General features: G+C 59.8%; 59 protein-coding genes (2 of these 59 only partly in view). 50 read left to right on the top strand and 9 right to left on the bottom strand.

Going from position 1 to position 55977, the window contains the following annotated elements; all coding sequences use genetic code 11:
* The 8 genes from P2W41_RS13220 to P2W41_RS13185 form a co-directional block, all read left to right on the top strand.
* Nucleotides 1-141, top strand: partial view of a putative monovalent cation/H+ antiporter subunit A gene (locus P2W41_RS13220; protein ID WP_404933372.1) — the final stretch only. Its footprint begins 2205 nt before the window's first position; the window shows 141 of its 2346 coding nt (coding positions 2206-2346); its start codon lies beyond the left edge, outside the window; its stop codon occupies nucleotides 139-141.
* Between the two features lies 1 nt (nucleotide 142).
* Entirely contained in the window at nucleotides 143-562 is a 420-nt protein-coding gene (locus P2W41_RS13215) for a Na+/H+ antiporter subunit B (RefSeq protein ID WP_292893180.1), read from the top strand.
* A complete protein-coding gene (locus tag P2W41_RS13210; protein ID WP_404933371.1) occupies nucleotides 562-939 on the top strand; it encodes a Na+/H+ antiporter subunit C in 378 nt (125 codons plus the stop codon). The genes P2W41_RS13215 and P2W41_RS13210 overlap by 1 nt, the downstream gene beginning before the upstream one ends.
* A 7-nt stretch (nucleotides 940-946) precedes the next feature.
* A complete protein-coding gene (locus P2W41_RS13205; RefSeq protein ID WP_404933370.1) occupies nucleotides 947-2503 on the top strand; it encodes a Na+/H+ antiporter subunit D in 1557 nt (518 codons plus the stop codon).
* Nucleotides 2500-2973, top strand: a complete 474-nt coding sequence (locus P2W41_RS13200) for a Na+/H+ antiporter subunit E (RefSeq protein WP_292893187.1) — start codon at nucleotides 2500-2502, stop codon at nucleotides 2971-2973. The genes P2W41_RS13205 and P2W41_RS13200 overlap by 4 nt, the downstream gene beginning before the upstream one ends.
* Complete coding sequence (locus tag P2W41_RS13195; RefSeq protein ID WP_292893190.1) at nucleotides 2970-3305, top strand: cation:proton antiporter; 336 nt, start codon at nucleotides 2970-2972, stop codon at nucleotides 3303-3305. Before P2W41_RS13200 ends, P2W41_RS13195 begins: the two co-directional genes overlap by 4 nt.
* Entirely contained in the window at nucleotides 3305-3682 is a 378-nt protein-coding gene (mnhG, locus tag P2W41_RS13190) for a monovalent cation/H(+) antiporter subunit G (RefSeq protein ID WP_404933369.1), read from the top strand. Before P2W41_RS13195 ends, mnhG begins: the two co-directional genes overlap by 1 nt.
* A gap of 436 nt (nucleotides 3683-4118) precedes the next feature.
* On the top strand, nucleotides 4119-4538 hold the full coding sequence (locus P2W41_RS13185) for a MucR family transcriptional regulator (protein ID WP_292893196.1): 420 nt from the start codon (nucleotides 4119-4121) through the stop codon (nucleotides 4536-4538).
* A 128-nt stretch (nucleotides 4539-4666) separates the two neighbouring features.
* On the opposite strand, the gene P2W41_RS13180 is transcribed toward P2W41_RS13185, so the two are convergent.
* Nucleotides 4667-4966, bottom strand: coding sequence for a cytoplasmic protein (locus tag P2W41_RS13180; protein WP_292893198.1), 300 nt, complete (start codon nucleotides 4964-4966; stop codon nucleotides 4667-4669).
* Nucleotides 4967-5341: 375 nt separating this feature from the next.
* Here P2W41_RS13180 and P2W41_RS13175 point away from each other — a divergent pair, with 375 nt between their 5' ends.
* Together P2W41_RS13175 and P2W41_RS13170 are read left to right on the top strand one after the other, a co-directional pair.
* Nucleotides 5342-5602 (top strand): helix-turn-helix domain-containing protein, encoded by a 261-nt coding sequence (locus P2W41_RS13175; RefSeq protein ID WP_404933368.1) that lies wholly within the window; start codon nucleotides 5342-5344, stop codon nucleotides 5600-5602.
* A gap of 1 nt (nucleotide 5603) precedes the next feature.
* Complete coding sequence (locus P2W41_RS13170) at nucleotides 5604-6428, top strand: DUF6456 domain-containing protein (protein WP_404933367.1); 825 nt, start codon at nucleotides 5604-5606, stop codon at nucleotides 6426-6428.
* Between the two features lie 30 nt (nucleotides 6429-6458).
* On the opposite strand, the gene P2W41_RS13165 is transcribed toward P2W41_RS13170, so the two are convergent.
* Both P2W41_RS13165 and P2W41_RS13160 read right to left on the bottom strand, forming a co-directional pair.
* Nucleotides 6459-6887 (bottom strand): SufE family protein, encoded by a 429-nt coding sequence (locus P2W41_RS13165; RefSeq protein WP_292893204.1) that lies wholly within the window; start codon nucleotides 6885-6887, stop codon nucleotides 6459-6461.
* A 71-nt stretch (nucleotides 6888-6958) separates the two neighbouring features.
* On the bottom strand, nucleotides 6959-7312 hold the full coding sequence (locus tag P2W41_RS13160; protein ID WP_292893206.1) for a DUF5330 domain-containing protein: 354 nt from the start codon (nucleotides 7310-7312) through the stop codon (nucleotides 6959-6961).
* Nucleotides 7313-7430: 118 nt separating this feature from the next.
* Between P2W41_RS13160 and P2W41_RS13155 the strand changes: the two genes are divergently transcribed.
* The 4 genes from P2W41_RS13155 (at nucleotide 7431) to P2W41_RS13140 (ending at nucleotide 10863) form a co-directional block, all read left to right on the top strand.
* Complete coding sequence (locus P2W41_RS13155; RefSeq protein WP_404933366.1) at nucleotides 7431-7619, top strand: hypothetical protein; 189 nt, start codon at nucleotides 7431-7433, stop codon at nucleotides 7617-7619.
* Between the two features lie 223 nt (nucleotides 7620-7842).
* The gene (locus P2W41_RS13150; RefSeq protein WP_404933365.1) at nucleotides 7843-9540 is read left to right on the top strand and encodes an ATP-binding protein; all 1698 of its coding nucleotides are present in this window, start codon (nucleotides 7843-7845) and stop codon (nucleotides 9538-9540) included.
* Nucleotides 9515-10456: a peptidoglycan-binding protein gene (locus tag P2W41_RS13145; protein WP_404933364.1), complete on the top strand. Its 942-nt coding sequence runs from the start codon at nucleotides 9515-9517 to the stop codon at nucleotides 10454-10456. The genes P2W41_RS13150 and P2W41_RS13145 overlap by 26 nt, the downstream gene beginning before the upstream one ends.
* Nucleotides 10457-10515: 59 nt before the next feature.
* Entirely contained in the window at nucleotides 10516-10863 is a 348-nt protein-coding gene (locus P2W41_RS13140; protein ID WP_404933363.1) for a DUF1491 family protein, read from the top strand.
* Here P2W41_RS13140 and P2W41_RS13135 read toward each other — a convergent pair.
* From P2W41_RS13135 to P2W41_RS13120, 4 genes are all read right to left on the bottom strand, one after another.
* Nucleotides 10839-11477, bottom strand: a complete 639-nt coding sequence (locus P2W41_RS13135) for a hypothetical protein (protein WP_404933362.1) — start codon at nucleotides 11475-11477, stop codon at nucleotides 10839-10841. The two genes, P2W41_RS13140 and P2W41_RS13135, sit on opposite strands and share 25 nt — an antisense overlap.
* Nucleotides 11478-12288: 811 nt before the next feature.
* Nucleotides 12289-12831, bottom strand: a complete 543-nt coding sequence (locus P2W41_RS13130; protein ID WP_404933361.1) for a DUF1254 domain-containing protein — start codon at nucleotides 12829-12831, stop codon at nucleotides 12289-12291.
* Nucleotides 12824-13408 (bottom strand): DUF1214 domain-containing protein, encoded by a 585-nt coding sequence (locus tag P2W41_RS13125; RefSeq protein WP_292893218.1) that lies wholly within the window; start codon nucleotides 13406-13408, stop codon nucleotides 12824-12826. Before P2W41_RS13125 ends, P2W41_RS13130 begins: the two co-directional genes overlap by 8 nt.
* 85 nt (nucleotides 13409-13493) lie before the next feature.
* Nucleotides 13494-15635 (bottom strand): transglycosylase domain-containing protein, encoded by a 2142-nt coding sequence (locus P2W41_RS13120; protein WP_404933360.1) that lies wholly within the window; start codon nucleotides 15633-15635, stop codon nucleotides 13494-13496.
* 336 nt (nucleotides 15636-15971) lie between these two features.
* Here P2W41_RS13120 and P2W41_RS13115 point away from each other — a divergent pair, with 336 nt between their 5' ends.
* The 35 genes from P2W41_RS13115 to P2W41_RS12945 all read left to right on the top strand — a co-directional run bounded on the left by P2W41_RS13115 (nucleotide 15972) and on the right by P2W41_RS12945 (nucleotide 49083).
* Entirely contained in the window at nucleotides 15972-16451 is a 480-nt protein-coding gene (locus P2W41_RS13115) for a hypothetical protein (RefSeq protein ID WP_292893230.1), read from the top strand.
* Entirely contained in the window at nucleotides 16384-17682 is a 1299-nt protein-coding gene (locus P2W41_RS13110; RefSeq protein ID WP_404933359.1) for a DNA-packaging protein, read from the top strand. Before P2W41_RS13115 ends, P2W41_RS13110 begins: the two co-directional genes overlap by 68 nt.
* A 32-nt stretch (nucleotides 17683-17714) precedes the next feature.
* Nucleotides 17715-18884 (top strand): phage portal protein, encoded by a 1170-nt coding sequence (locus tag P2W41_RS13105; RefSeq protein ID WP_404933358.1) that lies wholly within the window; start codon nucleotides 17715-17717, stop codon nucleotides 18882-18884.
* Nucleotides 18885-19078: 194 nt separating this feature from the next.
* A complete protein-coding gene (locus tag P2W41_RS13100) occupies nucleotides 19079-19603 on the top strand; it encodes a hypothetical protein (RefSeq protein ID WP_404933357.1) in 525 nt (174 codons plus the stop codon).
* Nucleotides 19604-19968: 365 nt separating this feature from the next.
* A complete protein-coding gene (locus P2W41_RS13095) occupies nucleotides 19969-20250 on the top strand; it encodes a hypothetical protein (protein ID WP_404933356.1) in 282 nt (93 codons plus the stop codon).
* A gap of 72 nt (nucleotides 20251-20322) precedes the next feature.
* Nucleotides 20323-20466: a hypothetical protein gene (locus P2W41_RS13090; RefSeq protein ID WP_292893240.1), complete on the top strand. Its 144-nt coding sequence runs from the start codon at nucleotides 20323-20325 to the stop codon at nucleotides 20464-20466.
* A 292-nt stretch (nucleotides 20467-20758) separates the two neighbouring features.
* Nucleotides 20759-21424: a hypothetical protein gene (locus P2W41_RS13085; RefSeq protein ID WP_292893242.1), complete on the top strand. Its 666-nt coding sequence runs from the start codon at nucleotides 20759-20761 to the stop codon at nucleotides 21422-21424.
* Between the two features lie 496 nt (nucleotides 21425-21920).
* Nucleotides 21921-22280, top strand: coding sequence for a DUF6107 family protein (locus P2W41_RS13080; RefSeq protein WP_292893245.1), 360 nt, complete (start codon nucleotides 21921-21923; stop codon nucleotides 22278-22280).
* 3 nt (nucleotides 22281-22283) lie between these two features.
* The gene (locus P2W41_RS13075; RefSeq protein ID WP_292893248.1) at nucleotides 22284-22967 is read left to right on the top strand and encodes an HK97 family phage prohead protease; all 684 of its coding nucleotides are present in this window, start codon (nucleotides 22284-22286) and stop codon (nucleotides 22965-22967) included.
* A gap of 10 nt (nucleotides 22968-22977) precedes the next feature.
* Nucleotides 22978-24234 (top strand): phage major capsid protein, encoded by a 1257-nt coding sequence (locus P2W41_RS13070; RefSeq protein WP_404933355.1) that lies wholly within the window; start codon nucleotides 22978-22980, stop codon nucleotides 24232-24234.
* 76 nt (nucleotides 24235-24310) lie between these two features.
* Nucleotides 24311-24880 carry a head-tail connector protein gene (locus P2W41_RS13065; RefSeq protein WP_292893254.1) on the top strand — a complete coding sequence of 190 codons (570 nt, stop codon included), beginning with the start codon at nucleotides 24311-24313 and terminating at the stop codon, nucleotides 24878-24880.
* The gene (locus tag P2W41_RS13060) at nucleotides 24880-25215 is read left to right on the top strand and encodes a phage head closure protein (RefSeq protein WP_292893257.1); all 336 of its coding nucleotides are present in this window, start codon (nucleotides 24880-24882) and stop codon (nucleotides 25213-25215) included. The genes P2W41_RS13065 and P2W41_RS13060 overlap by 1 nt, the downstream gene beginning before the upstream one ends.
* Nucleotides 25212-25376, top strand: a complete 165-nt coding sequence (locus P2W41_RS13055; RefSeq protein ID WP_292893260.1) for a hypothetical protein — start codon at nucleotides 25212-25214, stop codon at nucleotides 25374-25376. Before P2W41_RS13060 ends, P2W41_RS13055 begins: the two co-directional genes overlap by 4 nt.
* Complete coding sequence (locus P2W41_RS13050; RefSeq protein WP_292893263.1) at nucleotides 25357-25764, top strand: DUF3168 domain-containing protein; 408 nt, start codon at nucleotides 25357-25359, stop codon at nucleotides 25762-25764. The genes P2W41_RS13055 and P2W41_RS13050 overlap by 20 nt, the downstream gene beginning before the upstream one ends.
* A 28-nt stretch (nucleotides 25765-25792) precedes the next feature.
* Nucleotides 25793-26209 carry a phage major tail protein, TP901-1 family gene (locus tag P2W41_RS13045; RefSeq protein WP_292893266.1) on the top strand — a complete coding sequence of 139 codons (417 nt, stop codon included), beginning with the start codon at nucleotides 25793-25795 and terminating at the stop codon, nucleotides 26207-26209.
* A complete protein-coding gene (locus P2W41_RS13040; protein WP_404933354.1) occupies nucleotides 26206-26544 on the top strand; it encodes a gene transfer agent family protein in 339 nt (112 codons plus the stop codon). The genes P2W41_RS13045 and P2W41_RS13040 overlap by 4 nt, the downstream gene beginning before the upstream one ends.
* A gap of 44 nt (nucleotides 26545-26588) precedes the next feature.
* Nucleotides 26589-26762: a phage tail assembly chaperone gene (locus P2W41_RS13035; protein ID WP_404933353.1), complete on the top strand. Its 174-nt coding sequence runs from the start codon at nucleotides 26589-26591 to the stop codon at nucleotides 26760-26762.
* Nucleotides 26763-26786: 24 nt separating this feature from the next.
* Nucleotides 26787-27329: a phage tail tape measure protein gene (locus P2W41_RS13030; protein ID WP_404933352.1), complete on the top strand. Its 543-nt coding sequence runs from the start codon at nucleotides 26787-26789 to the stop codon at nucleotides 27327-27329.
* Between the two features lie 18 nt (nucleotides 27330-27347).
* Nucleotides 27348-27989 carry a TIGR02217 family protein gene (locus tag P2W41_RS13025; protein ID WP_404933351.1) on the top strand — a complete coding sequence of 214 codons (642 nt, stop codon included), beginning with the start codon at nucleotides 27348-27350 and terminating at the stop codon, nucleotides 27987-27989.
* Nucleotides 27986-28876 (top strand): DUF2163 domain-containing protein, encoded by an 891-nt coding sequence (locus P2W41_RS13020; RefSeq protein WP_292893278.1) that lies wholly within the window; start codon nucleotides 27986-27988, stop codon nucleotides 28874-28876. Before P2W41_RS13025 ends, P2W41_RS13020 begins: the two co-directional genes overlap by 4 nt.
* Nucleotides 28873-29340: an NlpC/P60 family protein gene (locus P2W41_RS13015; protein ID WP_292893280.1), complete on the top strand. Its 468-nt coding sequence runs from the start codon at nucleotides 28873-28875 to the stop codon at nucleotides 29338-29340. Before P2W41_RS13020 ends, P2W41_RS13015 begins: the two co-directional genes overlap by 4 nt.
* Nucleotides 29341-29346: 6 nt before the next feature.
* A complete protein-coding gene (locus P2W41_RS13010) occupies nucleotides 29347-33309 on the top strand; it encodes a glycoside hydrolase/phage tail family protein (protein ID WP_404933350.1) in 3963 nt (1320 codons plus the stop codon).
* 38 nt (nucleotides 33310-33347) lie between these two features.
* A complete protein-coding gene (locus tag P2W41_RS13005) occupies nucleotides 33348-33554 on the top strand; it encodes a hypothetical protein (RefSeq protein ID WP_292893286.1) in 207 nt (68 codons plus the stop codon).
* A gap of 462 nt (nucleotides 33555-34016) precedes the next feature.
* Entirely contained in the window at nucleotides 34017-34688 is a 672-nt protein-coding gene (locus P2W41_RS13000; protein ID WP_292893288.1) for a response regulator transcription factor, read from the top strand.
* A gap of 11 nt (nucleotides 34689-34699) precedes the next feature.
* Nucleotides 34700-36118, top strand: a complete 1419-nt coding sequence (locus tag P2W41_RS12995; RefSeq protein WP_404933349.1) for an ATP-binding protein — start codon at nucleotides 34700-34702, stop codon at nucleotides 36116-36118.
* An 80-nt stretch (nucleotides 36119-36198) separates the two neighbouring features.
* Entirely contained in the window at nucleotides 36199-36636 is a 438-nt protein-coding gene (locus tag P2W41_RS12990; protein ID WP_292893292.1) for an RT0821/Lpp0805 family surface protein, read from the top strand.
* 108 nt (nucleotides 36637-36744) lie between these two features.
* The gene (gene ccmI, locus P2W41_RS12985) at nucleotides 36745-37866 is read left to right on the top strand and encodes a c-type cytochrome biogenesis protein CcmI (RefSeq protein ID WP_404933348.1); all 1122 of its coding nucleotides are present in this window, start codon (nucleotides 36745-36747) and stop codon (nucleotides 37864-37866) included.
* Between the two features lie 7 nt (nucleotides 37867-37873).
* Complete coding sequence (gene ccmE, locus P2W41_RS12980; protein ID WP_404933347.1) at nucleotides 37874-38308, top strand: cytochrome c maturation protein CcmE; 435 nt, start codon at nucleotides 37874-37876, stop codon at nucleotides 38306-38308.
* A 56-nt stretch (nucleotides 38309-38364) separates the two neighbouring features.
* Nucleotides 38365-40350, top strand: a complete 1986-nt coding sequence (locus tag P2W41_RS12975) for a heme lyase CcmF/NrfE family subunit (protein ID WP_404933346.1) — start codon at nucleotides 38365-38367, stop codon at nucleotides 40348-40350.
* On the top strand, nucleotides 40347-40823 hold the full coding sequence (locus tag P2W41_RS12970; protein WP_404933345.1) for a cytochrome c-type biogenesis protein CcmH: 477 nt from the start codon (nucleotides 40347-40349) through the stop codon (nucleotides 40821-40823). Before P2W41_RS12975 ends, P2W41_RS12970 begins: the two co-directional genes overlap by 4 nt.
* A 97-nt stretch (nucleotides 40824-40920) precedes the next feature.
* Entirely contained in the window at nucleotides 40921-42153 is a 1233-nt protein-coding gene (locus P2W41_RS12965) for a bifunctional alpha/beta hydrolase/OsmC family protein (RefSeq protein ID WP_292893306.1), read from the top strand.
* Nucleotides 42154-42306: 153 nt separating this feature from the next.
* Nucleotides 42307-43845, top strand: coding sequence for a DegQ family serine endoprotease (locus tag P2W41_RS12960; RefSeq protein WP_404933344.1), 1539 nt, complete (start codon nucleotides 42307-42309; stop codon nucleotides 43843-43845).
* A gap of 104 nt (nucleotides 43846-43949) precedes the next feature.
* The gene (locus P2W41_RS12955) at nucleotides 43950-44621 is read left to right on the top strand and encodes a response regulator transcription factor (protein WP_292893311.1); all 672 of its coding nucleotides are present in this window, start codon (nucleotides 43950-43952) and stop codon (nucleotides 44619-44621) included.
* Nucleotides 44621-46081, top strand: coding sequence for a HAMP domain-containing sensor histidine kinase (locus P2W41_RS12950; protein ID WP_292893313.1), 1461 nt, complete (start codon nucleotides 44621-44623; stop codon nucleotides 46079-46081). Before P2W41_RS12955 ends, P2W41_RS12950 begins: the two co-directional genes overlap by 1 nt.
* A 44-nt stretch (nucleotides 46082-46125) precedes the next feature.
* On the top strand, nucleotides 46126-49083 hold the full coding sequence (locus P2W41_RS12945; protein WP_404933343.1) for a bifunctional [glutamine synthetase] adenylyltransferase/[glutamine synthetase]-adenylyl-L-tyrosine phosphorylase: 2958 nt from the start codon (nucleotides 46126-46128) through the stop codon (nucleotides 49081-49083).
* A gap of 2 nt (nucleotides 49084-49085) precedes the next feature.
* On the opposite strand, the gene P2W41_RS12940 is transcribed toward P2W41_RS12945, so the two are convergent.
* Nucleotides 49086-51422: an ATP-binding protein gene (locus P2W41_RS12940; protein WP_404933342.1), complete on the bottom strand. Its 2337-nt coding sequence runs from the start codon at nucleotides 51420-51422 to the stop codon at nucleotides 49086-49088.
* A gap of 128 nt (nucleotides 51423-51550) precedes the next feature.
* Nucleotides 51551-54196, bottom strand: coding sequence for an aminopeptidase N (gene pepN, locus P2W41_RS12935; RefSeq protein ID WP_404933341.1), 2646 nt, complete (start codon nucleotides 54194-54196; stop codon nucleotides 51551-51553).
* A gap of 187 nt (nucleotides 54197-54383) precedes the next feature.
* On the opposite strand from pepN, the gene P2W41_RS12930 reads away from it, so the two are divergent.
* Nucleotides 54384-55977, top strand: the 5' portion of a protein-coding gene (locus P2W41_RS12930) for a xanthine dehydrogenase family protein molybdopterin-binding subunit (protein WP_292893321.1). 716 nt of this gene lie beyond the right edge of the window; the window shows 1594 of its 2310 coding nt (coding positions 1-1594); its start codon is at nucleotides 54384-54386; its stop codon lies beyond the right edge, outside the window.

The following is a 55977-nucleotide window of genomic DNA, read 5'->3' as shown; positions in this document are numbered from 1 at the left end:
GTGAATGTGATCCTCGTCGATTTCCGCGGCACGGATACGTTGGGCGAGATTGCCGTGGTGATGATCGCCGGCCTGGCCATTCTGGCGCTGGTGCGGATCCGCAGCGTCAAGCCGATCACAGAAAACAGGGAGGAGGGGTGATATGCGTACATTGATCTTCCGCACGGTCGCGCCCTATCTCACAAGCCTGATGATCCTGTTTTCCATCTTTGTGCTTTTACGGGGCCACAATGAGCCGGGCGGTGGTTTCATCGGCGGACTGATCGCCGCATCGGCATTTGCGATCTACGGCATCGCCTGCGGAGTTTCGCCGGTGCGCCGCGCCCTCTATTTTCATCCAATGGCGATTTCGGGTTTCGGGCTTCTGGTGTCGGCAATTTCCGGCTGGCTGTCCCTTGCCTTCAAGGTGCCGTTCATGACGGGCCTGTGGACCAAGGTCAGCGTGCTCGGTGTTCCCGTGGACCTATCCACCGTGCTGTTCTTTGACATTGGCGTTTATCTTGTCGTTCTCGGGTCGATCACATCTGTCGCACTTGCCCTTGAAGAAAGGGAGCACGGGTAATGGAAGTCGCTCTCTCCTTTGTGGTCAGCGTGTTCTTCGCTGTCGCCATCTATCTGATGCTGTCGAAGCACATCATCCGCATTCTCCTCGGGGTCTCGATCTTCGGCAATGCGGTGAACCTGTCGATCTTCACGGCTGGTAGGCTGATGCGTGAGGTTCCGCCGATCATTCCCGAGGCGCTGCCGACCCCGGAGGCGGCGACGGCAAACCCGCTGCCGCAGGCACTCGTTCTGACGGCGATCGTAATTTCGTTCTCGCTCTTCGCTTTCCTCCTGGTGTTGGCGTTCCGTGCCTATCAGGAGTTGGGAACCGACGACACGGATGGAATGCGCGTTGCCGAACCCGAGGGCGAACCAATGCCCCCGCTTGGATACTGAGGCACCGATGGCTGCTGAATCGATTGACATTTCCAACGCAATGCTGACGGAGCCGACGGCGCTGGGTGACTGGATGCTTGTGGCACCGGTCGGGCTGCCGATTCTCTTTGGCGCGGTCCTGCTCATGGTGCGCCACGAAACCCGGCTGCATGCAGGCATTGCCATTGCGGGGCTGCTTCTGACTCTTGGCGCGAACGCTGCACTCCTTCTGCAGGTGCTGGCAGACGGTCCGAAAGTGATGACCATGGGGCGCTGGCTGCCGCCCTTCGGCATATCCTTTACCGCGGACGCGCTCGGAGCATCGCTTGCCTTTGTGGCGACGCTGGTTGCCAGTGTGTGTGCTCTCTACGCGATGAAGGACATCGGCGCGACGGGTCGCCGCTACGGCTTTTATCCGTTTCTGATGCTATTGATGGCGGGCGTGGGAGGCTCGTTTCTGACCGGTGACATTTTCAACCTGTATGTCTGGTTCGAGGTGTTTCTGATCTCCTCCTTCGGTCTCCTGATCCTGGGGTCGACCGACCGTCAGCTCGACGGCGCAACCAAGTATGCCATTCTGAACCTGGTGGGGACGACGCTGTTTCTGACCGCGACCGCGTATCTTTACGGCACGTTTGGAACGCTCAACATGGCCGATATCGCCCGAAAGGCGGATGCCATGCGCGAGACAGGTCCGTTGATGACCCTCGCAGTCCTCTATTTGCTTGCCTTCGGCATGAAAGCGGCTGCGTTCCCGGTGAACTTCTGGCTGCCAGCCTCTTATCACACACCGCGCATCGTCACGGCGGCGCTGTTTGGCGGTGTGTTGACCAAGGTCGGAGTTTACGCGCTGCTGCGCGTTCTGGTGATGCTGTTTCCCGTTGAGCGGGCGGAGCTATCAGGTGTGATTGCCTGGGTGGCGGCGGGCACGATGGTGCTCGGGATTATGGGCGCTATTGCCCAGTCCGATATTCGCCGGGTGCTGGGGTTTGTGGTTATCTCTGGCGTTGGAGTGATGCTTGCAGGGCTCGCGCTGGGCACCGAGATCGGGCTGACGGGCACGATTCTTTATGCATTCCACTCCGTTCTCGCAATGACCGCGCTTTACCTTCTGGCCGGCGTCATCAAGGAGCTTGGTGGAAGCTACTCACTGCATGAGCTGGGTGGGCTTTACCGAGCCTATCCGGCGATGGGGGCCTTTGCGCTGGTTCTGATGCTTGCGGTGGCAGGACTGCCGCCGGCATCCGGGTTGTGGCCCAAAGTGCTGCTCGTGCGGGCTTCGCTCGAAGCAGGATGGCCCTGGCTCTCTTTTGCCATTTTGTTGACCGGCCTTCTCACCACGATCGCGCTCGGGCGTGTGTATATCCTTGCGATCTGGCGCAACGGCCCTTCCGGAGTTCCTGCCGATGCAGCCACGGGTGCCCCCGGATATGGCTACGCCTCAATGGCCTTGCTGTGTGTTCCGATCATACTGCTCGGCATTTACCCTGAACCATTTATCCGGGTGGCTGAAGCGGCTGCGGTCGGGCTCCTGGATGCATCAGGCTATATCGGTGCGGTCTTTCCTGCGGAGGCGGTGCAATGAGACTGTCCCTGATCAATATCATCCTGGCGCTGATCTGGACCGCGGTCAGCGGCTCTTTCACCCTGCCGAACTTTATTTTCGGCTTTCTCCTTGGGGCGGCAGCACTTTACCTGATCCGGGAACAGGTCGGATCTCTGGGATATTTCGCCCGCAGTATGCGGGTCATATCACTTGCCCTGCTGTTTCTCTACGAACTGGTACTTTCTGCCTGGCGGGTTGCGCTTCTTGTTTTGTCGCCGAGGATGAACCTTCGGCCCGGCATTTTCGCGTATCCTCTCAAGGTGGATCGGGACTTCGAGATCACGCTTTTGGCAAATCTGATCACGCTGACGCCGGGGACCCTGTCCGTCGACGTTTCGGAAGATCGCCGCTTTCTTTACGTTCATGCGATCGATTGCTCGGATCCGGAACAACTGCGCCGCGACATTGCCGAAGGCTTCGAACGCAAGATCATGGAGGCGTTTCGATGAGCGCCAGCGAAGAATTTCTCGTTTTTGCCGAGTTCATAGCGCTCGCGCTGTTGAGCCTGTCTTTCCTGCTGACTGTCATACGCGTCCTTGTGGGGCCGAGCCTGCCCGACCGGGTTCTCGCCCTTGATATGCTGGTAACCATTGCAATCGGCTTCATTGCGGTCATTGGCATTCGCACGGGCTTCACGCTTTATCTCGACATCGCCATCGCCCTCGGCCTTGTCGGCTTTCTGGCGACAGTTGCTTTTGCCCGCTTCGTTCTCAGTCGACGTTATGAACAGGAGTTCGTGAAGCGCGACACGCTCGGCATCTACGGCGACAAGGAGCAGTGATGGACGACGTGTTCAACATACTCACAGGCCTTCTTGTCATCATCGGTGCAGCTTTCACCCTGATCGCTGCGATCGGCATTCTGAGGCTCCCTGACCTCTATACGCGCATGCATGCCGCCTCGAAGGCCGGGACGCTCGGATCGGGGCTTATGCTTGTCGCGCTGGCAATATTTGCGCAGGATCAGGCGATCGTCACCCGGGCATTGGCGGCGGTGGTGTTCTTTCTCCTGACGGCGCCGATTTCCGCCCACCTTCTGGCGAAGGCGGCCTATGCCGCAGGCTACAGGCTCTGGGGGCGTTCGGTGCATGACGATATGGCGTCTCCCGAGCGTGTGGCCCCAGACGTTATCGGCGGAAAAAGTAATAAAGAAGATTAGATAGACTATTTTCTTCTATACTTCATATTCCTCGCGCTGCTTCGTGTATTCCCTGCCAATCTGTCGCACCACAGACAATTCCTTGTCGTGGCTGCATTGACGGCGGCGCATACGCATTCGTTCTTTTTTGAACGATAGAGCCGGGCGCGTTAAAAACGCTAAGGTCGGCTTAGTTGAGTACCGAGATTAATTTTAAGCTGATCTGATTTTTGGAATGAAATACGATTTTTTGAGATGTGATAAACAATCAGCCGCAGGTATCTGGTAGTATTAATTTGAAATTGTGAGTTGACCGGTCGAACGAAAAAAACGATATGATTGCTGCCTTCTCGGGAATCGGCAAAAAAATGCCTGTAGAATAGGGATTCCTATAGACACCTCATCACTGGCGGCATGAGGTTGTGGATTTGAATAGACGTTGGGGCAAGGTAACGAAATGAACGAAGATTCTGTAAAAAACGACGATACTCTTATTGAACTGACCGCAGACGTTGTTGCTGCTTATGTCAGCAACAATCCTGTTCCTGCATCGGAACTTTCCAACTTGATTTCAGACGTTCATGCAGCGCTCGGCCGTGTATGTGGCACTCCAGAAACACCGCCTGCTGAAAAGCAGAAACCGGCCGTGAATCCGAAGCGCTCTGTACACGAAGACTATATCATCTGTCTCGAGGACGGAAAGAAGTTCAAATCGCTGAAGCGTCACCTGATGACGCATTACGGCATGACGCCTGAACAGTATCGGGAAAAGTGGGGGCTTGACGCCAATTACCCGATGGTGGCTCCGAGCTATGCCGTGGCGCGTTCGAAACTGGCCAAGCAAATGGGTTTAGGACGCAAGCGCAAGGAAAAGTAGCATTTGGCTGGCGCCAGGCGCCAGCGCGATGTTTCCGTGTTCAGGCGGCGCTTCCGGCGCCGCTTTTTTTGTGCGTTCGGCGATCGTCTCAGGGGAGCAGGTCAGAGGCTCCGCGTGATGGTGCCCATTCATGGACGAAAGGAGGGGCCGGACCGCGTTGTCGCAGTCAATCGCTTGAATGCCTGGCTCAGGGCTATGTGGCGATTGAGGTCGTAGCTCCAATGGTTACGGACCCCTTTCAGGCGCTCTCTCTCGATCAACCGTTTCAGGCGACGAAGCACGTTGTCGCGCTCGGGGCCGGAGCTGTTTTGCGCCTCCTCAAGATCCAGCCCACCGACTAGGAAAAGTGCGGCCGTCTGCCGCGCGTCTTCATACCGTTTCCGCTTGGCCTGGAGGAAGGCGATGCTCTCCATCTTTACCGTAGTCATGCTCAACCCTTCATGTCGTGAGCGATAACTATGAAGCGCGCAGTGGGAGCGGGGATAAACCAACAGGGGAAATTCGTGCGGAATTTTGTTTTAATAATAATTTCAGTAGTTTAAGGAGTTTCTGGCTTTTATCTGTTCGTAATTTGTTCCCGCATATGCGTGTGTGAGGTATAAGAATTTATTCCTCTTTCCTGTGAAGGGATAAAGTCTGTGCTTTCAAACGCTGCCAAATCGACGGAACAAGAAGACGGGCGAGTTAAAACGCCTGAAGATCAATCACCGGTAACGCTGCACCGCCGTCTCAGTCCGATTCCCGAGGAGCGCGTCGGGGACGTTTGTGAATGTGTTCTCGACATTGTTGGCGCACTGTTCAATGTGAGCGGGCGCGAACTGCGCGAAACGCGCCGTTCATCGACAAGCGTAACGCGGGTGCGCCAGATCGGAATGTATGCCGCACATGTGGTTCTCGGGCTCAACATGAGTGAAGTCGGACGCGGGTTCGGTCGTGACAGAACCACCGTCCAGTATGCGTGTCATATTATTGAGGACATGCGTGACGACGAGGAGTTTGACCGGATCGTTTTGATGACGGAGCGCATCACTGCGGCTGCGTTCCGCAACACGGAGCTGCGCTGACATGGCTGTTTACAAAGAAGAGTTGCGCCATGCGCGCGAGCGTAGCCGCTGTCTGCGATTTCTGCAGAAGGGAGAGGCGTGGTTGCAACCCGGCGCAAAGGAGGGGAGCATGCTTCTCGACGGAGGGGAGCGGGGAACGGTCTCCATATCGCTTGGCGTTTTGAAGGCGCTGGAGAAAGACGATCTCGTGTGCCTGCGCGAAGACAAGGCTGCCGTGACGGCTGCTGGCATCGCCAGTGCGCGTCGATTGGCTGCGAAGCGGGAACCTTTTGCAAGCCAGCATCGGGAGATAGAGCGCAGGGTCATAAAGCAGGGCGCCGAGAAGACGATCATTGCCGCGACGCTGAGCGAATCTCCTCTGGCGCAGCTTGCGAACCGGCGCACCCGTAATGGTGAACCGTTCCTGACGATCGCGGAGTTCGACGCCGGTGAGAAACTGCGTGCCGATTACACACGCGCACAGATCATGCCACGCCTGAGTGCCAACTGGATGGCGTCAGTAACGGGAAGGAAACGCGGCAACGGGGCCGGAGGTGGCGTTGAGCTTACGGAGGCCGCAGTGGGCGCGCGTCAGCGTGTCGACCGGGCGCTTGAGGCCGTCGGACCGGAGCTGGCGGGTGTGCTGGTGGATATATGTTGTTTCCTGAAGGGATTCGAGCAGGTGGAAATCGAGCGGGGCTGGCCCGTGCGCTCGGCCAAGGTGGTGCTCAAGACCGCACTGGGCGCGCTGGCCCGCCATTATGAGCCCCCTGCTCGCAAGAAGCGCGAAACGCACAGGCCGATTCTGCACTGGGGCGCGCAGAATTTTCGGCCGAAGCTCGCCTGAACAATTTGCTGATTGCCTGAAAACGGGCAATCAGCCTGCTGCGGGTGCCACCTCTGTGGCTTCTTTTTTTATGCGCTGAACCATCGAACGCAATCCATTGGCGCGTTGCGGTGTGAGATGTTCGTCAAGGCCGAGTTTGGCCATCACGTCTTCGGCATCAATTTTCAGGATCTCGCTGGCGCGCCTGCCTGAAAACAAAAGGAGCATGATGGCGACGAGACCCCGCACGATATGGGCGTCCGAATCGCCTTTGAAGGTGAGGACGGGGTCGTTGCCTTCTCCACGTTCCGTATATAGCCACACCTGGCTGACACAGCCACGCACCCGGTGTGCCTCGTCGCGCGCGGCTTCCGGATAGGAAGGCAGATTGTTGCCAAGGTCGATGATATATCGGTAGCGTTCTTCCCAATCGTCGAGGAAGGCGAAATCGTCATAAAGGGTGTCAATCGTAGTGCTCATTGGGCCGGATATAGTGATTGGCCGGCCATTCGTCACGGAAAACCTTTGATTGCCCCAAAATGTCGAGGGATCTATTGATCGGCAGGGCGCTCTGGAACACTTCCGGTTGTTAAAGGTGCCGATGCAGCGCTGGCGGCGGCCTCGGGCGGAGTGTCCGTCGGCTCTTCGAGCATTTCATATGCAAAACGGGCACTTTCACGGGCCCGGGCCCCGATCGTCTGAAGTGCGGCGCGCCCGGTTGCACAGACTTCGGGCTTTCGCTCGCAGATGCCAACCATGTCTGTAATGGCTTCGCGGGCCGCGCCCAGTGCCTGCAGGGCGCCGACCTGTGGCGTCTCCGCGCTGTCCTGGCTGCCTGTTCCCCCAATAGGCAACAGTAGCAGCACCAGCGAAAGCCAGAAGATCGAGCGGATTATAAAGCCCATGACGTCCAGTCCCGTTTTGCCCCGAAGGATGTCCCTGGCGGGCACAATGTCATGCCTCCGCCAAGAAGCTCTTGAGAATTCTCCTAAAATTGAAAGCAAACTTTTTAAAAGTTCGGAAATGTCCGCCTTTGAAGCAAAGCCGTTTCAAACCCGCGGAAACATCGTTACGCTTTGTTTGGCATCTAATGATCTGAGGCAATTGTCTTTTTTCCGGGGCACGGCCTGTTTAAAGGATTTTCGGGCTTGCTGTTTTGGCGGCTATTTTGTTCAGCGCGCGTTAACCATGACGGCATTCACCACGCTTTGATGGGTCGATTTCTCTCATTTTTGCGCTTGCCGCCGGCCCTTTGACGCCTGCGTTTATCCTTTCCTTAAACGCTCGATGCGAGTTTCGTCAGGAACAAGAACCCGCCGAACGGACAAAGCAAGAGCGCGTCGAGTTGAGTTCACGAGTAGCATCATATCAAGAATGGCTGGCAGCCCTTTCAGCCGCTTGCGAAAGGCTGATCCACCCCAGTGTTGAAGACGGGGTGGAGCGTTCGCGCCAATTGCGGCTTGCCGTCGTGCTTCTGACGGCCCCCTTCCTGTTTGCGGGCGCGGCCGCGCTGCTTCTCGCCGGCACTCTGGGTTTCGCTCCGACGCTGGCGCTCGCCAGCGCCGGCTTTGCGGTGAGCTGGCTGGCCGCAGCCGGCCTGTTTGCAAGCGGGCGCCGTGAAATGATCGAAGCGCTCGCGCTTGTTCTTGGAATTACCGCCATCAGCGCGGTGATTGTTCTTTCCGGTGGTTTTGCGTCTCCGATGACAGCCCTGATAGCGGGGCTTGCAGCAGAAAGTTTCTGGATTGCACGGACGCGTCGCGCTCTTTTGGCGGGTGGTCTCGCCGGTGTGGTTTCTCTCGGACTGGCCGCTCTTGGCGGGGTTTTGGGTATTCATTTTTCTGCATCGCTGCCGCTCGCCGTGCTCTGGCTGATCCCGCTGGCTTATGTGGCCACGCTCGCCCTGCGCTTCGGGACGTCGCAGGCGGAGCAAATGAGCAATTCCGCATCCTCGAAAAGCGTGGGCATAGAAACGATGATGAGCGCGCTGGTGCTGCGCCTTGAGGGCACCGGTGATGTGGTGGATGCGTCCCATCAGGCCGAGGGGGTCTTGAATGTCCGGTCCGACATCCTTCTGGGGACAGGGTTTTTCGAGCGTATTCATGTGGGTGACCGCGTGGCTTATCTGTGCGCGGTCTCTGAAGTGAGTGGTGGTGCCGACCGGCGAACGATCAGTATCCGACTGCGCATGCCTGCGGAAGAAGATGGGGTTCGCGCATCCGGTTATCGTCAGTTCGGCGTAGAGCTTCTGAAACTGGAAGATGCTGCGCAGGTCGTGGCGATCGTGCGCGACGAAAGCGAGCGGGCCGCACTGGAGCACGACCTGGCGCGCGCACGGGAAGAGGCACGTGTCGCAAAGGTCGAGAGCAAACGAATGCTGGCAGCTGTCAGCCATGAGCTTCGCACGCCGCTGAATGCAATTCTCGGCTTTTCCGACACGCTTCAGACGGAGATTTTCGGACGCTTCTCCAATGATCGGCAGCGCGAATATGTGCGGCTCATTCACGAGGCTGGCGAACATCTGCTCTCGGTGGTGAACTCCACGCTGGAAATCTCCAAGCTGGAGGCAGGCACCTACACGCTTCACCCGGAGGCGTTCAGTTTCTCGGATGCCGTGGACACCAGCGTGGCGTTCGCCCGGGCGGATGCGACGGCGCGTGCGGTGGATGTGGATGTGGCGATCGCGGACAACGTCGGCGTCGTCTATTGCGACCGACGTGCGGTGCAGCAGGTGTTGATAAACCTTCTCTCGAATGCGGTTAAGTTCTCGCACGCCAACGGCCGTGTGAGGGTGACGGCGGAGCGGACCGGCAATCGCCTTGACTTCAGCGTTGCCGATAATGGTATCGGGATTTCCGCCGATGACCTCGAGCGAATCGGCGAGCCTTTTGCTCAGGTCCGAAGCGAAGCGACGAGGCATGTTGAGGGAACCGGTCTCGGTCTGGCGCTGGTAAAAGGGCTTGTAAGTCTTCAGGGTGGTGGCATGACCATCGACAGCGCACCGGGTGAGGGCACACGTGTGAGCATTTCGCTGCCGGTGGGTGTAGGGGCGGAAAAGGACAAGACGGGCCGGGGTGGCAAACCGGGAATTGATAATGAGTGGGGTAATGAAGAATACCGCAAGACGGCCTGAACCGGAGGTCACGTTTGGAACTCTGCTACGCGCCGGAGCAGCCGGGGCGGGGATGGCGATCGTTCGCAACCCGGTGGCAGTCGGTGGTGCAACGGCCTTTGCTGTCGCATTCTCCTTCGTTTCGGCCAACGCGCTCTGGTATCAGCCGCATTTCCATTCCGGGGCTTTGATATCGACCCGTACACCGGTGTTCACCGAACCACGGAATGTGCCCGATCCCGAGCGGCCTGTCATTTCTGAGGAGACACCACGTCAGGCTCCGCGTCAGGTGGTCCCCGATCAGGACACGACCGGGGCGATCCCGGTCGAGCGCCCGGAAGAGGTGGCCGGTGGGGATTCGACCATACGCCAGGTGCAGTCGGTGCTTCAGGAACTGGGGCTGTACCGCGGTACGATTGACGGTCTTGAGGGCCCTGAGACCCGCACGGCAATCGAAAACTACCGCCGTATCGTGGATCTGGATCCAACACCGACCGTCGATGAAGCGCTGCTGCGTCAGCTTGGGCTCTCGGCAGCGCCGCAGGCGGCGGGAAACGCGCCAGATCTGTCGGCAGCGCCGGCAATAATACCCCCTGTCGCACCGACGCCGACACCACGCCCGGCCTATCAGCGTTCGGCTTCAGCTTCCGCGAACGCGGAGCCGGCGGAAGCACGGGTTCCCGTACCGACGGCGAACGTGTCGCAGGCGCGTGTTCACACGGCGGCCCTTGAAACCAGCGAGGCGGACCCCACAATCATGCGCGTGCAGGCCGGTCTGAAGGCCTTTGGCAATGACGGGATCGAGGTTGACGGCCTTCTAGGCCAAAATACCCAGGCTGCCATTCGCGAGTTTCAGAGCCTTTTCGGGCTCCCCGTCACCGGGCAGCCGGACCAGGCGCTTCTTGCAAAAATGCGTGAGGTTGGTCTGACCAACTGACGTGGGCTGGGGCCCTCCCGGCAGGTTGATCTTCCGCCGGCACCAAGGAGACGCTGCCCATGCGCCTGACCAGCGAATTCTGGGTTTCTGCACTGACAAAGCGTCTCTTCGCAGAGGGTGGTTTTGCCACGGTTCTGCAAAAAGGCGCGCGGGAGGCTGGAACCATTTTTATTCTGTTGCGCAATCGTCTTGGCCAGCAGGCGCTTTATGGCCCCGCAGCACAGGCCTTCTATGACGAGGCGCGGCCCAATGAGCGACGCTTTGCGCTGATCGCAAAAGATGACGACCAGGCGATCGACACGCGTCTTAAACGAGAGCGTCGGTTCGATCCGGACTTCTGGCTGGTCGAAATCGAGGTGACGGACCTTGATGAGGCAGAACGCTATTTCGAGATTGCTGCCGGCTGAGGCGTGTGCCCGGGACAGCCCAGCCCACTTTGCCAATCGCTCAGCCTTTGCCGCGCGGTAGCTGGCGAAAGGGCCTTGTAGCGTTCCAGAAAGAATGTGATCGCGCTGCGCTGCGTGAAGAGCCCCGGAAAGGCCGCAGCGGAAAGAAGAAACGCTTCCCCTTCCTCAATTTCCAGCGCTTTCAACGCCACGATAAGTTCACCATAGGTGGGAAAGCCGGTGATCTCGCGGGCAGCCCTTTGCGGAATGCCCAGAACCGACGAGAGCGCCTTTTCAAGTGCATCCTGTTCCCCGGAAAAGGCTGCAGCCCGCAACGTTCTGGCCGCATGATCTGCGGCAGGAAGTGCCGGGCGGGCTTCCTGCGGTGCGGGTGGGCTCTGGGAGTTGGCCGCACGCATGATAAGACGCAAGCGCTGACGCACCTCCGCTTCAACAGAACTGCCACCTGTCTCCGCCTCGTCGCTGGTTTCATCATTTTGAGCAGTGAGCGCACGTGTAAGCGCTGCAATTGCCGGATTGAGACCAGCTCGACGTCCGATAACACGGGCATGGGCCCGACCATGACGGGCAAGAAGACCGATCAGGTCCACATCCGAGAGAACCGGGGAACGCATTAATAGGGGAGCGGATATCTCCGCAGGCTCGTCGGCAAGCTTCCTGAGCAAACCCTTTGGCGGGTTCTGGCACTCTGACAGGATCGCAGCCGCGTAACGGCGCGTTTCCATGGAGATCAAGGGATACAGTGGAAGGGCAAGATCATCCAGTTGGGCGATTTCGCGCCGGGTAGGACGTGTAAGGGATGCAAATGCGGAGACTGCGGCGCGAAACAGCCGCTCGGGTCTGTGCGCTTCCCCGCCAGAAGCCAGTTGCCTGAATACAGCGGACGACACGCAGATCAAACCCTCCGAAACGCGAGTGATTACAAGATACGCCATCGGCAACAAGAACGACGAGCCGACGATTGACGAGATTTACAGCAATTCCCTTAGCAAGCTGTTAACCGGTTTCTTTAGACTTCCGTTCAGACTTTCAGGTTCGCCCGGATTGATGGGAGAGGCTGTTCGTAACCGGTAACGAAACGTTAACCATGTGCTGCCTTACTGGAAGGAGGAGGCGTTGCGTACCACTCCGTCACAGAAAGGGACGCGATGTCATGGCTACGATATTGAGCTTTGCAACGGCTGCGAAACGAACGACAGCGGTTGCGTCGAAAAGGCGACCTTCCAGCGCTTCGATCATCATCTTTCCTGGCGTGCGCTATGAGAGACGACCGGAAAGCGATCCCGATAACGGCGGAGACGACCGTCCGCAGGATGTCCGCCGACGCTCGACCAAGGGGTGAGACCTGCAAAGAGAAGGTTTCGGAAGACGACCGGCCTGAAGCTCAGCCTTCGCCATCCCTGTTGTGAAGCATGATCCCGACATTCAGAGTGCTTCGCAGCGCAGACCCTCGAAGAAGCGCTCAACAATAATCCGCCAGCTCTCGTCGGGAACGAAGGCGCGGATCACAACCATGCCTTCTCCTATCGTCGTCTGAGCAATCAGAGAGGACGCGAGTGTCTCGGGCACGCCCTTGCGCAGTTCCAGCAATTGGGCGGCGTTCACGACGAGTGCGTCCAGCTCACTGTTGGTCGCGCTGCGGTCATTCGCGTTGAACACGTTGAAGCCATCCCGGTCATAAACTGAAAATGACCAAAACGGCACGCGCTCTGCAGCCGTCAATCGTACCATTCCGTTTTCAAGATCAAATCGGCAGGCAGCGGTTTCGAAGAACGGATTCTGTTCTTCGGCAAGGAGAGGATTTGCATTGCCTTTGCCCAGTCTGACAAGCGCATAAGGGTCCGCTTCCTCCGCCATCGCAGCCCAAACATCGCGCTCCGAATAAGTGGGCAGCAGGAACAGGATGGCGATATGAACGGCGGCTGCCCCGAAGAGCCCCAGCATAAGTGCATGAAGGAGCTTAAGCATCGCAGCCCACCCGGGTGATCGCCGGCAATCTGGTTTCCCCAACGCGCGCGCCTGTCGAAATGGGTGTGTCCACGAGGGTCAGAACCAGTTCCATCGACCCACTCCCGGCGACCGCCATCCAGTTGTCAGGCTGAGGGTGCGGGGAGATCGTCATCTCCAAGGTCTGACCATGGCGCCAAAGGAGGTCCTGCGAATGGAGCGCCGAAGGAAAACGCGCCGGCGCAGACAGAATTTGCCGATTTTCACCCGTGGCATGAAGGGTGAAGAAGCGCGTCGGGGGAAGATCACCCTGAAGGCGATAACTGCATTGGCGCAGAAGCGGGCTTCCGTCACTGTCTGTCGCTGCGACAAGAACCACGCCTTCCGCCTGCCCGAGGCTGAGTTGACCGAGCCTTGTGCTTCTTGCTCTGGAATAGGGGTCGGCTTCGCGTGTCCCCTGATTGGGGAAGGTGACCCAGGGCCCGATTTCCACGGAACCGATGGTGCGTGTCGATTCAAGCGCCAGCCATGCGCTGCCCGTACCGCCGCCGAGCGCGATGAGAAGAACGAAGACAATGAAGACAATGGTTTTCAGCATGCGCGATCCGGCAGGCTACGGACGCATCCGGATACTTCAACTCGAACGGGTGGTTCAAGCCTTTTGCGGTGGGCTTTGCGCAGCATTACAGGGCGGATAGCGTTTCGTGAGAGGCGGGTTTGCGCAGGCGCGGCGCTGCCTCGAAGTTCTTTGCGAGCTCCTTGAGGAATTGTGATGTTCGAGCCGAGAGAGCCAGGGGAAGGCTGTCGTTCTCCTGAAGCTCTCCTGCGCCATCTTCACTGGCTGTTTCAACTGCCTCCGTTTCGATACGCATCGGGCCGTCGATACCGGGGAGGGGTTTGATCTCAACGTTCTGATGCGCGTAGGACATCAGACGCTGCCACACCATGGCGGGCAGGGAGCCGCCGGTCATGCGCCTCGTGGGATGAAAATCGTCATTGCCCAGCCAGACAGAGGCGACATAGTTTCCGGTGTAACCCACATACCACCCGTCTCTATAGGACTGGGTGGTGCCGGTTTTTCCTGCCGAGCGTGTCATCGGCAGAGCCGCGCGGCGACCCGTCCCCTGTTCAGGGACAAGGATAAGCATCTGATTCATTGAAGCAGCGGCTTTTTCCGACAGCACACGGCGCGGTGGCGGGGCATCGCGACCATGGTCATAGATGAGATTCCCCGAATGGGTCATCAGCTGCACGACCGCGAAACGGGTATCGGCATAGCCGCCATTGGCGAAAACGGAATATCCGGTCGCCTGATCGAGCGCGGTCATGCCGGACGTGCCCAAAACCATTGTTTTGTGGCCGTTGATGGGGGATTCGATGCCAAAGGACTTGATCAGGTCGATGATGGGATCGATGCCCAGATGATCGCGGGCGAGGCGAACAGGAACGGTGTTGTAGGACTTTATCAGCGCGTGAGTGAGCGTGACCCTGCCGGCATAGCTGCGGCCGTAGTTGCGCGGCGACCAGCTACCCCATGAAATCGGACCATCGGAAATGACGGAGCCGGGTTCGAACCCGCTCTCCATCGCCACCGCGTAGACATAGGGCTTGAAGGAGGAGCCGGTCTGGCGCTCGGCCTTGGTGGCGCGGTTGAACTGGCTTGTGCCGTAGTCGCGGCCACCGACGATGGCACGGACCGCGCCTTCAGTGTCCATCAGAACGATGGCGCCTTCGGATACGTCATAGTCTTTTCCGTGCTGACGCAGGTGGAACTCGAGCGATTCTTCCGCGGCCTTCTGGAGGTTCGGGTCGAGCGTGGTGCGTGCGACAAGCGAATGGGTGGCGCTGCGCGGGACGACACGCTTCACCTCCTCAAATGCCCAGTCGAGGAAATAGTCAGGTGTGTCGGCACCTTCGCGATCAACGGCGGTTGCCGGGTGGAGGCGGGCGGAGAGTATCTGTCCTTCGCTCATGAAACCGGCCTGCACCATATTGGTGAGGACCTCGTTTGCGCGGGCACGAGCGGCGGGAAGATTTACATGAGGAGCGTAGCGGGCGGGGGCCTTGAAGAGACCGGCGATCATCGCTGCCTCGGCAAGGTTTAAATCCTTGACCGGCTTGTCGAAATAGAAATCTGCCGCGGCAGAGATGCCAAATGTACCGCCACCCAGATAAGAACGGTCGAGATAGTACTGGAGGATCTCGGTTTTTGACAGGTTCATCTCAAGCCAGATCGACAGGAAGGCTTCCTTGATCTTGCGCTCGAGGGTTCGCTCGTTGGACAGAAACAGGTTCTTGGCGAGCTGCTGGGTAAGCGTGGAACCGCCCTGTACGACGGAATTGGCGCGTACATTTTCGGTAAGAGCGCGGGCGAGGCCAAGAAAGTCGATGCCGAAATGCTCGAAAAAGCGCCTGTCTTCCGTGGCAAGAACGGCCTTGATAACGTGGTCGGGAAGCTCATCCACGGGCACGGAATCGCGCTGGATGATGCCGCGTTGGCCGATCTCATTTCCATAGCGGTCCAGAAACGTAACGGCGTAGTCGTCCTGGGCGCGCCAGTCACCCGCGGTCTCTTCGAACGCGGGCATGGCAAGCGCCAGCATGACGACCGACCCGATCGCCCCCAGTGTGGCGCCTTCGCTGAAGAGTTCGACCACGGCGCGTTTGAAGCCATAGACACGGAAGCGGCGAAAGAAGATCGTTACGCCTTCCCAGAGTTCGGCGAGCTTGAAGCCCGCTTCATAAAGCGTGGAATCGATCCAGGCATCGAGCGCCAGCAATCTGGTCGCCCGCGGCGCCTTGCTCTGCCGTTTTTCGCGCGGCATTTTCACCCAAACTCCCGTCCGGCCGTTCACGGCCAACCCGATCGAACCCGTTTTGCGAAATCGCCAGCCGAACACGACCCCACATCGCAGTCCGGTACATAACGGCTATTCTAGCGGATTGTTATGTGAGTTTCTTCGCATTTCCGTCTCTTCCGCAAGGGAAAAACACCGAAATGGCTAACGCATGGACTTCCTGTACAAGAGAATAGGAAAAAATTCTTGACAGCGTGACGGTCGTTTGATAGGGTTCAGGCATGGTCGCACAGTTGCGGCGTTTCGAGGCGGGTCCTTTCGCAAGGGCGCGCTTTTTTTGTTTTTGGACATGGGTGAGACGTTATGGGCAAGACTGGTGCTGCCGATCTGATGGCGGTGCGTGCGCTGCGGGAAGGTGCGCCACCCTCCTTTGATCTGTTGGCTCTTGCGAGCGGGCGCTCGGAGCGGCTTTTGCGCAAGCGGGCGCAGGAGGAGGAATGGGGAACGCCCGACGATCCCCCGCGTCCGCCATCAATCGAGCGGACGCAAAGCATGATTGGGATGCTTTTCAATCAACTCCAGCGTTCGATTGAGGATGCGGTTCATCGCGATCTATTCGACAAGGGGCGGATTGAGGGCCTGGGTTCGATGCTCAAGATCGTGGAAAAGATGAACGAGATCGCGATCGAGCAGCAGGACATGAATGGAAAGCACGCCCCCAGCGATGAAGAAATGGCCGCCGCACTCGACCGCATTGACGACCGGATCCGCCGCCTTGCTGCAGAACTTGCAGAAAGGATGGGCAAGGCTGAACCTGCAACAGGAGCTCGCACACGCCATTGAACGGGAATGGCTGGGTGTCGCGCGGCTCGCGCAATATCCGCTAGGTGCGATTTTTGACAGCTGGCTGGTGATGGGTGGCCGAGGCGCCGGCAAGACGAGGCTGGGCGCGGAATGGGTGAATGCGCTGGTGCGGGGGCTCCCGCCCTTTGCCGGGGGGATACAGTATGGCCGACTGGCCCTGATCGGCGAAACGCTCTCTGACGCGCGCGAAGTGATGGTGGAAGGTCCCTCGGGGATTCTGGCGGTTTCGCGGGGCGTACGGCCGCGCTTCGAGGCGAGCAGGCGGCGCCTCGTGTGGGACAATGGCGCGGTGGCGCAGATTTTTTCAGCAGAAGACCCTGACAGTCTGCGCGGGCCGCAATTCGATGCGGCCTGGTGCGATGAACTGGCAAAATGGAGACAGGCCGATGCGACATTCGACATGCTCCAGTTCGGCTTGCGGCTGGGAGAGCGGCCCAGGCAGCTCTTGACCACAACGCCGAGGCCGATCCCGCTGATCCGCAAGCTGATGGACGATCCGCATGTGACGGTGACCCGCATGCGGACGGATGAAAACCGGGACAATCTGGCACCGGGCTTCATACGGGCGATCAGGCAGCGCTATGCGGGTACGCGGCTTGGGCGGCAGGAGCTTGACGGTGAACTGATCGAGGATCGGCCCGATGCGCTCTGGACGCGGGCGATGCTGGAGAAGGTTGGTGCTTGTGAAAAGGCGAGTGAAGTGAAGCGCATTGTCGTCGCGGTGGATCCTCCGGCGGCATCGAGCCGCAGGTCGGATGCCTGTGGGCTTGTCGCAGCGGGCGTCGATGCGGGCGGCTGCGGCGTGGTATTGTGCGATGAGACGGTGAAGGGTGCCAAGCCACAGGAATGGGCGGCGCGCGCGGTGGCGCTCTATCATCGGCTTGAAGCCGATTGTCTTGTGGCCGAGGTGAACCAGGGCGGCGAAATGGTGGCGACGGTAATCGCCACGGTGGACGCGAGTGTGCCGGTGAAGGCCGTGCGGGCAACGCGGGGCAAATGGCTGCGGGCGGAGCCGGTGGCCGCTCTTTATGAGCAGGGGCGGGTGCGCCATGCGGCGCGCTTTCCCGAACTCGAGGACGAGATGTGCGATTTCGGCCTCGACGGCCTCTCGGGCGGGCACTCGCCGGACCGGGTGGATGCGCTGGTCTGGGCCTTGAGCGAACTCATGCTTTCGAACCGGCGGGAGCCGCGCGTGCGCGCACTCGGTTGAGCAGACAAAGAAACACAGATCGGGAAAATCACATGGCTTGGTATTGGCCCTGGGCAAAGCGTCCGGGAGGTGCTGTCGCGCCGGTTGAAACCAAACAGATGCATGCCGGCGGTTTCGTCGCGCTGCACCGGGAGGCGGAAGCGCGGTTTACGCGGCGCGACTATGCTGCAATGTCGCGCGAGGGGTTTATGGCCAATCCGATCGCGCATCGTGCCGTGCGGCTGGTGGCGGAGGCGGCGGCGGCGATCCCCTGGCTGCTTTACGAGGGTGCGCGGGAGCACGACGCACATCCGGTGCTGGAGATGATGGCCCGGCCCAACCAGCGCCAGGCCGGCAGCGGCTTCATGGAGGCGCTTTACGGGTATCTGATTCTGTCGGGCAACGCCTATCTGCGCATGCTGGAAACGGGCACCGGAACGCGCGAACTGCACCTGCTGCGGCCGGACCGGGTGTCGGTGGTGGCGGATGCGGGCGGCTGGCCGGTGGCGCTGGACTACCGCGAGGGCAAGGCGCGCGAACGTGTGCCGCTGGAGGCTGGGGCGGCTCTACAACTCACCCTCTTTCACCCGCTCGACGATCATTACGGCTTTGCGCCGCTGGGCGCGGCGCTGATGGCGCTCGACACGCACAATCAGGCTGCGCGCTGGAACAAGGCGCTGCTTGACAACTCCGCGCGGCCTTCAGGCGCGCTGGTCTATGCGCCGAAAGAGGGCGGCAACCTTTCCGACGATCAGTTCGACCGGCTGAAGGTGGAGCTGGAACAGGGCTATGCGGGTGCCGCGCGCGCCGGGCGACCGCTGCTTCTGGAAGGCGGGCTCGACTGGAAGGCGATGAGCCTCTCGCCGCGCGACATGGATTTCATGGCGGCGAAGAATGGCGCCGCCCGCGACATCGCGCTGGCGCTTGGCGTGCCGCCCATGCTGCTGGGCATTCCCGGCGACAACACCTATGCCAATTATCAGGAGGCGAACCGGGCCTTTTACCGCCTGACCGTGCTGCCGCTTGTGGGGCGGGTGGCGAAGGAGTTCTCCGCCTGGCTCCAGCCGGTGTTCGGCGCTGGCGTGCGGCTCTGGTACGACGCCGACGGCATCGAGGGACTGGCCGCCGAGCGCGAGGCGCTGTGGAGCCGGGTGGGCGCAGCCGACTTCCTGAGCGACGAGGAAAAACGCCGGGCCGTGGGCTATGGCCCGCGCGGCGAGTGAGGCGCTTTATGGTGGATACGGAAATGCTCGCCGCCCGAATGTGCGGGGAGGCGGCATGGGTCCGGCTGCTCGCTGCTGCAGGGCGGCTGGAACGGGCACTGAAACACAACCCCAGATGGCATCTTCAGCCGCGCGTGCCGGCGGGAAATCCTGGTGGCGGGCGGTGGACGGACGGGGGCACTGGCTCCGGCGCTATGGGGCGGGATAAAGCACCTGTCCTGCAAAGATCGGCAGACAGGAGAAGAAGTATACTCAAGGATGCGCCCGCAGTCTTTGAGGTTGAGGCGAACCCAGAAGCAAACGGCAGCAAACCGATCTACGAACTCCATGAGATGAACGAGGTGTTTGAGCATGCCGTGGACATTCTGAAGGAGGCGTCGGCACAAGATGTCGATCACCGGTTGGTGATGGCCATCGTCTACATGGAGACCACGCATGGGTATTATGATCGATTGCACCCTCGGCCCAAGACGGTTTTGCCGATGAATGTCCATGTGTCATATTGGTCGGGCTTTGGCTGGAGTCGGGAAGATCTACAGGTTCCGGCGACCAATATTCGAGCCGGAGTGACTTTGCTGAAGCGCATATCAGAGCGGGTGAAAGAACCTACGGTTGCAAAGGTTGCAACGCTGTACAACAATCTGTCGGCAGAGCAGGTTTCAGACTATGGGGCGCGTGTTCAGAAAATCTATGAAGAAGAACCGTGGTGGGATTTGTGAGAATTTTTCTTTTGGGAAAGTTTTAATATTTTCCCTTATTCTATCGGTTTTGATATCTATTTATATTGCTTATATAGCTCTTGATCATAATCCTCAGTCTTCATATTGCGTTTCACAGGAAGGTTTTAATTGCACGTTTAGAGGTGGTTTTAGTTTTGTTTTTGATTTGGTGTCGAAGTCAGATTTTGTAAATTGGGAAAATTTATTTTTATTGGCCTTGTCATGGTTCTTTGCCTCGTTCTCGATTTTATTAATCGTTAGTTCTATGGTTTTGTGCCTTGTGCGGTATTTTCTCCGGCACACATAGGGCACTGCCTTGATTGGTTCCCTTCCGGGGACCGCAGAACACGGCCGGGAGAAAGACAGTGAATGTTCCAGACGCTTTTTCTCGCATGGCGCGCCATATGCATGCCGATGTGGAGCTTGTCGTTCGATCTGATGACGAACTGCCAGCCTATCTTGCTCGGTCGTTGACCGCGCAAGAAAAGGAAATTGCATCCGGTTTTATCGAACGGTTGCTGGCGGACGGGCTGAACGATGAGGATTTGGTGAAAATCTGGTCAGAAACGGGCTCTGATTGCTACCTTCGCAAAGGGTATGCGGAGCTTTTTTATCGGGAGCTCCTTAAGGCACTGCGCGCCGGGTAGATTGGCGATGACGAGGTGAGTGATGGAAGTTCCCGAGGTTTTTGCCGCCTGGCTGAAGGGATGAATCTCGTAATGGAACTTTCCGGCGATGATCGGGAGGCGCTGTGGAGCCGGGTGGGCGGCGCGGATCGACAAGCGCCACGTCCACCATACACGGTGAAATACTTCATTTCGAAGCTGTTGCTCGACAGGCGCGTGAACGATTTCACGAGCTGACCCGCGGGGCGGTCCCCCATTTTAATCCTCTCTGGGGATGCAGGCGGTTACTGAAAGAGCTCTTTCGAAGCGGGTACAGATTTGAGCGCAATGCCAAAAGTGGAGATGGTGTGATCTACCGCAACCAGCATACCGGCGAGGCGGTTCGCATCATGGCAAGCCCCCGGGGGAATTCCCGCACTAAAGTTGACGCGAAAATCCTTTCAAAATTCTACTACAGGTATAGGATGAGGGATGGTCTCAAAGAACAGCCGCACACACCCATTCCTGACACCGATTGAGACAGCGACCCATGAATATGATCGATGAAATCTGCGACCGTATTCTCGCCACGCTTGAGGAAAGTTGGGAACAGAACATTTTTACCCTGATCAATACGGTGTTCGAGCCACCTTCCCGCAGTGATCTGGTTGAGTTTTGTGAGGCGGTTAGGTCTCTGCACCGGAAAGGACTTGCGCAGTTCTCGTGGGATACGGTGAAACCTGGCACGTGTCCTCCCATGTCGGAGGCTGAAACTGTGGAGTTTCTGCGTTCCATGGAGAGCTGGTTTGTCCTTGCGGATGACGGCTACTGGACCTGCAGCAAGGGCGATTTTGGCAGAATGAACATTCCGCAGGTCGTCATCGGGGAGGCGGGTGCTCTTATCGGTCAGAAGCTCGAATATGAACGCGGGACTGAATGGTGGACCGCGCGCAGCCAGACGCTGGACCGCATCCTGTGCATTCTTCTGGCGGAGTGGAAGCCGGAACTGGTGGAGAATCTTACAAAGCTCGACCGCACCTACACCGATCAGATGTGGACTTTTTACGGCTTGCTGGAAGATGGCGTTTCGGCGGAGGACCTGAAGTATCATCTGCTTGCTGCGGAGCGCATGCTTCCTGAGCTGGTGCCGGACTGGAAGAGGATCGATCGGCTGGCCGGGCAGCTGCTGCAAGTGGACATTCCAGAGGACCGGTAGAACCCGCAATCGGTGTGATGACGGGTTGTCTTGCTCTCGGGTGGGGGGCGCGGATCGACATGCGCTATGTCGACCATACGCGGTGAAATAACTCATTTCGAGGCTGTTGCACGACAGGCGCGTGAACGATTTCACGAGCTGACCCGTGGAGCGGTTCCCCATTTTAATCCTCTCTGGGGACGCAGGCGGTTGCTGAAAGAATTCTTTCGAAGCGGGTACAGATTTGAGCGCAATGCCAAAAGGGGGATGGTGTGATCTACCGCAACCAGCGTACCGGCAGTGAGGCGGAACTGTATCGATATCTGGCGAAGGCTGCCGCCAAGCATGAGCGCCGGGAGTGCGCCTGCTTTGCTGCGAAAGAAGACTGCTTTAGCGCCTGTTTGATGATCCCGGCGACAGGCTCACCATGAGTGCTGCCTGACGTTTGGATGCTGCGTAGGCGGCCGGGCATTTGAGCCCGGATATTTCAACAAGATCCCGAACGAGGATTTTTCCGATGACCGACATGACCCATGCGGGCTGGATATGGCTCGCAAAGGGGGCTGGCGCTGTGGCCGGCTCCGCCATTTCGCTTGCCTATATCCTGCCCAATCACCGGCGCGATGCGGCGATCCGCTTTGCGGTCGGTGTGGTGTGCGGGATGGTTTTCGGCGGGGCGACGGGGCTGAAGCTTGCCGAAATTCTGGAACTGACGGAACGGCTGGGCGCGGCCGAAACCATGCTGATGGGAGCGGCTGTTGCGAGCCTTTGCGCCTGGAGCGCCATCGGCCTGGCGCTACGGTATTTTCAGGCGCGCCCGGTTGCGCCGCTGCCGCATGGCCGTACCGACACTCTTCACGATGAGAAAGGACGCTAGAGCATGCAGGCAAAGATCGCGCCAATGCCCGATGAGCGCAAATATGCCGGGCTCGATATCGAGACGGTCGAGGCGGACGGGACGTTCTCTGGCTATGCGAGCCTGTTCGGGAAGGTCGACCTTGGCCGTGACGCGGTGGAGCGGGGCGCGTTTGCGCGCTCGCTCGAAAAACGCGGGGCGGCCGGGGTGCGCATGCTTTTCCAGCACGACCCGAACCAGCCCATCGGCACCTGGGAGGAACTGCGCGAAGACGCACGCGGCCTTCTGGTGCGGGGAAGGTTGGCGCTTGGTGTCGCCAGGGCACGGGAGGTCTGGGAGCTGATGCGCGACCGGGCGCTCGACGGGCTTTCCATTGGCTTTCGCACCGTAAAGGCAAAGACGGAGGCCAAAACCGGTGTGCGCCGGATCGTGGAAGCGGATCTCTGGGAGATTTCCGTGGTCACCTTTCCCATGCTGCCGGAGGCGCGTGTGGAAGAGGTGAAGACGGAGGGAAGGGGCGCGCTGTTGCCCACGGCGCGCGACTTTGAGCGTTGGCTGACGCGGGATGCCGGCCTGACGCGGCGCGAGGCCCGAATGGTGATCGCCAAGGGTTTTGGCGCCTTGAGACGCGAGCGGGACGCCGCGCGGGGCATTGATGACGGGCTGGCGGCGGTGATCCGTCAGGCGGCCCGCATGTTCAACGATTGAGGATGAAGACATGACGGCAGGACTGGCAAAACGCGCGCCGGAGGTGAAATCGGCGCTGGACGAGGGTGACGTGACGGGCGCCTTCCATGAATTCATGCACGCGTTCGAGAGCTTCAAGGAAGCCAACAACCAAAAGCTGAAGCAGCTGGAAACGCGTAGCGCCGATGTGGTGACATCGGAGAAGGTGGAGCGCATTTCGCGAGCGCTGGACGAGCACAAGCAGGCGCTTGATACGCTGGTCCTGAAGAGGACACGGCCCGTCCTGGGGCGCGGCGGCGCGACGGCGCTGCAGGATCTCGAACGCAAGCAGGCATTTGAGGCCTACATGCGCTCCGGCGATGAGCGCGACCTGCGTTCGCTGGAAGAAAAGGCAATGTCCTACGGTTCGGCACCGGATGGCGGCTATCTGGTGCCAAATGAGACCGAAGCGGCCATCGGCGCACGGCTTTCAGAGCTTTCACCAATCCGCTCCATTGCCTCGGTTCGGCAGGTTTCGAGCGCGGTGTTGAAAAAGCCGTTTGCCGTGTCTGGCCCGGCGGTGGGCTGGGTGGCCGAGACGGCGGCGCGCCCGGAGACGGCGGCGGGCACGCTGGATGAGCTGCAGTTTCCCACCGCTGAGCTCTATGCCATGCCGGCGGCGACCGCGATGCTTCTGGATGACGCCGTGGTCGATCTCGACCAGTGGATTGCCAGCGAAGTGGAGACCGCCTTTGCCGAGCAGGAGGGTGCGGCTTTCGTTAACGGTGACGGGGTCAACAAGCCGAAAGGCTTCCTCAGCTATCCGCAGACGGACGAAACCGGCTGGAGCTGGGGCAATGTCGGTTACAATGTAACCGGCGTCAGCGGCGACCTCCCTGTAAGTGATGCATCCGACGTCCTTGTCGACCTGGTCTATGCCGTCAAGGCCGGCTACCGCCAGAACGCAAACTGGGTAATGAACCGCAAGACCCAGGCGACTCTGCGCAAGCTGAAGGACGCAGACGGCAACTATATGTGGCAGCCGCCCGCCACCCCCGGAAGCCGTGCCATGCTGATGGGATTCCCGCTGGTTGAAGCAGAGGATATGCCTGACATTGGCGCGGACGCAACACCAATCGCTTTTGGCGATTTTCGCCGCTTCTACCTGGTGGTGGATCGGGCCGGCGTCCGCGTGCTTCGCGATCCGTACTCTGCCAAACCCTATGTGCTGTTCTACACGACGAAGCGTGTGGGCGGTGGCATCCAGGATTTCGATGCGGTGAAGCTCCTGAAATTCGGCACGGTGTAACCCTCCCTGCACGACCATGCCGACTCGGCCCCGGGAAGCTTTTCCGGGGCCGTTTTCTTTGAACGGGAGTTTCTGCATGACGCTATTTCGAACGGTCGACCCGCTGGTCGAACCGGTAACGCTCGCCGAGGTGAAGGCGCATCTTCGTCTTGAGCAGGTGAGTGAGGATGTGCTCATTGAAGGGCTGATCCGCGCCGCGCGCGAGGAGGTGGAGAAGACGACCGGACAGGCACTGATCGACCAGTCATGGCGGCTGACCCTGGACGACTGGCCGCCAGGCGAAGTGTTGTATCTGCACCGGACCCCGGTGCGGGAAGTGCTATCGGTAACGGTGTTCGACGCAGACGGAGCCGCTTCGATTGTCGATCCATCAACCTATCGGCTGGATGCGCATTCCGAGCCGGCTCGACTGGCTTTGAAGGCGCGGCCGCTACCGGGCCAAAGGCTGAACGGCATCGAGATCGATTTCAGGGCCGGCTACGGAGAAGCGGGGACGGATGTCCCGGATCTTCTGCGGCGGGCCATTCTCATTCTGGTGACGTACTGGTTCGAGTTCCGGGCCGCATTTGATGCTGGAGACCAGCCCGTATCGCTGCCATCTGGCTTTCAGCGGCTCGTGAATGGCTATCGAAAGCCGAGGCTGTGATGCGTGTACAGTTCATCGATCCAGGCGCATTCCGGACGGAACTCAGCCTGCGGCGGGCGGCGCTTGTCTCGGACGACGCGGGCGGACACACGGAAAACTGGAGCGAGGTCGCGACAGTTTTCGGTTTCATCGAACCAGTGAGGGCAGCGGCGCCCTTCGGTGCGGGACAAAGCCACGAACGGGTGACCCACCGCATCACGCTGCGGTTTCGGTCCGGCGTGACAGGTGGCATGCAGCTCGCACGGGGACCGCGGAATTTTTCCATTCTGACGGCACACGATCCCGATGAGACAGGCCGCTACCTGGTCTGCCTCTGTGAGGAGGAGCAGACATGAAGATGAGCATGCGACTGACTGGCGAAGGGCTGGGCCGGGCACTGCGGCGGCTATCGCACCAGGTGGCCGAGGTGGGAGAAATCGCACGGCGTGCAGAACACAAAGAGCTGAAAGCGGATGTAAAAACGCAGGAGCGTGACGATGCTCGCCGCCGCGTTTGAACTGCAGAAGGCGGTGTTTGGGACGCTGGCTGCAGATGCAGGGCTGACAGGCGCATTGGGCGGCGAAAAGTTTTACGATCTGGCGCCAGCGCGAACGGCCTACCCATATGTCACATTCGGACCAACCAGCACTCACGACTGGAGTACGGATACCGAGGAAGGCAGCGAGCACTTCTTCACAATCAACGTCTGGGCGAACGGCAAGGGCCGACGCGAAGCGCTGCAGCTGATGGATCGGGTCGACAAGGCTCTTATGACCGCGCCGCTGGCGGTCGCTGGACACCATCTGATCAACCTGCGCCGTGAGGGCAGTGAAGTCCACTTCGACGAAGACCTCATTGCCTATCACGGGCTGATGCGCTTTCGCGCTGCGATAGAGCCGGTTTGACACATCAACATTTCCCTGGAGGACAAGCATGGTTGCCAAGAAGGGCAAGGACCTGCTCCTGAAGCTCGATACGAGCGGGGCCGGAACATTCACCACCGTTGCAGGACTGCGTGCCAAGCGCCTTGCCTTCAACAGTGAGACTGTAGACGTGACGAATGCGGACTCGGCTGGCCGTTGGCGGGAGCTGCTTTCCGGCAGCGGAGTGCAGCGGGCCGCAATCAGCGGTTCCGGCATCTTCAAGGACAGCGCTTCGGATACCGCGATTCGCAGCCGGTTCTTTGGCAGTGAGATAGCCGACTGGCAGTTGACGATACCGGATTTCGGGGTCGTGTCTGGGCCGTTCCAGATCACCGCGCTGGAGTATGGCGGCAATCACGATGGTGAGGTGACCTTCGAGATCGCTCTGGAATCGGCCGGTGCCGTGAACTTTGCGGAGGTCCCATGATCAGCGTCAACCGCAGGCGTGGCGAGGTGGCGGCGCGGATCGACGGCACAGACTACACGCTTTGCCTGACACTGGGCGCTCTGGCCGAACTCGAAGATGCCTTTGCGGCAGACGACCTTGGCGAACTCGCGAAACGGTTTTCGAGCGGGCGCCTCTCGGCGCGTGACATGCTGCGTGTAATCGCTGCCGGTTTGCGTGGCGGCGGTCACGCGGTGAGCGACGAGGATGTGCGTGCGATGCGTTGCGAAGAGGGTGCGGCAGGGCTTGCGCGGGTTGTAAGCGCTTTGTTGATCGCGACTTTCGGCGGCGCGGAGGGCCCCACTCAAAACCCTTGAACGCCGCAGCAGCCCCCGCAAGGCCTTTTCCCTGGGATGAGGTGATGGGATTTGCTTTTGGGATGCTGCGGCTTTCACCCGGTGCGTTCTGGTCCATGACGCCGCGTGAACTGAACTGTGCCCTGCAGACGCTGCAGGGCGGCGTCCCAGGTGCACCGGCGCGCAATGATCTTGACCTACTGATGCAACGGTTTCCGGACCGTGACGTCGGAGAATGAGCGGAGGCTGTTTCCTTGGAAGACATGACTTTTGAAATCCGCGCGGACACCAAGCCGTTTGCGGAGGCGCTGGGCGAACTGGAGAAACTGGCGGATGGCTTTGGGCGGCAGATGACCGGGGCGCTGAAAAGCGCGGTGGTGAGCGGCAAATCGTTTGAGGATGTGCTGCGCAGCATCGGCCTAAACCTGGCAAGCATGGCGCTTTCGCAGGCGCTGCAACCCCTCGCAGCGCTGGGCTCGTCGCTTTTCTCAAGTGCGTTCGGTGGCATGACGCCCTTTGCCAAAGGGGGAGTTGTACCCTTTGCCGACGGCGGGGTCGTCTCCTCGCCAACCTATTTCCCGATGGGAGGCAGGGTAGGATTAATGGGGGAGGCAGGCGCAGAAGCGATCTTGCCCCTGCAGCGTGGTGCCGACGGGCGGCTGGGTGTCGCTGCAGGAGGCGGTGCGCCCGCTGCAAACATCGTTTTCAACGTTTCGACACCGGACGCGGCATCGTTCCGCAAGTCGCAGGCCCAGATCACCGGCATGCTGGCGCGCGCCGTATCGCGTGGTGCGAAGACCTTTTAAGGCAGGAGAAGAACCGGCATGAACGCCTTTCACGATGTGCGGTTTCCCGTGGCTATTTCGTTTGGAGCCACGGGAGGACCGGAACGACGTAACGAAATCGTGGAACTGGTGTCTGGCCGCGAGAAGCGCAATGCGCGACAGGCGCTGGCTCGGCGGTATTACGACGTTGGCACGGGATTGCGTTCGCTCGACGATGTGCATGAGGTCATCGCATTCTTCGAGGCACGGCGCGGTTCGCTTCACGGATACCGGTTTCGCGATCCTTTTGACATGAAGTCGTGCGCGCCGTCAGGAACGCCGGCCGCAAATGATCAGATTGTGGGCACAGGTGACGGCGTTGCGGCACGCTTCGGGCTTGTGAAGACATATGGTGAGGGTCCCGACGCGGTGAAGCGCCCGATCACCCACCCCGTCGCGGCTACGGTGCTTGTCGCCGTCGACGGTGTACTTCAGCAAACCTCGCTCGACTATGCAATCGACAGTCTTACCGGAGAACTGGTGTTTCAGCCTCAGGCCGTGCCCGCTGAGGGCGCCATTGTAACGGCCGGGTTCGAATTCGACGTGCCGGTCCGTTTCGATATTGAAAGACTGTCCGTCAGCCTCAGCGCTTTCAAGGCAGGGCAAATTCCGACGATCCCGCTGGTGGAGATACTTGCATGACTTCAACAGGCGAAGCACTGAAAGCGCATATTCAGGGAGAGGTCACAAGCGTCTGCCATTGCTGGCGATTGAGCCGGTCCGACGGTGTCGTGCTTGGTTTTACGGATCATGACAGGCAATTGCACTGCGATGGCACAAGCTTCGATCCGCAGACGGGTTTTACCGCAAGCGAGGCCAGATCATCATTCGGGCTCTCGGTCGATACGGTCGACGTGGCTGGAGCGCTCTCTGCATCGGAAATCCGGGAAGAGGACATTCTCTCAGGCCTCTACGATGGCGCAAGGGTTGAGACACTGCTCGTGAACTGGCGGGACCCGTCGATGTTTCAAAGACTGCGTGCTGCGGTGATCGGCAAAGTGACGCGGCAGGACGGGAGCTTCGTCGCCGAACTGGAGAGCGAGGCATGGGCGCTCGATCAGCCGAGTGGGCGAACCGTGGGACGCGGATGCGATGCCGAACTGGGCGACCAGCGCTGCGGGGTGGACCTGAACGATGATCATTTTGCGGGCAGCGGCACTCTCCTCGACACCGAGGACGGAAACGCTCTTGTCGTCAATGGTCTCGATGCTTTTGAGGCTGGCTGGTTCGACAACGGCGTTCTCACCTGGACCGGTGGCGCGCAATCAGGCCGCAAGGAACGGATCACCGCCCATGTGAAGGCAGGGAGCGGGGTCCGGCTCTCACTCTGGCGCGAAGCGCCGCTGACTGGAGAAACGGGGGACCCTTTCACAGTTGTCGCGGGGTGTGACAAGCAGTTTGCCACCTGCAAGGCGAAGTTCGAAAACTTCTTGAACTTTCGCGGGTTCCCGCATTTGCCCGGCGATGATGCGGCCTACAATTATGTGCGCGACGAGGGTATCTTCGACGGCAAGGCTCTGGTGAGATGATATATCCGACGGAAGAGGCCCTGCGAGACGCCATTCTGGACGAAGCGTCGAGTTGGATCGGCACGCCCTATCGTCATCAGGCGAGCAGGAAGGGCGTGGGTTGCGACTGCCTTGGTCTGTTGCGTGGCGTGTGGCGTAGCGTCCTGGGCTGCGAGGCAGAGAACCCGGGTGTTTATAGCGCTGACTGGGCCGAGTGTTGCGGAGAAGACCGTCTCCTTGCCGCTGCCAGGCGACACTGCCTGGAACGGGTGCAGAATGACCCTCAACCGGGCGATATCGTGCTGTTTCGCTGGCGTTCACACCTGCCGGCCAAGCATATCGGCATCATGACGGCGGCGGACGCCTTTGTGCACGCCTATGAGGGGGCCGCAGTCGTGGTCTCACCGCTCGTACCGCAATGGCGCAGGCGCATTGCAGGCGTATTTGCCTTTCCAATGCCCGCATCCTCGATATCCGGAAAGTAGAAGTTCATGGCTACACTCGTCTTGCAGGCCGCCGGTGCTTTCATCGGTGGCGTTCTTGGCCCTGTTGGCGTGACCCTGGGGACCGCCGCTGGCGCTTTGGCCGGCTATATGGTGGATCGGGCTCTCTTTGGAGGGGCGCAGCACTATGAAGGGCCGCGCCTTTCCGCAGCGAGACCTTTTTCCGGGGAAGAAGGTTCCCCTTTGCCAAGACTGTACGGAACCGTTCGCACCGGCGGCACGCTAATCTGGGCAACGCGTTTCGAAGAATCCAGCACCACGGAGCGCCAGGGTGGCAAAGGTGGGCCAAAGATGACCACCTACTCGTATTTCGCGAATGCTGCCTTTGCGATCTGTGATGGGGAGATCGCCGGCGTCCGTCGCATCTGGGCCGACGGGCAGGAGGTGGATCAAAGCAAGGTCAATATCCGGGTTTATCGTGGCACCGAGGACCAGTCTCCCGATCCGCTGATCGAGGCAAAGCAGGGGGCGGGCAACGCGCCAGCCTATCGGGGGACCGCTTATGTCGTCATCGATCGTATGCCGATCGATGATTATGGACGACGCATTCCGCAGCTTCAGTTTGAAGTGCTCCGGCCGGTTGCCGCGTTGAATGAGAAGATTGGTTCTGTGGCCCTTATCCCCGGGTCCACGGAGTACGGGCTTTCACCGACAGCTGTCGAGGTCCGCAGCAGCCCGGGCAAGCACACCATCGTGAACCGTAACACCCGGGTCGCAGATAGCGATATCGAAGCTTCGCTCGACGAGTTGCAGGCACTGATGCCGAACCTCAAGAGCATTTCGCTTGTCGTTTCCTGGTTCGGGACGGATCTGCGGGCAGGACACTGCCAGATCAAGCCCATGGTTACCTTTCATGACAGCAGCACCTATCCGCTGGACTGGGAGGAAATCTGGACACTCATGGGCGTGCCGCCGCTATTCATAGAGCAACTTTCGGGCGGCGAGGGGAATGAAAAGTGGGAGGTTTCCAGCCTGGAGCGCAAGGATGCCCAGATCGTTTCGTACACCCAACATGGTGCCGCCTATGGGGGGACCCCTTCCGACCATACGGTGATCGCTGCGATCAGAGCGATCAGGGCGCGGGGGCTGAAGGTCTGGCTCTATCCGTTCATCATGATGGATGTGCCTGCGGGGAACACTCTTCCCAGTCCGGACGGGGAGGCGCATCAACCGGTTTACCCTTGGCGCGGTCGTGTCACATGTCACCCGGGGCCGGGGCGTCCGGGCACTGCAGACAAGACCGCAGCCGCAGACGCACAGATCACTGCCTTGCTCGGCAGTGCAGACACGACCGCATACACGCCCGGAGATGATTCGGTCGACTTCACCGGTGACCCGGACGACTGGGGCTATCGACGGTTTCTGCTCCACTACGCCCATCTGGCCGCCGTGGCTGGCGGTGTGGACGGCTTCCTGATCGGGTCAGAACTGCGTGGATTGACACGGCTGCGTGACCAGAACGGTCAGTTCCCCTTTGTCGAGGGACTAAGGGTTTTGGCCAATGAAGTACGCGGGCTTGTGGGAGCGCAAACCACGATTACGTATGGTGCCGACTGGAGCGAGTATTTTGGGCATCAGCCTGCCGATGGCAGCGGTGACGTCCTGTTTCACCTCGACCCCCTTTGGGCGGATGATGCCATTGATGCGGTGGGTATCGACAATTACATGCCGCTGTCCGACTGGCGCGACGAAGACCATGCGGGCGGCAACCCGGATGGCTTCTATGCGCCTTACGATCCCGCGAAGCTCAAGGAAAACATTGCCGCCGGCGAGGGCTTTGACTGGTATTATGCAAGCGAGGCAGACAGACGCGCCCGGCTCCGCACCCCAATTACCGACGGGGCATACGGGAAACCGTGGGTGTTCCGTTACAAAGACCTTGTTGCATGGTGGTCGAACCCTCATTTCGACAGACCTGGCGGGGTGGAACAGGCTTTGCCGACCGCCTGGGTACCTGCATCCAAGCCAATCATCTTTACCGAGCTTGGTTGTCCCGCAGTCGACAAGGGGCCCAACCAGCCGAATGTGTTTCCGGACTTGAAGTCCTCCGAAAACGCGCTGCCTTACTTCTCCAATGGCGGACGCTCCGACCTCGCCCAGCATCGTCTGCTTGGGGCGCATTTTGACTACTGGGCCGAAACGGGCCCGCACAACCCCGTCTCTCCCATTTATCAGGCACCCATGGTCGACCCGCAGATGTTCAGCCTGTGGGCCTGGGATGCGCGTCCCTTCCCGGCGTTTCCCATTCTTGGAGATGTCTGGGGGGACGGTGACAACTGGGCCACCGGGCATTGGCTCAATGGTCGCGCAAGCAGCGCGACGGCCGGGGACCTGATCAACGCCATACTGGACGATCATGGGCTGGAGAAAGCTGAAACGGAGAATGCCGACGGTTGGGTCGCCGGCTATATGGTCGTCAATCCGACCACCGCACGGGCTGCGATCGAACCGATACTCGATGTCTGCGGCATTGGTGCCCGTGAGCGCGAGGGAAAGCTCAACTTCCGATCGCTGGGATCAGCATTGAACGATACGCAGGAGATCACCGAACTGGCGATGCAGGACGACGGCGTGGTGGTCGAGCGGATGCGGGATCCCGACCATGGCTTGCCTGCCGAACTGCATTTGGATTTTCGCGACGAGATGCGCGACCACCAGGCCGCCACCAAGCGTGTGGTGCACATAGGCGCAAAGGGGCGGAGAACCCATTTCCTGAGTTTTCCAGGTGTGCTGACAGCATCTGAAGCTGAGATGCAGGCGAAAGAATGGCTCCTGCGCCAATGGGCTGCGCGGGAGGAAGCCCGCTTCGCATTGTCGCCTGCAGAACATCACGTGGAGCCCGGTACGATCCTGCGCCTTCCGGAGGTTTTGGGATCAGCCCGGTACCTCGTCACCGAAGTGGAAGACGGTTTGCTGCGCCGGGTAAAGGCAAGGCGTGTGCATGCAAATCCACCGCCGGCGACGGGCTCGGCGCCATCACTCCCGACCGACAATGTCGAGCAGGGGGAAAGCGCGGCCTTTGCTTTGATGCTGGACCTGCCTTGGCAACCGGACACGGAAGACGCACAAGACCAGTTTCGGCTCGCCGTTCATTCTACGCCCTGGAGCAGCCATGTTGCTTTTGCCTCACCCGAGGGAAGCGGCTTTGAAATGCGCAGCCGAATCGAAAAGCGCGCCACTATCGGATTTCTCAAAGAGGGGCTCGGAAGCGGTGTCTCGGGACGGCGTGACCGAAGCCGGGAAATTACCGTCGAACTCCTTTCCGGTGCTTTAGAGAGTGTTTCGCTGGCCCAGCTCGTGAATGGTGCAAACGCGGCCGCCGTTTTCAGTCAGGCGGGAGTTTGGGAGGTTTTGCAGTTCACCACCGCCGAAGAGACCGAGCCATCGGTCTGGCGGCTCGGCGGGCTTTTACGGGGACAACTGGGTACCGACGACGCCATGCAGGCGGGTGCACCGGCAGGATCAGGGTTTGTCCTGCTTGACCAGGCCGTGCAGGCGGCGGGGCTGCGCGCGGCGGAGGTCGGGCTTGAACGAAATTGGCGTATAGGGCCAGCCGGTGAGGCCTTTGGCAGCACGCGCTTCTTCCAGACACAGGGCACAGGTGGTTTGAGAGCGCTGACGCCTTTGTCTCCGGTCCACCTCAGGGCTCGGGAAACGTCCACGGGCGCGGTGCTTCTTTCCTGGATACGGCGCGGACGCACGGATGCCGATAGCTGGCTTGGAGACGATGTTCCCCTCGGCGAGGCAAGTGAGCGCTATCGCATCGACATTGCCGACGACAATGGAACGGTGCTGCGCAGCGTCACGTCCACGAGCGCTGACTGGACCTACACACCTGAAATGAAGGCTGAGGATTTCGCGGTGACGCCAGCCGATATCCGTTTCTTGGTGCGCCAGCTAAGCGAGCGGGTTGGCCCGGGAGTACCGGCGACAATTACCCTGGCAGGTTGAGTGTTCAACGAGAGAGAGAGAGAGAGAGAGGAAAAGCGATGAGTGACAGCAAACCCTGGTACCTGTCCCGCACAATCTGGGCATCCATGGTAACAATCGCGGCCACGGCTGCAAGCATGCTCGGTTATCCATTGGGCGATATCGACAGTTCCGCCGTGTCTGATGAACTTCTGCGGGCGGTCACAGCAGTCTCCGGACTGATCGCCATTTTCGGCCGGGTTCAGGCCCGCAGCCTTATCCGATAACAATCGGGAGTAGCGGTGAAACCGGGGGGATACACCGCTGCCCTGTCTGTATCCGGTAAGTGGTCATACGGGGCTGGGTAGGGGTAAAATGACATGCTGTTCATTTCCTATTCAGCCTCGATAGGTTACATCGGAGACATGTTCTGGCATCGCGCACATAAACTCGGCTTCCTCGTTGCACTGGCTCTCTTGCCGGCGACGGCCTGGCCCACGGCATCTCCAGCCCAGTCGGGTGTGGATTGTTACTCCGTAGGTTCGCGGGTCGCCTCACAAAATGGCGGTACGCTGGTTCAGGCAACACCCGAGAACCGCGGAGGACAGACGGTCTGCAGGGTTGTGGTCGTGATCCCCGGGGGGAATGGGGAACGCCCGAAGCGCGCGGAATTTGTGGTACCCGCAAATTGACGTCGCACGGCGGCGGCGACAAAAACGAATTTTGAAACAAACGATGTTGAGGGGTTCATGCGCATTCTCGTTGTCGAAGACGACAAGGACCTGAACCGGCAGATATGCGAAGCGCTGACTGACGCCGGCTACGTTGTGGACAAGGCGTTTGACGGCGAAGAGGGGCACTTTCTCGGCGACACGGAGCCCTATGACGCGGTGGTCCTCGATATCGGTCTGCCGCAGATGGACGGGATCAGTGTGCTGGAACGCTGGCGCCAGGATGATCGCAAGATGCCCGTTCTGATACTCACCGCCCGCGATCGCTGGAGCGACAAGGTGGCCGGCATTGACGCCGGGGCCGACGACTACGTGACGAAACCGTTTCATATCGAGGAGGTGCTCGCGCGTCTGCGCGCGCTCATCAGGCGTGCAGCAGGTCATGCTTCAACGGAGTTGCGTTGCGGACCGGTGCGCCTCGACACCAGGGCCTCGAAAGCGGATGTCGATGGGGTGCCGCTGAAACTGACCTCCCACGAATACCGACTGCTCGCCTATCTGATGCATCACCGGGACACGGTTGTTTCAAGGACGGAGCTCGTCGAACATCTTTATGATCAGGATTTTGACAGGGATTCCAACACAATCGAGGTTTTTGTCGGCCGCCTGCGCAAGAAGCTCGGGGATGTGGATCTGATCGAAACGGTACGCGGTATGGGGTATCGATTGCGCGAACCGGAGGTTGGCTAGGCCCTCCGGCGATGGCGGATCAGCAGAAGCAGTCCTGGCTCATGCGGATTGTGACACGCTCGCTCGCGGTCCGTGTCATCGCTTTCTCTTCCTTTTGGGCGGTCATCGCACTTGTGGTTATCGCAACCATCATCTCAGCCTTGTTTCGGCAGGTTTCCGAGCGCGGTTTCGATAGCGTTCTGTCTGCTTATCTCAACAATGTCATCGGCTCGGTAGGCGCCGCTGAAGACGGTACATTGCAGGGCAGGCCCAATCTCGACGATCTGCGTTTTCTGCAGCCCCAATCTGGCTGGTACTGGGCGGTGGAGCCGCTAACCAACGACCTGGGAAACGCAATACGCTCGCCCTCCATGGTCATGGCCATCCCTTCGCCGAGCATCAATGATGTACCGTTTAATGCCGGATTTCAGCGCACCTATATGGCCATGGGACCAGGCGGCGAGACCATAGAGGTGGTAGAGGCGGAACTGGTTGTGGGCGAACAGGGGCAGGTAGCTCGCTTTCGGGTCATGGGGAACCGAAGCGAGTTGGAGGATGAGGTCAGCCAGTTCGTTCGCAGGCTCTACGGTTATCTCGCAATATTCGGCCTCGGCATGATTGCCATCAATGTTTTTGCCATTCTTTACGGCTTGCGCCCCCTCAACCGTGTTCAGCGGGCTTTGTCGGATATTCGGGCAGGCTCTGCGCAGCGATTGGAGGGCCCGTTCCCGACTGAAATTGAATCGCTTGCGGATGAGACGAATGCGCTCATTGACAACAATCGACGTATCGTTGAGCGCTCACGCAAGCAGGTTGGCAATCTTGCCCATTCCCTGAAAACGCCTCTCGCTGTTCTCATGAACGAGGGGCATGCGGTCGGCGGCGAGCGGGGAAAGCTCATCACCGCCCAAGCCACCGCGCTGCAACAACAGCTTGATCATTATCTGCAGCGAGCCCGAGCGGCTGCCCAGCGCGACAGTCTTGCATTTCGTACATCGGTCAAGGCATCGCTCGAGCGCATGGCGCGGGTCATGGGCAAGCTGAACCCCACGATCGACCTTGAAGTGCAGTTTCCCGATGATCCCCTGATCTTTGCCGGGGAGCGGGAAGACCTGGAGGAAATCAGCGGCAACCTGATGGAAAACGCCATGAAATGGGCAAGAACGCGCGTTCGCCTCACCGCTAGAGACGGGGAGCTGGAAGGCGACGGCCGCGGAATTCTTGTTGTCATTGAAGATGACGGACCGGGTATTCCCGAAGAGAAAGCCCGGGACGCATTGAAGCGGGGCCGACGGCTCGATGAAACCAAACCCGGAACCGGGCTCGGGCTTGCGATTGTCGCGGATCTGGTGGAAGAGTATGGTGGTTCTCTCGCTTTGGAACGATCTTCGCTTGGTGGGCTCAAAGTCGTTGTTGCCCTGCCACGAGCGGAAGCCCAGAGTGCCAGTTGAGCAGAGTTGCCCAATTTGGGCCAAACCGACGCTTTAAATGCCTTGCAAACGACAAGTGTCTCAGGGGACCATTGGTATCAATGAAACTCTCAGCAGTTCTTGCAGTAGCGCTTTCCGCGATCTTGTCCGGCTGCCTGAGCAGCGGCATGTCGAGCGCGCAACTAGAGCCCAATCAGTTTGCGGCATCCCAGGCGGCAACCGACAGTTCCGCCATACTGGGCATGGAAGGTGGCGGCCTCGTTGGGGGGGAATTTGGCGCGGCATTGTCACGTCGGCAGAAACGCATCGCTATAGAGGCGGAGTACAAGGCACTTGAAAGCACACCGGCGGGACAGGACGTATCGTGGCAGGACAGCGGTTCAGGCAGGACCGGGACCGTGCGCGCGGCGCAGCCTTACCGCGTTGGCTCGCAGGACTGCCGGCAATATACGCACACCATCCAGATCAACGGGACGCCGCGCGAAGCGCGCGGAACTGCGTGCCGCAATGAGGATGGAAGCTGGATGCTGCTGGGATAAGATCTTCCGAGATAAACTCGGGGTTTGGGAAGGCGGGTCGGCCAGTTTGCCAAATGGCCGCAGGTGCGCCGAGTTGGCAGCACGTCCCCCGGCAGCTATTTAGGATCCATGTTGTTCTGGATCCTCGCAGCTCTTCTGACCTTTGTCGCCGCTTTCGCAGTGTTGCGACCCTTTGCCATGCGGCAAGCACCCACCGAAGATGCACGCGCTTATGATATCGAAGTCTATCGCGACCAGCTTGAGGAAGTCGACCGTGACGCGAAGCGGGGATTGATCGGCCAGCAGGAGGCCGAACAGGCCCGCGCAGAGATCGGCCGCCGCATATTGCAGGTCTCTGAGACTGCTGATGGTCGCAATGAGAAGAGGGCCAACCGGCGCGTCACCCGGCTGACGGCTGCAGCTTCGGTTCTTGCAGTTCCATTGGTTAGCTGGGGGCTTTATGTGCTCACCGGGTCACCTGACATGCCTGCGCAACCTCTGCATGCGCGAACAGCCGCCGAGCCCGCCGATGCGTCGATCGACGAATTGGTCGCACGTGCAGAGACGCACCTGGCGACCAATCCTGACGATGCGCGTGGCTGGCAGGTGCTGGCGCCGGTTTACATGCGCCTGGGGCGTTTCGCAGATGCGCAGACTGCACTGCAGAACATCATGCGGCTTTCAGGCGAAACAGCGGACATGAAAGCGGCTCTGGGAGAGGCGATGGTCGGTGCTGCGCGGGGCATGGTGACAGCCGAGGCCGAGGAGGTTTTCGAGCAAGCGCTTGATCTTGACCCAAAGGAGCCGAAGGCGCGCTTCTTCCTCGGGCTGTCGCGCGCTCAGGAAGGCGCAACCGAGGAGGCGCAGACGATCTGGCGCGGGATGCTGGAAGATCTTCCGGAGGCCTCGCCGTGGCGTGAGGCGGCGCAGCAGGCTATTGCGCAATCCGGAGGCGCGGGCGCTGCTGATCGCGGGCCAAGTGAAGACCAGGTGGCTGCTGCCACGGACCTTTCCGAGACCGATCGTCAGGCGATGATTGAAGGCATGGTGAAAGGGCTGGACGAGAAATTGCGTCAAAATCCTGCCGATCTGGAAGGCTGGCGGCGTCTCATCCGTTCATACATTGTGCTGCAGCGTCCCGACGCTGCGAAGGAAGCGCTTGTGCGGGCCGTGGCGGCATTCGGCGCCGAAACTCCCGAAACCGGCGAGCTGAAGGAGTTCGCGGCCAATCTTGGCGTGACGATCGAATAGGTTAGATGTGACACGGAAACAAAAACGACTGGCGATAATCGCAGGCGCCATCGGCTTTCTCGGAGCTGCCACGGGGCTTACACTCTATGCTCTGGGCGAGCAGACCTCCTATTTTTACATGCCCGGCGATCTGGCTGAGAATCCGGTTGCTGCCGGCCAGCGCATCCGTCTTGGCGGTCTCGTGGAAAAGGGATCGATTGAGCGCTTTGATGATACCCATGTGCGCTTTGCGGTGACCGATGGGAGCGATACGGTGACGGTGCGCTACAATGGCATCCTGCCCGACCTTTTTCGCGAGGAGCAGGGTGTGGTCACCGAGGGTGTATTCGACGGCAGCCAGATCTTTGTTGCCGATACCGTGCTAGCCAAGCATGACGAGAATTACATGCCGCGCGAAGTGGCCGACAGTCTCAAGGAAAAGGGTGTCTGGCAGGAAAACTGACGCAGTTGTAACGCGTCAGGACCAGCCGGAACGGATCGATTGGAGTGGATGACACAATGAGCATTGAACTCGGTCATTTTGCCCTTGTCCTCGCCTTCGCGCTGGCGCTTGTTCAAATGACGGTACCCATCATTGGGGCGCAGTTCAAAAACGACACGCTGATGCGCGTGGGTGAGCCGGCGGCCCTGACCAACTTCATGCTGGTGGCGCTGTCCTTCATGGCGCTGACCTCTGCCTATATCCAGTCAGATTTTTCCGTATTGAACGTCTGGGAGAATTCGCATTCGGCCAAGCCGCTTCTCTACAAGATCACCGGTACATGGGGGAACCATGAGGGGTCGATGCTCCTGTGGGTTCTGATCCTTGTTTTTTTCGGTGCACTGGTGGCGGTTTTCGGGCGTAACCTTCCTCTGTCGCTGCGTGCCAATGTGCTCGGGGTACAGGGCGCGATCAGCTGTGCCTTCATGATATTCATTCTGGCGACGTCCAACCCGTTTGCCCGTCTCGACCCGGCGCCGATGGAAGGGCGTGATCTCAACCCCATCCTGCAGGACATCGGCCTCGCCGTTCATCCACCTCTGCTTTATCTCGGCTATGTCGGTTTTTCCGTCGCGTTTTCCTTTGCCATCGCTGCTCTGATCGAAGGCCGGCTTGATGCGGCCTGGGCTCGTTGGGTGCGGCCGTGGACGCTGGCGGCCTGGATGTTTTTGACCGGAGGCATCGCGATGGGTTCCTACTGGGCCTATTACGAGCTCGGCTGGGGAGGCTTCTGGTTTTGGGATCCGGTCGAAAACGCCTCCCTGCTGCCGTGGCTCGGAGGTACGGCGCTGCTTCACTCCGCTCTGGTGATGGAGAAGCGGTCGGCGCTGAAAATCTGGACGGTCCTGCTCGCGATCCTGACATTCTCACTGTCGCTTCTGGGAACGTTTTTGGTCCGTTCGGGGGTACTGACCTCCGTCCATGCCTTTGCCACGGATCCGGCACGCGGCGTTTTCATTCTCGGGATTCTCGTGCTGTTCATTGGCGGATCGTTGGCGCTTTTTGCCTGGAGAGCGGCGACGCTGACGCCGGGCGGCCTCTTTCAGCCGATCTCGCGGGAAGGGGCCCTGGTCCTCAACAATCTGGTTCTGACGACGGCGACGGCAACGGTGTTGATCGGCACGCTTTACCCGCTTCTGGTCGAGGCCGTGACCGGCGACAAGATTTCCGTCGGAGCGCCGTTTTTCAATCTCACCTTTGGTCCCCTTATCCTTCCTCTCCTGGTGATCGTGCCCTTTGGCCCGCTTCTTGCCTGGAAGCGTGGCGACATATGGGCCGTGTCTCAACGGCTCTTCTGGGCCTTTGGTGCTGCGCTCGTGGTTGCGCTCCTTGCTTTCGTTATGGTTGATGGGGCTTCGGTTCTGGCAGCGCTGGGTATCGGACTGGGGGTCTGGCTGGTGCTGGGTGCGTTGACCGATCTCGTCGTCAAATCCGGTTTTGGCAAGGCTGCGCCGTCCGTGGTTTTCAGCCGTTTCAAAGGTCTGCCGCGCTCGGTGTTTGGAACAGCGCTCGCACATGCCGGTATAGGGCTGACCACAATAGGCATCATTTCCGTGACAACCTTGGAAACCGAACGCATCGCAGCGATGCAGCCAGGTGAAACCGTCGAAATTGAGGGATACAATCTACGGTTCGACAGCCTGCGACCCTTCACCGGGCCGAATTTCACGGAAGACCAGGCAACCTTCGTCCTGTCCCGGGTGACCGGAAAATCTCTGGGCGAGGTGGTGTCCTCCAAACGCCTTTACACAGCCCGCCAAATGCCGACCACTGAGGCTGGCATCAGAACGCTGGGCCTGAGCCAGCTTTATGTTTCCCTTGGCGATCAGACCCCCAACGGCAAGATCGTCGTGCGCATCTGGTGGAAGCCCATGGTCACGCTGATCTGGCTCGGCTCCCTCGTGATGATGGTGGGCGGGACCGTGTCGCTTCTCGATCGCCGATTGCGGGTCGGCGCGCCGATGCCGCGCAGAAAGCCGGCGGTGCAGGGTGGAGTGGCATGAGGAGATTGATCATTGGCGTGCTCGTCGCTGCCTCGGGGGTCTTGCACCTGGCACTGCAGCCTGCCGCGGCGGTCCAGCCTGACGAGATTCTCAATGACCCGGTGCTTGAGGCTCGGGCGCGTGAGCTCTCTACCGAATTGCGGTGCATGGTTTGCCAAAACCAGTCAATTGACGATTCGGATGCAGAGCTTGCTCGGGATCTGCGGGTTCTCGTACGCGATCGCCTGAAGGCAGGCGACAGCAACGAGGAGGTGATCGCCTATGTGGTGGATCGCTATGGGGAGTTCGTTCTCCTGAAACCACGGTTCAGCTATCGCAACGCGCTGCTTTGGGGCACCCCGGTGATATTGCTGGTGGTGGGGGGCGTCCTGATTGTCACCAGTGCGCGGCGCAGAATGACCGGCGGCGCTGTTTCGAGCCTGAGCGCGGAGGAGAAGAAGCGCCTTGACCAAATCTTGAACGAAGGTGAATGAGTTTCCTGCTCACAAACCTGTACGGGGGAACCGGATCCACTTAGCCTGAAACCGGGCTGCCAGACGGCAGGATCGGGATACATGCGAAAGGGACCCCATGACGGCGATAACCCAGAAGCTCACGTTCAAAGGCCACTCTGGCGCGGATCTTGCCGCCCGGCTCGATTTGCCCAACGGACCGATCAGAGCCTATGCGCTTTTCGCGCACTGTTTTACCTGCTCGAAGGATCTGCTCGCGGCGCGGCGCATTGCCGCCGAACTGGCGCGTGCTGGGATCGCCGTACTGCGCTTTGACTTCACTGGTCTGGGGTCCAGCGACGGAGAGTTCGCATCGACCAACTTCTCCACCAATCTCGAAGATCTGGTCAGCGCGGCAGCCTTCCTTGAAGCGCATTATGAAGCACCGTCCGTGCTGATCGGCCATTCGCTTGGTGGAGCGGCTGTCCTTGCCATTGCCGGAAAACTGGCCTCGGTGAAGGCGGTTGCGACCATTGGCGCGCCTTCCGATACGGCGCACGTGCTGAAGAATCTGGGCACTTCGCTGGAAGATATCCAGCAGGACGGCGAAGCGGAAGTCTCACTGGGCGGCCGGGCGTTCCGCGTAAAGAAGCAGTTTGTCGAGGATGTGCGGTCACACAGAGTTCTCGATGCCGTTGCCGGGATGCATAAACCGCTTCTCATCCTCCATGCTCCGCTTGACGAGATTGTCGGGATTGACAATGCGACGCAGATTTTTCTCGCGGCGAAACACCCCAAAAGCTATATCTCACTGGATCAGGGTGACCACCTGCTGACAAACCCTGAGGATGCCGCCTTTGCCGCGAGTGCGATGTGCGGCTGGCTTTCGCGCTATCTGCCGGGCGACGAACCGCAGGGCGAAGTGCCGATCGAGCATGTGCGCGTCATGGAGACGGGGCAGGGTACTTTCCAGAATGCCGTACAGGCCGGCAGACATCGCCTCTTCGCCGATGAACCGGTGAGTTTTGGCGGACTGGATACGGGGCCTTCGCCTTATGATTTTCTTTCCATAGCCCTTGGCGCCTGCACCACGATGACGTTGCGCCTCTACGCCGAGCGCAAGAAGCTGGACCTTGGACGCATCAGTGTCGACGTCTCCCATAAGAAGATTCACGCCAGGGATTGCGAGGATTGTTCCGACGCGGCGAAGGCACAGGGACGCATTGATAGATTCGAGCGCGTAATCGATGTGGAGAAGGCTGTATCGCCCGAAAATCGCGACAAACTGATCGAAATTGCCGGCAAATGCCCGGTCCACAGAACGCTCGAGAGCCTCGTTCACGTTCACACCGCCGTGCGCGGGGACACGTGAGAAGAAATCGGCCCAAACATTACGAAAATTTCATCGGCTGGAAATGGCGTTGTAATGTGTGGATCGCTATGTCTTCACCCAACACGCCTTTGCGCGCCAACTCAATACGCGTTTGCGCGCTGAAGTGAAATTTTTCCAAGAGGACAGGTTGCTATGCATCACGACGCGGAAAACAAGGCATCGGAGAAAGGCATTATCGGTGGCAGGCGGGGGCGCCTGATGGCGACCATCGCGTCTGTCGCAATCGCCGGAGCGATAGGGCTGGGTGCCGTCACGAGCGGCACGGCACCGGTCATGGCGGAAGCGGTTCGACTTGATCAGCCAGTTCAGGCTCCAAGCTTCGCAGATATCGTGGAAAAGGTATCGCCCGCTGTCGTCAGCGTACGGGTGAAGGCCGATGTGGAGATGACTTCGAACCGTGGCGGTCCGGGTTTGTTCGAAATGCCGGGCTTTGAAGAGCTGCCGGACGGGCACCCGCTAAAGCGCTTTTTCCGGGAGTTCCGCGGTGATCGCGGATTTGAGCAGGATCGCCGCTCCGAGCGTCGCCGCCCCCGTCCTGTCTCGCAGGGATCCGGTTTCTTCATTTCCGAGGACGGTTATCTGGTTACGAACAATCATGTCGTCGATGGTGGCAGCAACTTTACCGTCGTCATGGATGACGGCACGGAGATCGACGCCAAGCTCGTCGGAACCGACCCGCGCACCGACCTTGCCGTTCTGAAAGTCGAAGAGGAACGCAAGTTCACCTATGTCGATTTTGCCGATGACGAGAAGGTCCGGGTAGGTGACTGGGTGGTTGCCGTCGGCAATCCCTTTGGCCTTGGCGGCACCGTAACGGCTGGTATTGTTTCTGCGCGTGGCCGCGATATCGGCGCCGGCCCCTATGACGATTTCATCCAGATTGACGCGGCGGTAAACCGTGGTAACTCCGGTGGCCCGGCCTTCAATCTCAGTGGTGAAGTCGTTGGCATCAACACGGCAATCTTTTCGCCATCGGGCGGCAATGTCGGCATTGCGTTCGCCATTCCGGCCTCTGTGGCAAAACAGGTCGTTGGCGATCTGATCGAGGACGGTACGGTTGAGCGTGGTTGGCTCGGTGTCCAGATCCAGCCGGTCTCCAGGGATATCGCCGAATCTGTCGGTCTTGACGAAGAAAAAGGCGCGCTGGTCGCCGATGCGCAGGAAGGCGAGCCAGCAGCCAGGGCCGGAATCCGCTCCGGCGACATCATCATCGCCGTGGACGACAAGCCGGTCTCTTCGCCAAAAGAACTGGCGCGTCTGATCGCCGGTTTTGCGCCGGGCAATGAGGTCGATGTGACGCTTTGGCGTGACGGCGAGACCGAGACCGTCAAGGTCACGCTTGCCGAGATGCCGGGCGTCGAGACGGTGGCATCAGCGCGCGGTGGCTCTCAGTCGGGCACGATGGATGCACAATTCGGTCTGAAGGTCACGCCGGCAGAGGATGGCAATGGTCTGGTCGTTACGGATGTGGAACCCGACAGCCCGGCGGATGACCGCGGTATCCGCCCCGGCGATATCATTCGCACCGTCAATTCCCAGACAGTCAAAACGGGCAAGGATGTCGAAAACGCCGTTGCTGCTGCAGTGAAAGCCGGTCGCAAGGCCGTTCTTGTGCAGATCGAGCGCGACGATGCGAGCCGCTTTGTCGCCCTTCCAACCAGCGAAGGCTGATCATCTGTAAAATCCGGCTCCCCTCGCGGCTTCTCCGGGGGAGCCGGGCTTTGTCCCGGTCTTTCGGGAAGACGTTTTAGCGCTGAACGGGTTATAACGACCGTATGAAGATTCTTGTCATAGAGGATGATCGGGAAGCGGCGGACTATCTTAAGAACGCTTTTGCCGAAGCAGGTCACACCGCAGACATTGCCCGCGATGGCGATAGCGGTTTCACCATGGCCGAAACAGGCAGCTATGATGTCTTCGTCGTTGATCGCATGCTGCCGCGCCGTGACGGTCTTTCCATCATCGCCGAGCTGCGGGAGGGCGGCAACGATACGCCCGCGCTCATCCTTTCAGCACTTGGAGAGGTCGATGACCGCGTGACCGGCCTGCGCGCGGGTGGCGATGACTATCTGACCAAGCCCTACGCCTTCTCCGAGTTGCTCGCACGCATCGAAGTGTTGCGCCGGCGGGCGGGGACCAAGGATGTCGAAACCGTTTACAATGTCGGCGACCTCGAGCTTGATCGACTGTCACACACGGTACGCCGCGCCGGCCAGGAAATCATCCTTCAGCCGCGCGAATTCCGTCTTCTAGAATACATGATGCGCCATGCCGGACAGGTGGTAACCCGGACCATGCTTCTGGAGAATGTCTGGGATTATCATTTTGACCCGCAGACCAATGTGATCGACGTTCATATCTCTCGCCTGCGCGGCAAGATAGAGAAAGGCTTCGACAAGCCACTGCTGCACACGGTGCGAGGCGCCGGCTACATGCTGAAGGACTGATGGCGCGGCTTCTGTCTATTCTCAACACGACCGCAGCGCGCCTCTCCGCGCTGTATCTCATTCTCTTCGCCGTCTGCGCCACGTTTCTGGTCATCTACATGACCTCGCTTTCGGCCCGTATGCTTGTCACCCAGACACGCGAAGCGATCAATGAGGAGGTGCGCGGTCTCGATCGCGCCTACCGTCGGGGCGGGTTGCCGTTCCTCGTTCGGGTCATAGAATCGCGCGCGCGGCAGCCCGGCGCGAATCTCTATCTCCTCGCCGACGCGAATGGGCGGATTCTCTCCGGCAACGTGGAAAGCCTGCAGCCTGGCGTTCTTGACGTGATGGGGTGGACGGAGAGGCCTTTCACCTACAGCCGCTTTGGGGAGGGAGAAGCCCGCCTCGAACCACGCGCAAACAGCGGTGAGCACAGGGCGATGGCGGTCGTCTTCCGTCTGCCCAACCAGATCATCGTCATGGTCGGGCGCGATCTGGGCGAACCTGAAAAATTCCGCAGCGTGATGCAGCGCGCCCTTGTGGTCACGCTTGCCATCATGTGCGCGGGTGCGCTGCTGATCTGGTATTTCGTCGGACGGCGCGCGCTGAAGCGCATTGACCGCGTGTCCGAGGCGAGCCGTAGCATTATGGGTGGTGATCTGAGCCGGCGGCTGCCTGTTTCGGGAGCTGGTGACGAGTTTGATCGTCTTTCCGACAATCTGAACAAGATGCTGGATCGTATCGCCGCATTGAACGAAGGGCTGCGCGAGGTCTCCGACAACATCGCCCATGATCTCAAGACGCCATTGACGCGTCTGCGCAACAGAGCGGAAGCCGCGCTTGCTGGGAAGCCAGAAACGGCGGATTATCGTGCCGCGCTAGAGCGGACCATTGCCGAATCCGACCAGCTTATCCGCACCTTCAACGCCATTTTGATGATTTCACGGCTGGAGGCAGGGTATTCAGCAGAAGCCACCTCGACCATTGATCTGCGAGCTATTCTCGCAGACGTGGTCGAGCTCTACGAAGCCCTTGCCGAGGAACAGGGCGTGGCGCTTGAAGCCGAGGTCAACGAAGCCGTGACCCTGCAGGGCAATCGTGAACTCGTCGGGCAGGCCTTGTCGAACATCGTCGATAACGCGATCAAGTATTCAGCGGGGTTTGGCGAGAATCCGGCTGTGCGGGTTTCCCTGCAAAGCGGACCTTCCGAGATTCGACTGACGGTGCGGGACAATGGTCCAGGTGTTCCCGACGCGGACCGTCGCCGCGTGACCGAACGCTTCGTACGCCTTGAGGAAAGCCGCACCCAGCCGGGTTCCGGCCTCGGTCTCAGCCTTGCCAAGGCTGTCATGACATTCCATGGTGGGCGTCTCGAACTGGCCGATAACGAGCCCGGTCTCGTCGTGACAATGGTCTTTCCAGCCGAAGCGTCGAAACGGAAAGTTGAAACGGTCTTCAGGAAGCGTGAAGCCTCCGACTGACGTGGCCGGGCGAGCGGACTTGCTTGACCGAAGAGGGGGCCTTGATGGGGCGTGGTGCGATTTCTGATGGAAGTCTCTGGTTTGGATCGCCGGTTCTTGTCCTGAAGCCGGTGAACGACGATGAGGCCGACGAATCGCTTGAGATGGTCCGCGAAGCGGCTGAGGCTGCTCAATGTGCCCGGCTGTACGACCTGATGGGAAACAGTACTGGTTTAACGGATTTTCTCGCGGCGGTGTTCGAGCTTTCGCCATTCCTGCGTGACTGTGCGCGTCGCAATCCGCACGCTCTGGAAGCCCTGTTCGACGCGACGGCCGACGAACGGCTCGGAATGCTGTTCGAGCGCATCGATGCGAGTGCCTTTGCCGAGGAACAGACCGAAAGCGGTCAGATGAAGGCGCTGCGCGACCTGAAAGCGGAGGCGCATTTTCTCATTGCACTCTGCAGGCTTGCCGATGTTTCGGACACGGCCAAAACGACGGAGCGGCTCAGCGCTTTAGCAGATAAATGCATTCGGGCCGCCGTCAATTTTTTGCTTTTCGATGCGGATCGGGCAGGGAAACTGAAACTCCCGGACCGCACAAGACCCGCTGAGGGCAGCGGTTGGATCCTGCTTGGTATGGGCAAGCTCGGTGCCAATGAACTCAATTTCTCCTCCGATATCGACCTGATCGTGCTGGTCGATCCGCAAGCGCCGGCCATCATCGAAGCCTATGAGGCTGTCGATCTCTTTGTTCGCTTGACACGCAGACTGGTGCGGATCCTTCAGGACCGGACAGAACATGGCTATGTGTTTCGCACCGACCTGCGGTTGCGCCCCGATCCGGGCTCCACGCCGCTTGCGATACCGGTAGAGGCGGCGCTTCACTACTACGAAAGCCGCGGCCAGAACTGGGAACGGGCGGCGATGATCAAGGCACGGCCCATTGCCGGTGATCTTTTGGCGGGCGAAAACTTTCTGAAGGAACTGCAGCCCTATGTGTGGCGCAAATATCTGGATTATGCGGCCATCGCCGACGTCCATTCGATCAAACGCCAGATCCACGCGCACAAGGGACACGGCGAAGTTGCCGTTCGTGGTCACAACGTGAAGCTCGGGCGCGGCGGCATCCGTGAAATCGAATTTTTCGTCCAGACCCAGCAATTGATTGCCGGTGGACGCTTTCCGGAATTGCGTGGCCGGCGGACGGTCTCCATGCTGGAAGAGCTCGCCCGCTGCGGGTGGATAGACGAGGAGGCGAGGGAGGCGCTGACGCGTCAATACTGGTTCCTGCGTGATGTCGAACATGCGCTGCAGATGGTGGCGGATGAGCAGACGCACACGCTTCCTGAAGAAGACGAGGAACTGGAGCGCATCGCGCACCTGCTCGCTTTCGACAACGCAGAAGCGTTTTCGGCAGTTTTTCGCGAAAGCCTTCGCCTCGTGGAGCAGCACTATGCGGACCTCTTCGAGACGGCACCTCAGCTTTCGCGCGGCGTCGGCAATCTGGTCTTCACCGGCGATGTGGACGACCCGGGCACTCTGGAAACCCTGAGCGAACTCGGCTTCGAACGGCCGAGCGACATGTGCCGTGTGATCCGCGGTTGGCATTATGGCCGCTATCGCGCAACGCAGTCGGCAGAAGCACGCGAGCGCTTGACGGAGCTGACACCGGCGCTTCTGGAAGCCTTCGGAAGCACGCGGCGGGCCGATGAGGCACTCTTGCGCTTCGATACGTTTCTGGCAGGGCTTCCCGCCGGCATCCAACTTTTCTCACTGCTTCAGTCCAACCCGGCCTTGCTTAATATGCTGGTCAGCATCATGGGTGCTGCGCCGCGCCTGGCAGCGATCATCACGAAACGTCCGCACGTGTTCGACGGCCTTCTGGATCCGGCACTTTTGTCCGAGCTTCCCGATCGGGCCTATCTGTCCGAACGGCTTCTAACATTTCTGGCTGGCGCCCAGATCTACGAGGAGATCCTCGACCGGTTGCGCATCTTTGCAGCCGAACAGAAGTTTCTGATCGGCATCCGGCTCCTGACGGGAACCATAGACTCCGCGCGTGCCGGCAAGGCGTTTTCAGATCTGGCCGATCTCACGGTTGAGGCGGCTCTCGAAGCCGTGGTGGAAAACTTCGCCGAGCGCCATGGCCGGATAGCCGGCGGGCGTGTGGCCATTCTGGGGATGGGCAAGCTCGGCAGTCGCGAATTGACGGCAGGGTCCGACATAGACCTGATCCTGCTCTATGATCACGAGCAGGATGCGGACTATTCGGATGGGCAAAAGCCGCTGGCACCCTCGGAATATTATGCGCGGCTGACCCAGAGATTGATTGCCGCGGTATCTGCTCCGACTGCGGAAGGGGTGCTCTATGAGCTCGACCTGCGGCTCCGCCCATCGGGCAACAAGGGGCCGGTCGCCACCCACATAGACGCTTTTGCACGCTATCAGCGTAACGATGCCTGGACCTGGGAGCACATGGCGCTCACGCGCGCACGGGCCTTCGCCGGCGACAAGGCGCTGATCGGGCGTGTCGAAAATGAGGTGCACGACATCCTCGCCCTGCCGCGCGACACACAGAAGATCCGCAAAGAAGCAGCCGAGATGCGCAGGCTACTGGAAGAGGAGAAGCCTGCCCGTGATGTATGGGACCTCAAACTGGTCCCGGGCGGTCTCATCGATCTGGAGTTCATCGCCCAGGTGGCCGTGTTGACCAGAAACACATCGGCCGAACGCGAAACAACTGCCACCGGCGATGTGCTGAACTCCCTCTCAGAGGCGTTTTGCGCGCCTCAGGCGCGGCAGGAACTCGTTGATGCGCACCATCTCTATATGACGCTCACGCAGACCACTCGGCTTTGCCTCGAAGGCGGTTTTGTTCCAGAGGAAGCGCCGCCGGGCTTCGCCGACCTGCTATTGCAGCAGACCGATCTGCCGGAACTGGGCATCCTGGAAGCGCATGTCGAAGAGACGGCGGGCAGGGTGCGTCGACTGTTTGGAGAACTGGTCGGCTCGGTCGGTTAACCTCAGGCGGCAACGGCCGGTTTCTTGCGTTCCCCGGCGGGCAGGCGGACGGATACGATGGTGCCGACGCCCTCCGTCGAGCGGATCTTCAGCACGCCGCCATGCAACTCTGCCAGCGAGCGGGAAATGGCAAGGCCAAGTCCCGAGCCCGTGTGGTTTTTGGAAAACTGGTTTTGAACCTGTTCGAAGGGGCGCCCGAGCTTCTTCAGTGCGTCCCGTGGAATGCCGCAGCCTGAATCTTCAATGGTGAGCGTCACCGCAGGCCCGACCTTGCGTGCACGCAGTGAGATATGTCCCCCTTCGCCGGTGAACTTGACGGCGTTTGACAGCAGATTGATGACGATCTGTTTGATCGCACGCCGATCGGCGAAAACCTGCATCCTTTCGGGAATATCCATTTTCATGGCGATTGATTTTTCTGCCGCCTGCAACTCCACCACCCGCACCGTTTCGCGGATCAGCGGGCACAGGTCGATTTCCTCACAATCGACGGAGAACTGGCCGGCTTCGATCTTCGACATGTCGAGAATGTCGTTGATGACACCAAGCAGGTAGGACCCGCTCGAACAGATGTCGCGCACATATTCCTCGTAGCGCTCGGAACCCAGTGGCCCGAACATGCCCGACTCCATCACTTCCGAGAAACCGATAATCGCATTGAGCGGCGTTCGCAGCTCGTGCGACATGTTGGCCAGGAATTCGGATTTCGCGCGGTTTGCCGCCTCGGCGCGTTCGGTCTCGCGCATGTATTTGCGGTTGAGCTCACTGAGTTCGCGCGTGCGTTCCTGCTCGGCACGGCGCGCCAGGCTGAGATCGTGAATGGTGGCCATCAGCCGACGCTCGCTATCCACCAGCTTGCCCTGATGCTGCTTGAGCTGGGTGATGTCGGTTCCGACCGAAACCGTGCCACCATCTCGTGTCTTCAGCTCCGTCACCTGCAGCCAGCGTCCGTCCGCGAGCTGTCGCTCATAGGTCGCGCCATTGCCATTCCCGGACGGTACTGCCAGTCGGCGTTCGGAGCGGAATGCAGGCGCCAGGGCTTCGATATCGCGACGCCGCGCTCCGGTAACGATCAGGCTCTCGTCGACGCCCAGATCCTGCTTGTACTTGGTGTTGCACATGACAAGCCGCTCGGCGTAGTCCCACAGCACGAAGGATTCACCGATGCTTTCGATCGCGGTGCGCAGCCGCTGATCGGCAGCTTCCGTTTGCTGCACGAGTGTACGCTGCTCGGTAACATCCACGGCGATGCCGATCAGGTGCAGTTCCGGTGCATCGGGATCCACGACCTGCGCCCGCGCACGCACCCACACCCATTGCCCGTCGGCGCGCTTCATCCGGAAGACGCGGTCCACGTGATCAATCTCACGCGCCATGATGCGGTTGGCCAGTTCGAAGAGATCGCCATCGTCAGGATGGATGATCGCCGCCACCTCGCCGAATGAGAGCATTTCGTCGGTGGTTTCATAACCGAGCATTTCAAACATGGAGCGCGACCAGAACATCTTGCCGCGGACCATATCCCAGTCCCACAGGCCGCATTTGCCGCGCACCATGGCCATATCGATGCGCTGATGGGCCTCCATATAGATGCGGTCGGCCGCCTGCGCGCGGGCTGCCTGGCTGAAGTATGCATAGAGGATGACCATCAGGATGCCCGCCGTCAGGGCAAACAGCGATACATTCATCGAGACGGAGCGGCGCCAGTCGGCAAAGAGGCTATCGCGGGAGGTGAGGGCGACCGCAGCGCCATCCTGGCCTGCGACATGGACAAGCGAGGCGAGCCACTGTTCTCCCCCGATTTCAACATTCATCACTCCGGCGCGCGCGCCGAACAGGAAGAGCGGCTGCCCGCCCGTCAAAACGTCTTCCAGCGAGCGGCCGACCAGCTTTTGTCCGTTGGGCGAACTCGCCAGAACTTCAAACTGTTCGTCGGTAATGGCAAGCACACGCTCGTCCTCCGAACCGGCACGCCGCATTGCCTCTTCGATAAGCATGCGTGCCCTGTGCTCGGGCGCCATCTCGCTGGTGTCGATTGCTGCGTTTGCGGCCAGGGAGTCCGCGGCCAGCGCCAGCATGGTCCGGGCATCGCGCTCGATATCGTCGCGCCAGGTGAAGAGAGAAAGAAGCCGGGCTGCCGCCAGAACCAAAAGAAAGATGATGATCAGAACGGGAATGGAACGGCGCAGATACGGCTCAATCGCCAAAAGACGTTCATACGCCGGAGCTGCAATAATCTTGGCGTTGCCTGCCAGTCCCATGCGCCTAGCGCGTCGGGTTCGCGGCCCGGCTGCCATGCCCGCAATCAGGGGCAAAGCCCATCCCCCTGCCTTCGCCATCCGACGGGCTCCCTCGTTCCTCGTTAAGTTCGGTGATTCGGCTCCGCCTGCTGCCGAATCACCTATAAGGAATCAAAGGTGATTCGCCTTGTCCAGAGGCCTTGGTAAAAAAGATATTAATGGACCGCTCAGGCGAGGGTTCGTTCCAGAATATCCGCCAGGTCTCGAGAGAGATCGTCGCGCTTGGCAATCTCCGAGAGGAGCTTGCGTGCATGCTCACGTCTGCCCTTTTCCAGCGAGCGCCAGGAACGGAACGCGGTGGCCAGACGTGCCGCCACCTGCGGGTTGTGGCCGTCGAGCGCTGTGACCGTTTCTGCAACGAGGCGATACCCTTCGCCATCGGCGCTGTGGAAGGCCGTCTGGTTCGCCATCGAGAATGTACCCACCAGGGCGCGCACCCTGTTTGGATTGGCGAGCGAAAAATGCGGATGCTTCATCAGGTGGCGGATCAATGAAACCGTTTCTGCGGCAGGGATCATCGCCTGGATCTGGAACCACTTGTCGAGCACCAGCGGATTATCGCCATAGCGTTTCTCGAATGCCGCCAATGCGGCTCTGCCCTCGTCGGTATCATGAAAATGCTGAGCAAGAACCGTGAGCGCACCGGCGCGCTCTGTCATGTTGTCGGCGTCCTCAAACTGCCTGTATGCGGCGGTGGGAGTGGCGGCACCCAGCGTCAGAAACTCAATCAGTGTATTGCGCAGCGCGCGGCGCCCTGCGCTGCGGGCGTCCGGCGAGAACGGCGCATTGTCGAGCAGACCCTCGTAAATCTCGCGGAAGGTTTCACCGCCCGCCTGCGCAATGGCAAGGAGAAGCGCTTTGCGGGCGGCGTGGATCGCATCCGGGTCGATATCCCCCCCGAGTTCACGCGCCACATCGGCCTCGCCAGGAAGGCTCAGGGTCAAAGCCCGAAAAGCCTCCTCCAGCGTTTCATCGGAGGCGAGGTCTGTCGTGACCGAGATAATCTCGTCATCGAACACCGGTTTCTTGCCACCGCGCACTGCCTTGCTGGCGGCAATCAAAGCGCCGGTTAGCAGCGTGTTCAGCGCCTGCCAGCGGGAGAACGGATCGCTGTCATGACGAGCGAGGAACAGTTGCTCGTCGGCCCTGCTCTCGATTGAGAGGGTGACTGGAGCGGAGAAGCCCCGGTTGATCGACAAGACCGGCCGCGCCTTCACGCCCTTGAAGGTGATCTGGTGCCGGCGTTTCCGCAGGTGGATCACACCGTTTTCGACACTCGCCCCCTCCACACTCTCGTAGTCGAGATCTGTTCCGTCCGGACCGACCAGGCCGAAGGCGAGAGGAATGTGCATCAGGCGTTTGCGGTTTTCGGAGGGCGTTGGCGATACCGACTGCTCGATCTCTACCGTCAGCGTCTTCTCCTTGGCATCGTAGCGTGAGGAGAGTGCAACATTGGGGGTCCCGGCCTGATGGTACCAAAGCGAAAACTGGCTGAGGTCCTGCCCGGAAGCGTCCTCGAAAGCCTTTACGAAATCTTCGATGGTCACGGCTTGACCGTCATGCCGATCGAAATAGAGATCCATCCCGGCCCGGAACGCGTCCTCGCCCAGAATTGTGCGCAGCATGCGGACAACCTCCGAGCCTTTCTCGTAGACCGTCGCCGTATAGAAATTGTTGATCTCACGATAACGGCGCGGCCGCACCGGATGCGCGAGAGGCCCCTGGTCCTCGGGAAACTGATGTGCGCGCAGGCCACGCACTTCGGCGATACGCTTGACCGCACGCGAGCGCTGATCAGCGGAGAACTCATGATCGCGGAAAACGGTGAGGCCTTCCTTCAGGCAGAGCTGGAACCAATCCCGGCAAGTGATTCTGTTGCCTGTCCAATTGTGAAAATACTCATGCGCGATGATTGCCTCGATATTGGCGAAATCGGCATCGGTGGCTGTGTCATCGTCTGCAAGAACGTACTTGTCGTTGAAGACGTTGAGCCCCTTGTTTTCCATTGCGCCCATGTTGAAATCCGAAACGGCGACAATGTTAAAAACATCGAGATCGTATTCTCGCCCGAACTGTTCTTCGTCCCAGCGCATAGACCGCTTCAACGCATCCATCGCATAGGTCGCGCGCTCTTCCTTCCCATGTTCGACATAGATTCCAAGATCGACTTCACGTCCCGATGCGGTGGTAAAGCGGTCCTTCACCACGCCGAGATCGCCGGCGACGAGCGCGAACAGATAGGAGGGTTTGGGGAAAGGGTCATGCCAGACGGCGAAATGACGCCCATCCGAGAGATCTCCGTTTTCCACCGGGTTGCCGTTTGACAGGAGGAGCGGCGCTTCTACACGGTCCGCCTCCATGCGCACCGTATAGACCGAGAGGATATCGGGCCGGTCGAGAAAATAGGTGATGCGGCGGAACCCTTCGGCTTCGCATTGTGTGCAGAAAACGCCGTCCGAAACATAGAGCCCCATCAACGTCGTGTTCATGGATGGCGCGATGCGCGTCACGATGGTCAGTTCGAACTGCGGCGAAGCCGGCAGGCGTGTGATTGCCAGGCGATCCGGGGAGACTTCGTAGCAGCCCACTGCGGCCTCCGCTCCGTTGATCCGCAGTGCTTCGAGCGTCAGCCCGTCACCGTCGAGAACCAGTGGGGCATCGGCTGGAGCTCGGGCGATCCGTTCAACCCGTAGGGTGGCCGTCACCAGCGTTTCCTGAGGGTCCAGCCTAAAATCAAGCGCTATCTCGGGAATGAGATAATTGCTTGGCTGATAGTCCTCGAGACGAAAAATCTGGCCGCTTTCTGTACGCATCGTTACTCTTTCTATGGCCTGGCTCGCAGGCCGGCAATCTGTGGGCTGTCTGGTCCAACAAAATCGGATTGCTGCTCTTTACACAATCATCAGGCTCGACAAAACTAAGACAGCATATGTCGCTCGACTGTTTCCAGCCAGCTTACCGAACATCGGTCAAACCACGATTGACCAGAAGGGATTCCGCATGACTGTGATGACGCCGAAATTCGGGATGGGTGCTTCCGTGCGCCGCAAGGAAGATGCGGCATTCATCACGGGGCGGGGGCGTTATACGGATGATTTCCTGCCCGAAGGCACACTGCATCTCTACGTGGTGCGTTCGCCCGTGGCCAAGGCGAAATTTACCATCGCTTCGGTCAAGGAAGCGCAGGCCGCGCCAGGCGTCCGTCTGGTCCTGACAGGTGCCGATGTGGCGCATCTCAAGGATCTGCGCTCTGGCGCCATGCAGAAGCAACCGGACGGAACGCGCGCGCCCACGCGCGACATTCCGATTCTGTGCCGTGACCGTGTGCAGTATGTGGGCGACGCGGTAGCGATGGTGGTCGCCGAGAGCCGTGCCCAGGCGCAAGATGCCGCGGAGCTGATCGAAATCGACTTCGACGACGAGGAAGCCATAGCTTCAACGGCAGCCGCTCTGTCCGAGGATGCCCCGCTGGTCTGGCCGGAACTCGGATCGAATCGTGCATTTCTCTATCATGTGGGTGACAAGGAGAAATCGGATGCGGCGTTCGCCAAGGCCGACCATGTGACCCGCATCCAGTTCGTGAACAACCGTCTCGTGTGCAACTACATGGAGCCGCGTGCAGCATTGGCCGAATGGCGCGACGACGAAAACCGCTACGTGTTGACCACCGGCTCGCAGGGCGTTCATTCCATGCGTGGCATCCTGTGCAAGACTTTTGGCATCGAGCCCGAAAATCTGCGCGTGATAACGCCGGATGTCGGTGGCGGCTTTGGTCCGAAGACCTTTGTCTACCGTGAATACGCCATGGTCATGGAAGCGGCGAAACGGCTTGGTCGTCCGGTCAAATGGACCGGTGATCGCAATGAGCATTTCATGACTGATGCTCAGGGACGCGACAATGTGGTGACTGCCGAAATGGCAATGGACAGTGAAGGGCGATTCCTTGGTCTACGGGTCGATCTCACGGCCAATATGGGCGCCTATATCTCGCAATATGGTCCCTTCATCCCGTTTGTTGGCGTCTCCATGTCAACAGGCGTCTATGACATTCAGGCGCTCGATGTGACGATCAACGGCGTCTACACCAACACCTGCCCGGTGGATGCCTATCGCGGGGCGGGCCGTCCGGAGGCTGCGTTCCTGCTTGAGAAGCTGGTGGATGCCTGCGCGCGTGATCTGGGACTTGGCCGGGAAGAAATCCGTCGTCGCAACTTCATCAGGCCCGAACAATTTCCCTATCGTACCCAGACCGGCCGCCTCTACGACGTTGGCGAGTTTGAGGGGCACATGAACAAATGCATGGAGAACGCCGGCTGGGCCTCGTTCGAAGAGCGGCTCGAGGAATCTCGGCGCAACGGAAAACTGCGCGGCATCGGCATGGCCACCTATATTGAAGCCTGCGCTTTTGCCGGTTCGGAGCCGGCCCACGTCCGGCTGAACGACGATGGGAGCGTCACGCTTCTGATCGGCACTCAGTCCAACGGTCAGGGTCACGCCACCGCCTACGCTCAGTTCGTAGCTGACAAGCTCAGTATCGACATCGACAGGATCACCGTGCGCCAGGGCGACACGGATGAATTGGCCTCCGGCGGCG

Source organism: Nitratireductor sp. L15S-10 (genome assembly GCF_045011005.1).
Classification (GTDB): Bacteria; Pseudomonadota; Alphaproteobacteria; order Rhizobiales; family Rhizobiaceae; genus Nitratireductor.
Note: the sequence above shows the minus strand (reverse complement) of the source record. Positions and strands in the feature narration are given on the sequence as shown.

Excerpts from the sequence above, each read along its gene's own strand:
- P2W41_RS13215 (WP_292893180.1), top strand. The coding sequence starts at position 143 with ATGCGTACATTGATCTTCCGCACGGTCGCGCCCTATCTCACAAGCCTG.
- P2W41_RS13210 (WP_404933371.1), top strand. The coding sequence starts at position 562 with ATGGAAGTCGCTCTCTCCTTTGTGGTCAGCGTGTTCTTCGCTGTCGCC.
- P2W41_RS13205 (WP_404933370.1), top strand. The coding sequence starts at position 947 with ATGGCTGCTGAATCGATTGACATTTCCAACGCAATGCTGACGGAGCCG.
- P2W41_RS13200 (WP_292893187.1), top strand. The coding sequence starts at position 2,500 with ATGAGACTGTCCCTGATCAATATCATCCTGGCGCTGATCTGGACCGCG.
- P2W41_RS13195 (WP_292893190.1), top strand. The coding sequence starts at position 2,970 with ATGAGCGCCAGCGAAGAATTTCTCGTTTTTGCCGAGTTCATAGCGCTC.
- mnhG (WP_404933369.1), top strand. The coding sequence starts at position 3,305 with ATGGACGACGTGTTCAACATACTCACAGGCCTTCTTGTCATCATCGGT.
- P2W41_RS13185 (WP_292893196.1), top strand. The coding sequence starts at position 4,119 with ATGAACGAAGATTCTGTAAAAAACGACGATACTCTTATTGAACTGACC.
- P2W41_RS13180 (WP_292893198.1), bottom strand. The coding sequence starts at position 4,966 with ATGACTACGGTAAAGATGGAGAGCATCGCCTTCCTCCAGGCCAAGCGG.
- P2W41_RS13170 (WP_404933367.1), top strand. The coding sequence starts at position 5,604 with ATGGCTGTTTACAAAGAAGAGTTGCGCCATGCGCGCGAGCGTAGCCGC.
- P2W41_RS13165 (WP_292893204.1), bottom strand. The coding sequence starts at position 6,887 with ATGAGCACTACGATTGACACCCTTTATGACGATTTCGCCTTCCTCGAC.
- P2W41_RS13160 (WP_292893206.1), bottom strand. The coding sequence starts at position 7,312 with ATGGGCTTTATAATCCGCTCGATCTTCTGGCTTTCGCTGGTGCTGCTA.
- P2W41_RS13155 (WP_404933366.1), top strand. The coding sequence starts at position 7,431 with ATGTCCGCCTTTGAAGCAAAGCCGTTTCAAACCCGCGGAAACATCGTT.
- P2W41_RS13145 (WP_404933364.1), top strand. The coding sequence starts at position 9,515 with ATGAAGAATACCGCAAGACGGCCTGAACCGGAGGTCACGTTTGGAACT.
- P2W41_RS13140 (WP_404933363.1), top strand. The coding sequence starts at position 10,516 with ATGCGCCTGACCAGCGAATTCTGGGTTTCTGCACTGACAAAGCGTCTC.
- P2W41_RS13135 (WP_404933362.1), bottom strand. The coding sequence starts at position 11,477 with ATGCGTTCCCCGGTTCTCTCGGATGTGGACCTGATCGGTCTTCTTGCC.
- P2W41_RS13130 (WP_404933361.1), bottom strand. The coding sequence starts at position 12,831 with ATGCTTAAGCTCCTTCATGCACTTATGCTGGGGCTCTTCGGGGCAGCC.
- P2W41_RS13125 (WP_292893218.1), bottom strand. The coding sequence starts at position 13,408 with ATGCTGAAAACCATTGTCTTCATTGTCTTCGTTCTTCTCATCGCGCTC.
- P2W41_RS13120 (WP_404933360.1), bottom strand. The coding sequence starts at position 15,635 with ATGCCGCGCGAAAAACGGCAGAGCAAGGCGCCGCGGGCGACCAGATTG.
- P2W41_RS13115 (WP_292893230.1), top strand. The coding sequence starts at position 15,972 with ATGGGCAAGACTGGTGCTGCCGATCTGATGGCGGTGCGTGCGCTGCGG.
- P2W41_RS13105 (WP_404933358.1), top strand. The coding sequence starts at position 17,715 with ATGGCTTGGTATTGGCCCTGGGCAAAGCGTCCGGGAGGTGCTGTCGCG.
- P2W41_RS13100 (WP_404933357.1), top strand. The coding sequence starts at position 19,079 with ATGGGGCGGGATAAAGCACCTGTCCTGCAAAGATCGGCAGACAGGAGA.
- P2W41_RS13090 (WP_292893240.1), top strand. The coding sequence starts at position 20,323 with ATGGAACTTTCCGGCGATGATCGGGAGGCGCTGTGGAGCCGGGTGGGC.
- P2W41_RS13085 (WP_292893242.1), top strand. The coding sequence starts at position 20,759 with ATGAATATGATCGATGAAATCTGCGACCGTATTCTCGCCACGCTTGAG.
- P2W41_RS13080 (WP_292893245.1), top strand. The coding sequence starts at position 21,921 with ATGACCGACATGACCCATGCGGGCTGGATATGGCTCGCAAAGGGGGCT.
- P2W41_RS13075 (WP_292893248.1), top strand. The coding sequence starts at position 22,284 with ATGCAGGCAAAGATCGCGCCAATGCCCGATGAGCGCAAATATGCCGGG.
- P2W41_RS13070 (WP_404933355.1), top strand. The coding sequence starts at position 22,978 with ATGACGGCAGGACTGGCAAAACGCGCGCCGGAGGTGAAATCGGCGCTG.
- P2W41_RS13065 (WP_292893254.1), top strand. The coding sequence starts at position 24,311 with ATGACGCTATTTCGAACGGTCGACCCGCTGGTCGAACCGGTAACGCTC.
- P2W41_RS13060 (WP_292893257.1), top strand. The coding sequence starts at position 24,880 with ATGCGTGTACAGTTCATCGATCCAGGCGCATTCCGGACGGAACTCAGC.
- P2W41_RS13055 (WP_292893260.1), top strand. The coding sequence starts at position 25,212 with ATGAAGATGAGCATGCGACTGACTGGCGAAGGGCTGGGCCGGGCACTG.
- P2W41_RS13050 (WP_292893263.1), top strand. The coding sequence starts at position 25,357 with ATGCTCGCCGCCGCGTTTGAACTGCAGAAGGCGGTGTTTGGGACGCTG.
- P2W41_RS13045 (WP_292893266.1), top strand. The coding sequence starts at position 25,793 with ATGGTTGCCAAGAAGGGCAAGGACCTGCTCCTGAAGCTCGATACGAGC.
- P2W41_RS13040 (WP_404933354.1), top strand. The coding sequence starts at position 26,206 with ATGATCAGCGTCAACCGCAGGCGTGGCGAGGTGGCGGCGCGGATCGAC.
- P2W41_RS13035 (WP_404933353.1), top strand. The coding sequence starts at position 26,589 with ATGGGATTTGCTTTTGGGATGCTGCGGCTTTCACCCGGTGCGTTCTGG.
- P2W41_RS13030 (WP_404933352.1), top strand. The coding sequence starts at position 26,787 with ATGACTTTTGAAATCCGCGCGGACACCAAGCCGTTTGCGGAGGCGCTG.
- P2W41_RS13025 (WP_404933351.1), top strand. The coding sequence starts at position 27,348 with ATGAACGCCTTTCACGATGTGCGGTTTCCCGTGGCTATTTCGTTTGGA.
- P2W41_RS13020 (WP_292893278.1), top strand. The coding sequence starts at position 27,986 with ATGACTTCAACAGGCGAAGCACTGAAAGCGCATATTCAGGGAGAGGTC.
- P2W41_RS13015 (WP_292893280.1), top strand. The coding sequence starts at position 28,873 with ATGATATATCCGACGGAAGAGGCCCTGCGAGACGCCATTCTGGACGAA.
- P2W41_RS13010 (WP_404933350.1), top strand. The coding sequence starts at position 29,347 with ATGGCTACACTCGTCTTGCAGGCCGCCGGTGCTTTCATCGGTGGCGTT.
- P2W41_RS13005 (WP_292893286.1), top strand. The coding sequence starts at position 33,348 with ATGAGTGACAGCAAACCCTGGTACCTGTCCCGCACAATCTGGGCATCC.
- P2W41_RS13000 (WP_292893288.1), top strand. The coding sequence starts at position 34,017 with ATGCGCATTCTCGTTGTCGAAGACGACAAGGACCTGAACCGGCAGATA.
- P2W41_RS12995 (WP_404933349.1), top strand. The coding sequence starts at position 34,700 with ATGGCGGATCAGCAGAAGCAGTCCTGGCTCATGCGGATTGTGACACGC.
- P2W41_RS12990 (WP_292893292.1), top strand. The coding sequence starts at position 36,199 with ATGAAACTCTCAGCAGTTCTTGCAGTAGCGCTTTCCGCGATCTTGTCC.
- ccmI (WP_404933348.1), top strand. The coding sequence starts at position 36,745 with ATGTTGTTCTGGATCCTCGCAGCTCTTCTGACCTTTGTCGCCGCTTTC.
- P2W41_RS12975 (WP_404933346.1), top strand. The coding sequence starts at position 38,365 with ATGAGCATTGAACTCGGTCATTTTGCCCTTGTCCTCGCCTTCGCGCTG.
- P2W41_RS12970 (WP_404933345.1), top strand. The coding sequence starts at position 40,347 with ATGAGGAGATTGATCATTGGCGTGCTCGTCGCTGCCTCGGGGGTCTTG.
- P2W41_RS12965 (WP_292893306.1), top strand. The coding sequence starts at position 40,921 with ATGACGGCGATAACCCAGAAGCTCACGTTCAAAGGCCACTCTGGCGCG.
- P2W41_RS12960 (WP_404933344.1), top strand. The coding sequence starts at position 42,307 with ATGCATCACGACGCGGAAAACAAGGCATCGGAGAAAGGCATTATCGGT.
- P2W41_RS12955 (WP_292893311.1), top strand. The coding sequence starts at position 43,950 with ATGAAGATTCTTGTCATAGAGGATGATCGGGAAGCGGCGGACTATCTT.
- P2W41_RS12950 (WP_292893313.1), top strand. The coding sequence starts at position 44,621 with ATGGCGCGGCTTCTGTCTATTCTCAACACGACCGCAGCGCGCCTCTCC.
- P2W41_RS12945 (WP_404933343.1), top strand. The coding sequence starts at position 46,126 with ATGGGGCGTGGTGCGATTTCTGATGGAAGTCTCTGGTTTGGATCGCCG.
- P2W41_RS12940 (WP_404933342.1), bottom strand. The coding sequence starts at position 51,422 with ATGGCGAAGGCAGGGGGATGGGCTTTGCCCCTGATTGCGGGCATGGCA.
- pepN (WP_404933341.1), bottom strand. The coding sequence starts at position 54,196 with ATGCGTACAGAAAGCGGCCAGATTTTTCGTCTCGAGGACTATCAGCCA.